Below are 57,671 nucleotides of genomic sequence, written 5' to 3'. Positions count from 1 at the left end.
ACCGATAGAGGCGAAGTAACCAAGCATGATCACTGGCGCCCATTTTAGGTGGCCAAAGAAAGTGTATTTGCCGTGCGCTTGTCCCATCAAGGCCACCCCGGCCGCTGAGCCTAACGACAACAAGCTACCACCAACACCCGCCGTTAACGTCACCAATAGCCAGTTACCGTGCGACATTTCAGGGCTCATCGTTAATACCGCAAACATGACCGGAATGTTATCCACCACCGCTGATAACACGCCAACGAGGGTATTCGCCCAGACAGGGTTCCACTCGAGATACATCACATTCGAGACCAGCGATAAGTAACCAATTAAGCTAAGGCCGCCAACACACATCACCACCCCATAGAAGAAGAGTAAGGTGTCCCACTCAGCATGGGAAATACGGCGGAAGACATCAAAAGGCACCACTGAGCCCAGTCGACGTAATGCGGCTTCATCATTTTTCGCCTCAGCAATAGCACGTTTACGCGCTAACGAGCGCGGAAGCGTGCGGCGCAGATAAAAACCAAAGAACTGCAGATAAGCCAACCCCATCATCATCCCCATCACTGGCGGGAAGTGAATAAAGCCATGGAAAGCAACCGCAGTGGCAATAGTGAGCAAGAACAACACCATGATGCGGCGAGCACCGCGTTTGAGCTCGACATGCTCTTGCATCACATCCGGTTGTGTACGTGGGATAAATAGCGACATGATAAAGGCAGGGATCACGTAGTTAACCACAGACGGAATAAACAAGGCCCCGAATTCGGCAAAGGTCACTTTGCCCGCCTGCCACACCATCAAGGTAGTGATGTCACCAAAGGGACTAAAAGCACCGCCGGCGTTTGCCGCCACAACAATGTTGATGCAAGCTAGGTTAATAAACCGAGGGTTATCACCGCCAATTTTTAACACAATGGTACACATTAACAGTGCAGTGGTAAGGTTATCCGCCACTGGCGAGATAAAGAAAGATAGGATCCCGGTAATCCAAAACAGGCTTCTCAAATCGTAGCCTTTACTCAAAATCCACGCTTTCAAGCCATCGAATAGACGCCGTTCCTCCATCGCCGAGATGTAGGTCATTGCCACCAACAAGAACAATAATAGCTCGGCGTACTCCAACAGATTGTGCTCTAGCGCAGCATGCGCCGGTGCCATATTGCCCCATTGAGAGTAGGCAAAACCAATGAGCAGCCAAATCAAGCCAGCCGCCAGCAAAACAGGCTTCGATTTTCGCAAGTGAAGCTTTTCTTCTAGCATCACTAAGCTGTAGGCAACCGCAAAGATTGCCAAAGACGCATAGCCCACCCAGGACTGAGTTAAATCCAGCCCTTCTCCTGTCGTAGCGGCAAAAGCCGTTGGCGATACCATCGCCAACGCCGCAACCAAACGCTTCATCCTTGAGCCTCCAAATTTTGTTTCCTTACTTCTGATATGACAATTAAGTCGTGTTAATCAGTCTGTTTCCGACTGTTTATTGGCCTACCACCCGTCATAGAGACAAATCGCGTCGCCTCGGCGTGGTGACACATTTCTCACCATTAAAAGACAGTTTAAAAAGCGTGCTCTGTGGCAATCGTGCAATGTATCAATTGTTTATTTTGCACGGATAGGTCACCGCAGAACAAAAGCGAACATAATATTAACAAATATGGCGTTAACGTCTATTGCTAAGCACGTTTCAACCGTAAAAAAGAGGTGACATGGGTTACTGTCAAGATTAATAATATCAACTTACTAGTTGGTAATCGCTGTCATAGTCAGCAAAAATCGACTAGATTTAAATAAAAAGTGAATGATTTTAGTCATCCTCATTGAAAAAACCAAAAAATAACACTTACACAACATCGCAAACGCATCATTGCTACTTGCTGGGATGCATCGTTCGAAGAAGGGAGTCACTATGAAAGCACCTAAACTCGCTGCCATTGTCTGCGCGGCTGCGCTGTCAGTGGGAACGACCACTTCCGCCCTGGCTGAAACGGCGCATGTCGCCGTCTCTCAGATTGTGGAACACCCTGCGCTAGACGCCGCCCGCAATGGCCTATTGGATGGCTTAATTGCTAAAGGTTATACCCAGGGCGAGAATCTCGATTTTAAATATCAAACTGCACAAGGTAACCCCGCTATTGCGGTACAGATTGCCCGTCAGTATGTCGGCGAACAGCCCGATGTACTTGTCGGGATTGCGACCCCCTCAGCACAAGCACTCGCGGCCGCTACCCGTGATGTGCCAGTGATTTTTACCGCTGTGACCGACCCTGTCGGCGCTAAGCTGGTCAAAAACATGGATGCCCCCAGCGGCAATGTGACTGGCCTGTCTGATCTTTCTCCTGTGGCACAACACGTCGCACTGGCCAAAGAACTTTTACCTAGTCTTTCCTCTATTGGCGTGGTGTACAACCCAGGCGAAGCAAACGCAGTGACCTTAGTCGAACTTCTCAAAGAAGCGGCGCAGCAGCATGGGATTAAAGTGGTCGAAGGGACTGCACTAAAAAGTGCCGACGTCCAGTCTGCCGCACAAGTCGTCGCGACACAGTCTGATGTGATTTACGCTCCAACAGACAACACGGTCGCCAGTGCCATTGATGGCTTAGTGGCAGCGGCTAATTCGGCAGGCACACCCGTTATCGGCGGCTCCACCTCTTATACCCCGAATGGTGCCGTGGTGGCATTAGGCTTTGATTACTACTCAGTTGGCGTACAAACCGCAGATTATGTTGCCGCGGTGCTGGAAGGCAAACCGATTTCATCATTGCCAGCGAAAGTGGCGGAAGGGTCAGACCTTGCTGTCAATCGCGCAGCGGCTAAGAAACTCGGCCTTGAGGTGCCTGCGTCTATCTTAGATCGCGCCTCACGCATCGTAGACTAGTTTGTATCAGTCTTGGAGTAGTAAATGACTGCAATTGCGTTCTTCGGCACCTTAGAGGTTGGGCTGATCTATGGCTTGGTCGCTCTCGGGGTCTATCTGACATTCCGTGTTTTGGATTTTCCTGATCTGACCGTTGACGGCAGCTTCCCAATGGGTGCTGCCGTCGCAGCAACCATGATCGTCGCTGGCTATAACCCATGGTTAGCGACGGCAGTGGCTATTTTAGCCGGTGGGATCACTGGGCTCGTCACCGCCTTTTTGACCGTAAAATGCGGCATCCTCAATTTACTCTCGAGTATTTTGACCATGATTGCCGCTTTCTCTATCAACATCCGTATCATGGGGCGCCCCAATATCGCTTTGCTCGGGGAAGAAACCATTCTCACCCCGTTCGAATCACTCGGGATTGCCCCAGCCTATCTTCGCCCCTTAGTGGTGGGCGTCTTAGTGATTATTAGTGGCCTCCTCGTCATCCGCCTATTGGCCAGTGACTTCGGCCTTGGGCTACGTGCTACCGGGGTCAACGCACGGATGGTGAAAGCCCAAGGTGGGAGTACCGCGATGTATACCTACTTTGGCCTTGCGTTATCCAACGCCTTTGTCGGCTTTGCGGGGGCATTATTTGCGCAAACCAATAGCTTTGCGGATGTAACCTCTGGCGTCGGCACCATTGTGGTGGGGCTCGCTGCAGTGATTTTGGGACAAACGCTCATCCCTGGGCGTAAAGTCTGGGTGGCCGTTATCGCGGTTATTCTAGGCTCTATCCTCTATCGTCTCGCCGTCGCTTTCGCGCTGTCGAGTGGCATGTTTGGCTTGCAAGCCTCTGACCTCAACTTGGTGACCGCGGTACTGGTTGCCGTTGCGCTCATTGCGCCTAAAATGCGCCAGCAATATCAAAAGTCAAAACGTGCGAAACAGGCGGAGGTGTCAGGATGATCTCGCTTAACAACATTCAAGTCACCTTTAACCCTGGAACCGTGCTGGAGAACCGCGCGTTACGAGGCGTTAATCTCACGATTCCTGAAAAAGAGTTCGTCACCATCATTGGCTCCAATGGCGCGGGAAAGTCAACCTTGCTGGGTGCAGTGACAGGTGAAACCCCGATGATTGGTGGTCAGGTCATGATTGACGACATCGATGTGACGAAAAAAGCCGTTCACCAACGAGCCACCCTCGCCGCTCGCGTGTTTCAAGATCCACTCGCGGGTACGTGTGCCTCGTTAACCATTGAGGAAAACTTAGCCCTAGCCTATCGGCGGGGTAAAGGCCGGGGCTGGACACGTGCGCTTGGCAGTAAACGTCGTCAATTATTCCAAGAGCGCATTGCGATTTTGGGGTTAGGATTAGAAGATAGGCTCGGTGACAGCATCGGCTTGCTGTCAGGAGGCCAACGCCAGGCGGTAAGTTTGGTCATGGCAACACTGTCAGACAGTAAGCTCTTGCTGCTTGATGAGCACACCGCTGCGCTGGATCCACGTATGGCCGCGTTCGTGATTGATTTGACCAAAACCATCGTCAATGAGTTTAACCTCACGGCGATGATGGTCACTCACTCAATGAAAGATGCCTTGGCCTGTGGCGATCGCACCGTGATGTTACACCAAGGCAATATTGTTCTCGATGTGCACGGTGATGAACGCAAGAATATGGATGTCCCGCATCTGCTGGAAATGTTCAATAAAGTCCGTGGCGAAACCCTTGCCGACGACAGCTTGCTACTTGGTTAACTTGTGGCTTAATTAGGCGGCGACGGCGCTTACTGTTATGGTAAGCGCCTAGTTTTCTGCTCTTCCTGCCAAAGATTTCGTATCCAACAGCCATCCATGCTAGGGTAGCTTTATCTTAGTAAGGGATTGGCTATGAACATTAAAAGCGTTCTACTCGCTTTATTGGTGGTGCTAATTTGGGGCGTCAACTTTTCCGTCATTAAAGTTGGGCTGGAAACCCTACCACCCATTTTGTTCTCAGGGTTACGATTTTTTATCGTCGCCTTGCCGGCGGTATTTTTTATTCCGCGTCCTAAGGTAAAACTCTGGCAACTATTCGCCGTAGGACTGAGCCTGGGCGTAATTAAATTTAGTTTGCTGTTTATCGCCATGCAAGACGATGCCTCAGCGGGTATCGCCTCGTTGCTGTTACAATCACAAGTTATTTTTACCATTGCGCTAAGCGCACTGCTCCTTAAAGAGCATATTACCGTGCCACAACGCATCGGGCTTGTTGTTGCCTTTGCCGGCTTTGGGCTCTTCTTCGTCACTTCAACGGGGAGCGCGACATTCACCGGCGTAGCGATGATTGTTGCCGCTGGCTTTTTCTGGGCAATTGCCAACATGGTGATGAAACAAATGCCAGGCGTTAACCTGATGCATTTTATGGTTTGGGTGAGCTTAATCCCACCGCTACCCCTGTTTGCTCTCTCGTATTGGTTTGAAAGTCACCAACCTCTTGCGCTGTTACAAGCGACACCGTTATCCGGATGGATATCAATAGCTTATGTGGGTTACTTATCTACACTGGTAGCGTTCGCCATCTGGGGCTGGTTGCTGAACCAGCACACTTCGGCCTCGGTCACCCCGTTCGCGCTACTGATCCCGATTGTCGGCATGGCGGCCGCATCGATAGGGTTAGGAGAAACCTTATCGATGATTGAGTGGATCGGGGCGGCCTTGATTGTTACTGGCTTAAGTCTGTCTGTGTTGGGTCGACGCATTGGCCGCTGGTTGGGATTAAAAGCGCGTGCCAGACCTACTTCTGCGTTGTAAATGATTTACCCGGCCACCACTGACTAAGCAACCTGCCACCGAGTGACGGCTGATATCGCCAGCAGTGATCAAACATAGCCATTAGGCTTGGATTGCCATACTTAGACAAGCTCACGGCATGAAAGCGATTATGGTTGGCTTTGAGCGCCTCAACCTTGTTGATCATCGCATCCGATTGCTTAGGCGCGATAAAGTCCGACACGACCACTAGATCCGCGTTTTGATAGCGATCGCTTTCCATCAGATTGATCGCTTTATCAATGACTGGCGTCATATCCGTGCCACCGTGAAACCGGTAAGACAGAAAGCTCATCGCTTCTTGTAAACCACGTTCACCGGTTAACTCATAGCTAATATGGTCAGTGGAAAAGAGCATCACGTAACAGTCTCGATGCTCAGTAGCGGCAATTCGCATCAACACGTACGCGAGGGCTTTAGCACACTGCTCTGGAAAACCGCTCATCGAACCTGAGGCATCCACCGCAATGATAAACGGCCCTTTCTTTTTTTCAGGCTTAGATTGACTCGGCGCCTGTGTCTCGACTTTTTTACGGCGATAGGCCTTACCGGAAAACTGATAGTTGAGGAGCTGTTTGTCTACCAATTGCTTGTAAAACACCACTTCAAGCGCCGGATCCGCGAGCAACACCGCTTCATTGGGCAACAAGCGATCAACCCGATCACTTTGGCAAATCCCCGTGATATCGTCCGGCACATCCACCTGACGCTCTGGTTTGGTTTTCAGTGTTTCAGTGGGCTGTTGGCTTGGCCCAGAAAGATTCACCTGATTGGCCATGCGCCCGAGTTGTTCCGCGATTGCCTGAAGCTCTGGGTTTTTCTCTAGAAAAGCAATAAACCGCTTAAGCAAGGTGACGTCTTGCTGAGAGAGAGAGCTCGCCGCCATATCCCACAGCCGCCCTACTTTGCTGATATCGCCCGACTGGTCAACGCCATCCATTTGCTGATAGGTTGAAATCCGGCGGTACAAATCTTCCAAGAGCTTTTGTTTTTGCGCCTCAACACTGTCGGACTGATTTTTTTGTATTTCCGCCTTTAAATGCGCGTGCCATTTATTGCAAAAGTACGACTGAAACATAGGGTCGGCGTGCTGAGCTTGATGGGCGGCGAGCTTTTCCGCCTGCGGATAGAACGAAGAAACCGATTTTAATTGGCTCAGTAGAGTATCAATCTCTTTTTCAAACGTGCGCGCGGTTTTTTCGGTGGCCAGCTCGTAGTATTGAATTTCTTGCTTCAGGGAAGCTGACAACCCTTGCTGTACCAGTTTGCGTTTTGTTTGCCCACGCCAGCGGTGAAGCTGTTTTTTTACGGCTCGCTTAATCGCTGGGCTTCGTTCAGTCAACACGAGTAACTGCGGGTGAGACATCAACTCTGTCATCGCCGCATCCAGTAACCCAGACTCCGCGAGCATCAAGCCCATGTTCAGGCTCTCAGCACTCAGCATGACTCGCTCCTGAGAAGAACTCACCTAAGCGCGCTAAACGATTAACTTGGCGCTCTAGATTATCGATCTGCGTTTTTACCTCATGTTCCACATCCACCAAACTCGCCGATGCGATTTCTAGCAAGTCCGGTTGCGCAAATAAATGCGGCAATCCAGCATTGAGTTGACTGCGCGCGCGACGAACTAAAAATTGTGCATGATGCAATTGTTCAAGCGCATGATCGGTTTGTTGCTTCCAACCTGCTAGCTGCGATTCGCTTGGATCGTTAACCCCCACCAAGGCCATCGGCACTGGGCGATTGGCAATGTCTTTGATGACCAAGGCTTGCTGCGCATCCCACTCTAACGTGAGACGGCACAGGTGATTGTTTTTATTCACATAGCCATACAAGTCTGTGCTGCCTGTTTTCAACTTTTTCTCAATGTCGGCCGCATCGAGATACACCCAGCGACTATCACCTTTTTCCTGCTCTGAAACCGATGGGTTGGCCCGAAGGAGGACAAAACGAACCAAATCTCGACTTTGGTTGACGGTGAAGCGAGGTGACTGGCTTACGTCAATCACCGCTTTGCGCGTGAGCCCTGCCGTTGCCGCGTCTTGTCGATAGGTCAACGCCTCAGCCGTATCTTGCTCAATATCTTCTAACGCCACTTTGACGTCATCAAGCAAGGCGAGTACTTCTTGTTGATCGAACAGCACTTCTTTGGCAAATGCCTGCATCACGGTTTGCACCACATCGCGTGATTCTGGGCTATGCCATAGGCAGTCTTCCAGTAACAATAAGTCCAGGGGGGCGACTTCGTCACGACCATTGAAAAAAGCGGCCGCTTTTAGCAAACGCACCGCTTTTTTCCAGCGCCGATCCGACACATAAAGCTCACTTGGGTCGAACTGTGATTGCTCACTGCCGGCATTTTCTACCCGTTGTTTTAGGGTGTAGAGTTTTTCGAATATCGCATCGGGCAGATCCAGAGTGGGAATTATGGTCTGCCAATGCTGATATTCTTGATGGCTAATTTTCAACTTATCGGCCACCGTTGCTTCATCCTGGCTGGGCTCGGTAAGCATCAGTTTGAAGTTTTTCTTCTCTTGGATCCGATTGACGAATACTCGTAGCAACATGCGATCGTACAAGGCATCGAGTCCACTGTCCGGCTCGGGTAATTCGTTGGACGCTGTCACCAATAAACGCATAGGAACAGGATAGACATGCTCGCCATTTTTAAAGGTGCGTTCGTTGACCACGGTCAGCAAGGTATTGAGGATAGCCGGCCCTGCTTTCCATATTTCGTCCAAGAAGACAACGTCGGCGTTCGGCAAATAGCCATCGGTCAAGCGTACATATTTGCCTTCATCTTTCAGCGCCTGAATCGAGAGCGGGCCAAATACTTCTTCCGGCGTAGAAAACCGGGTCATCAAGTACTCAAAAAACTGGCTGTTATCAAACGCTTCGATCAATCGTTTAGCGATATAACTTTTCGCAATCCCGGGTGGGCCAAGTAAGAAGATACTTTCACCGGCAAGCGCGGCCAACAGACACATCTTAATGGTATGTTCGCGCTCGTACACCCCACTGGAAAGCGCCTTGATGAGGCTGGCTATACGCTCAGGTAGCAAAGCACGTTGACTGACGGTGGCAAGATTTTGAGACAAGTGATACTCCGATTTTCATCGCTATACAGGGTATTTTTGTGCTTGATAACCACGAAGCGCTTGTTGATTAATCATGGCAAGCCAAGCGCTATTTGCCATTAACCGGCTGACTGACCGCACAAAAAACATACTACTATGTAAAATAATATTAATTAGTGTATCGATATATCATTAGCGCACTTGTCAGATAGTGACATAGATCACTCTCAAGTCAATCTTGCGACACATCCTCTTGTCATTGCCTGATAATTAACCTGCTTTCACTACGGGCCAGTGTGAGTGACCACCCCACTCAGTCCATGACCCATCGTAAACTGCCACAGGGTAGGCGAAGTAGTGCTCAGCCACAGCAGCCAAAATGCACGCGGTGACCCCCGAGCCACAACTTACTACGTTAACCCGCGTATCACTTAAGTGAGGTAACACGGTCGATCGCGCCTCACGCTCACTGATCACAAAGCCTCGTGGGTCGGTCAACGTGGCAAAGGGAAGATTCGTGGCGCCAGGCATATGGCCGCTACGAACGCCCTCTCTCGGTTCAGGGACGTCGCCATAAAAGCGCGTTTCAGGACGAACATCAATCACATTCATCACAGCGAGTTTCTCTGCCAAGGTGGCACCATCCATGTAGCGGTACGGTTTAAACTGCGTCTGATATGTCGCTTCGACACGTGGCTGCGGCGGGGTATTATCAATCACCCCCTCTGAGGCCATCCACGCGGGTAGCCCACCATCCAGGATAAACACATTGTGATGACCCATCACTTTGCACATCCACCACGCCCGCGCGGCAGAAAATAGCCCGTGCGTGTCATACATCACCAAGGTGTCTTGTGAGGCAATACCTAACGCTCCCATATGCTGGGAGAAGCGCTCTTCATCGGGCAACATATGGGGCAGACTAGACGTTGGGTCTTTGATACGAGTGTCGAAGTCAAAAAAAACGGCCCCCGGAATCCGACGTTGTTGCCACTCTTGAGCACTATCCCTCGACACATCAGGCATAAACCAACTGGCATCGACAGGGATCACGGTATCGAGGCGCTGAGCCAGCCATTCGGCGGTTACAAACACTGACATTTTGACGGTTCCTTTTCATCGTTGATTGACGGCTTACCACCCTTTCACAAGATATTGACCTTTCTCATCTGGTGTCAGCCTGCGTTTTTACTCATACTGAGAGCCTCGCATTGAAGATGCAACTAAATGAGGATGTGAATGACACCGTCTCGCGTGATCAGTGGCACTATTTTACTGTTTCCCACTTTGCTACTTGCGCCCAGCACAGCCTTGGCGGCAGGCTTTGGATTAACGATTGAAAACGACAGCCCATTGGGGGTCGACAACCAATACACCAGTGGCGTTTATGCGCACTGGCATGCCGATTGGTCCGATGACTTGAGCGCCACATCGGTCAAGCCGATTCGTTGGTTTGCCGAACAGCTTCCACTCAACGAAGCAGCAAGACAGGGCTGGAGTATCGACATTGGCCAAATGATGTGGACACCAAACGATATCACTTACACCACTCCTCAACCTGAGGAGCGCCCTTACGCTGGGTTGATATTTGTCGAGCCAGGTATCTATCAGCAAACGCCCGAGCGTGTGGATAAATGGTCACTGTTGCTTGGTATGGTTGGGCCTGCTTCTCAAACCGAAGAGGGACAATCTTACGTTCACGATTTAATTGATTCACCCGATCCTAAAGGGTGGGACTATCAAGTGGAAAACACACCTGTGGCGCAGCTTGCCTATGAGCGGCACCAGCTTTTACATCGTAGCGAGCATCAAGAATGGGGGATAACTGGGCGTGCGGATATCGGCAACTTCCGCAGTGAGCTTTCAGCAGGCCTTAGCTACCGTGTAGGTCTGGATCTTGCCAATACCTACGGTGGCATTAGTTATGAGCCCGGCCGCCACCTCGATAGCCGTTTATTTGACGCCAGTGAAAAAGGCGCCTTTTTGTATACCGCTATCCAAGGTCGCTACCGTGCCAATGACATCACCATCAATGGTGATAAGCCGCCAGAAAATGCAGACATCGATATGACGCATTGGCAAGCCAGTGCCGCAGCGGGCGTGGCGTTTTATCAACCCCGCTGGGGCACGGATATCAGTGTGGTACTGCACACCAAGGACTATGAGCAAGCTATCGATAACACCTACAGTTACGTTTCTTGGACCGTGCACTATCGCTATTAGCGATAGTGCCATTCCCTCACCCACTATCTTGAGGGAGCCACCGCCGTTTTAGCACTGCGCGGTAGCGTCAATTTATCAGAGAATTTCATCCACAATAAAGATGCTAGAATCATCGCAATACCCAGCCACTGCAACGGTTGTAGCGTCTCCTCAATCCAGAGTACCCCTAGTGTCACGGCCGTGAGCGGATTAAGGAACATGATGATCGATTGGCGGTTAGGTCCTAGCACGGTAATCGAGCGGATATAGGCCCAATAACCGACAGCAGTGTTGAGCACAATCACCCATATTAAACCTGGCACCGCGTGCAGCGTGGGCGCTTGTGGTGGCCCTGCTAGGATCCAGGCAAAGGGGATTAACATCGCACCACCCAGTACCAACTGCCACGCGGTCAGACCAAAGATATCCTTGGCTGCCCACCGCTTCATCCACAGTGTTGACTGCGCGACGAAAAACGTTGCTAATAGCATGGCGCCCGCCCCTAGCCAGTCTATGTCTGTGGACGGGTTGAGCAACAAGCCCACCCCGAAAAGCCCGAGTAATGCCAAGCTAAGCAGCTTAGGCTCTGGCCGTTTTCCCTCGGTTAACCACTGCAAGAGCATCAGAACTAGCGGTAAGGTAGCACCTAACGTCCCCGCCACCGCGCCCGGTAAGCGATATGCCGCGATAAATAACAGTAAAAAGAACGCGGCAATATTAAAAAAGCTCACGGCGAGCATTCTCGGCAAACTCAATGGTAAACCACGACGACTGATCAACAACATTAATATCCCGGCAGGCAGCGCCCGCCATACCGCCATCCAGTAAGGGGAAAGATCCCCCAAGTACAATGCGACCGCCGAATAGGTACTTCCCCAAAAAATGGGGGCGAGAATCGCAATAAAATAGTGCATAGCCTGTCTCCATTTATCTTTACATGAAGATAGATTAGCCGACAAATTGATCAGCATCAAGTATCTTTATAAAAAGATAAATAGTTGAGGGCGAGCTTCGCCAGCGTAATGATGTGGAGCTGCTATGCTTATTTATTGGTAAAACAGGGGGATACTAGAATGATTAACACTGAAAATGCCGTCGTTTTGTTGATTGATGTTCAGGGCAAGTTGGCGCAAAAAGTGGTGGGAAGCGAGGAATTACACCAAAAAGTGGCTCAACTACTACGCGGGTGCGAACACTTCGATGTACCCGTCGTTTGGGTCGAGCAACTGCCTGAAAAACTTGGCGCAACAACGTCGGCACTCGCCGACCTCATGCCAAACAACACACCGATTGCTAAACATACGTTTAGCGCTTTTGCTGAACCGCAAGTTGAACAGATGCTGAATTCTCTTAATCGCAAACAAGTGATTTTATGTGGCATTGAAACACATATCTGTGTGTACCAAACCGCCTGTGATCTGCTTCGGCAGCACTACCATGTGCATCTTGTCACGGACGCGACGTCATCCTGTCACCCTGCACACCATCAAAGTGGCATCGCAATGATGCAGCAGCATGGTGCCTGGATCACCGTGGTCGAAGCCTTGCTGTTTGAGTGGCAACAACACGCAGGGGGGTCGGACTTTAAAGCATTTTTGTCGCTCATCAAGTAAACACTCAGTAGATCTCTAATGATTGATATGGCGTAATTGTGGTCATAACGAGCACATTTCAGATTTTGAAAACGGTAGAATGAGACTTGCGCCCCATTTTACCTCCTAACACTTTAATTAGTGGTCTAATATTAGTTGGGATGCATGTTTGAAAAGGAAAGGAAGCATATGTACAAACGATTACTCTCAGCCGCTATTCTCTCGCTATCGGCATTGCCGGCCAGCGCAGATGATCACAACTGTGGCAAAGTCACCATCGCTGACATGAATTGGAACTCTGCCAGCCTGATTGCCAACATCGATCAGTTTATCTTAGAACATGGCTACGGCTGTGATGCCGAGCTTGTCCCTGGTGATACCATGCCCACTGGGACATCGATGATTGAAAAAGGTGAGCCGGACATTGCGCCTGAGTTTTGGAGTAATTCGATGCGCGAAGGCCTACAGCGCGGTATCGATGAAGGGCGAGTTCGCTATGCCGGTAGTGCATTAGTTGAAGGCGGCGAAGAGGGTTTTTGGATCCCACGTTATCTGGCCGAAAAGCATCCTGAGCTAAAGACTATTTCAGGGATCAAAGCCAATGCTGATTTATTTCCCCACCCAGAAGATGCCTCTAAATCCGCTTTTTATGGCTGCCCAGCAGGCTGGAACTGCCAAATTACGTCGGAAAACCAATTTGACGCTTTAGAGCTTGCTGACAGTGGGTTTGAAATTGTCGATCCGGGTTCTGGTGCCGGTTTGGCGGGCTCAATCGCCAAAGCTTACGAGCGCGAAGAAGCGTGGTTCGGTTATTACTGGGCCCCAACTGCGGTGTTGGGAAAATATGACATGGTCAAGGTGGACTTTGAGACAGGAACAGACGTACAGCATTATAAAGACTGTATTACCTCGAATGATTGTATGAACCCGAAAGCAACCATGTATCCAGCGGCTGACGTCGATACCGTGGTAACAGAACGCTTTGCCAATCGCGCCCCCGAGGCGCTGACATACTTAAAACAACGTGGTTTCACCAATGATCAAATGAATGGTTTGCTCGCATGGATGGAAGAAAACCAGGCCGATGGGGAATACGCGATGACTAACTTCCTCATCAATCACGAAGACATATGGACAAAATGGGTACCTAGTGACGTCGCTGAAAAAGTAAAGGACGCCCTGTAACCTTGAAAAGGCCAGCGCAGAGCTGCCGCTGTGCTGGCTCTCCTTTAGCAGTATAGGAACAATAACAATGGCTGATTCATGGCTAACGGAAGTGCCAGAAATGAGCAGGCGTGACCTGCTCGCTATTCGACAAACACTTGACGGCGCGTATCGCGACTTCTCCCGCGAATATGGTGAAGGTATTGAAGCCTTCTTTGACCCCCTCCTCCACTTTCTCGTTTGGTTTGAAGACTTACTCCTCGCCACACCTTGGTGGCTGGTGATTGCCGTACTGGCCGGTATCGCGTACCTCGCCAGTCGCTCTTGGAAGCTCCCTACGGCTGTGGTTGTTTCTTTCACCCTGATTGCCTATTTGGGCATGTGGGAAGATACCATGAGCACCATGAGTATCATTTTGGTGTGTACACTGGTTGCTATTGGCGTGGGAGTGCCGATAGGCATTGCCATGTCCAAGTCCAATCGTACCCAAGCCGTGGTCACGCCGTTACTGGATATTATGCAAACCATGCCTGCCTTTGTGTATCTCATCCCAGTGGTAATGTTACTGGGTATTGGCAAGATCCCTGGCGTTATTGCGGTGGTTATCTATGCGATTCCTCCAGTGATTCGTTTGACAAACCTGGGGATTCGGTTAGTCGACAAAGATGTGTTGGAAGCAGCGACCGCCTACGGCGCCAATGGCTTTCAGCGTTTATTCCAGATCCAACTCCCCTTAGCAATGCCAACCATTATGGCAGGCATCAACCAAACCATTATGATGGCGCTGGCGATGGTGGTCATTGCCTCAATGATTGGCGTTTCGGGCCTTGGACAGCCTGTGCTTAAATCGATTACTAACCAATACTTTACCTTGGGCCTTCTCAATGGTCTCGCCATTGTGGTGATTGCAATTATTTTCGATCGTGTGTCTCAAAGCTACGCCAAACGTTCCCAGCAGCATCTCAAAGGAGGCGATCATGACTAAGCCAGTGCAGGACACCTTAATTGAGATCCAAGGCCTATATAAAGTGTTTGGCGACCACCCGCAAAAGGTAATGCCTGCGGTCAAAGCCGGAAAAAGTAAAGATGCCTTATTACAAGAAACAGGGCATACCATTGGGCTCAGTGATATTAATCTATCCATTCGCCGCGGTGAGGTCTTTGTGATCATGGGCCTGTCGGGCTCTGGAAAATCGACCTTAATTCGTCATTTCAATCGCTTAATTGATCCCACCGAGGGTGAAATCCGCGTCGAAGGCACCGATATCATGAAGCACTCGCAAAAAGAGTTGCAGGCGTTTCGACGTCATAAGATGTCCATGGTGTTTCAACGTTTTGGCCTACTCCCGCACCGTACAGTGAGAGAAAATGTTGGGTTTGGTTTGCGAATCCAAGGAGAGGGAAAAGCGCAACGCGATCAAAAAGCGGAACAATGGTTGTCGACCGTGGGTCTTGACGGCTACGCCGATCAATATCCGGCGCAATTATCTGGTGGACAACAACAACGTGTCGGCCTTGCACGCGCTCTCTGCACCGATGCAGAAATTTTGCTGATGGACGAAGCATTTTCTGCCCTTGACCCGCTCATTCGCAGCGAGATGCAAGACCAGCTGATTGAATTGCAGGAAAAATTGCAGAAAACCATCATTTTTATCACTCACGATCTGGACGAAGCATTGAGGCTTGGTGACCGTATTGCCATTTTACGTGATGGTAAGCTCGTGCAAGTCGGAGAGCCTGTCGATATATTGCTCCAACCGGCCGATGACTATGTCGAGGCTTTCGTAAAAGACGTTAATCGTGCTCGTGCACTCACTGTGGAAACCGTGATGCAGCCACAGATATGCCGTATCAGTGCCAACACAATTGGCGATGCGATTCAGCAGATGCGTCAGCAAAAAGCCAATTATGGCTATTACATCACAGAAGAAGGCTATCAAGGCACCCTGAGTCAAAAAAACCTCAGTGACAGAGATCCAAGCGGTGATATCGAGGCAAGTCTTCTCGAAGACGTGCCTGCCATTGAGCAAGACTCGTTATTGGAAACCGTCATCCCAGATACGTTGGAGTCAAAATGGCCGCTCCCCGTGTTTGATAATCAAGGCGAGCTGATTGGGCACCTCTCACGGCAAACAGTGGCGAGTATTCTCAGTGAAAGTGGCCATAAATACGCAGGCGAACCTGACGATCAAGGCTCAACGAAAAAAGCCAGTTAGCCAATAACGCACTCTCGCTGACCGTGAACGCGTCCCGCTCAGGCGGGGCGCTTTTTTTTGTTGTCGCGCGTTTCTTCACCATTTTTCAGCCGCATCATGTTCATAAAAATGAACAGTGATTTCATTCGCAAATCACATTACTGAGACATCTGTCATTCTACTGAAACAGTGGCTCCTTAAGCTGCGTCGCATATTTAGATTAGGCAGTTGACAGGAAGTACCATGAGCGTAAGACAGCGGTTATTGATCGCCTTCACCCTCTTTATCGCCTCGACCATCGGACTCGGTAGTCTCGCACTTTGGATATCGGCTCGCTCCGCGGATGCCTCAGCCGAATATGTGAATCATCAACTTCCCGAAGTATGGGCGCTTTTAGCTCTTGAGCGTGATCACCGCGATCTCGTCAATCTGTCGCAAAAAATCAAAGCACAAGTCTTGTTTTGGAACGAGATCACCCCTGAGTTTGAGAGGCTTCAAGAGCGTTATCAACAGAGCTGGCAAGCGTTGTCACAGTATCCGTCTTTGTCGGATTGGCGTACCGAACAGCTAGAAGGTAAAAAGAAGTTCGACCAATACCTCACCAAGCTTGCTAAAACGATCGACAGTAAAAGCTTTTACGATGCCGGGCGTCTCGTGGATTTTGACCTCTACCCTGCCGTTGACCCCATGTTAGCGGCCATCAACGAAAAACTGACCGAGCGACAAGATAACGCGAAAAACTCGGCCAGTGCGCTTATTACTTTTTTGCACCAGCAATCGAACATCGTCTATATCGGTTGTGGGATCACACTATTACTGGCCTTGGGGCTGATGACTTGGCTACGAAAAACCGTGGTGGTACGCTTGGATCATATTGCCACATCCCTGACTGATATCGATCAGCGCTCCGATCTCTCCGTGCGTTTATTCGATAAGTATCAGGATGAAGTCAGTGCCGTCGCTCGCGCATCAAATAATCTGCTCGATAAGTTCAGTCACTTTGTCACCGATATACAATCGCGGACATCAGCGCTTGATCAACAATCGGATACCTTAGACCAACAAAGCACACAAGTGGCGACGATTAATCAGCAAACACGGCAAAACGTAAACGACGTCGCACAATCGCTGACCGTTATGGAAAGCGCAACCACGGAAATCGCCAACGCCATTCATGACACCCGTGAATACATCGGCAAAGTCTCTCAGGACAATGATGAAATTCAAACGCAAATGAGTGCGACGGAAGCCTCGATTGCCCATAGCGTCAAAGTCGTTGAAAACGTATCCAACACCATGGCAACGCTGAAACAAACCAGTAGCCAGATTGCCGGCGTTATGGACGTGATTGAAGGGATTGCAGAACAAACCAACTTGCTTGCCCTCAATGCTGCCATTGAAGCAGCGCGCGCGGGTGAGCATGGACGAGGCTTTGCCGTCGTCGCTGATGAAGTAAGAAGCCTGTCGCAGCGCACAGCACAATCGACCGGTGATATCCGCGACTGGATCAATGATTTACTCGGCCAAGTCGATACCGCCAATACCCTACTAACGGAAACACAATCAGCCAGTGCTGACAATCAGCAAGCCAGTGTCCGACTGCAGAGTTATTTAGGCGAAATGCATACCACCTTCCAAGGGCTTGAACAGCTCAGCGCGGAAGTTGAAGCAGCTCTGGATTCTCAGCATAAAGAAATTGCTCACCTCACCCAGCAACGTCGCGCGCTCAAACACGGTAGCCAGTCACTCACCGATGCAATAGATACCACCAGTAACGTGAGTGGCCAGTTAAGCCATCAATCCAGCGCATTGACGCAATTAACTGACCAATTTCAAACCTAATCGCCTGGTGTGATAACGCGCTTCGCGGTGTATAGAGGGCGCCCCTTTTCAGAGGGGCTATTTGGCTTAAGCATTATTAATGCGCGCGAAACCAGCCGCCAGATCGGCAATCAAATCGTCAACGTCCTCTAATCCGATATGTAGCCTGACGAGTGTGCCGGAAAAATCCACCTTCCCTACAGGCCGGATGCGATTGAGTTGCTCTGGCTGATTGGCCAACAATAACGACTCAAAGCCACCCCATGAGTAAGCCATGCTGAAATGCTGCAAATGATCACAGAAAGCGTCCAATTGCGCATCAGACAAACGCTGCTCAAACACAAACGAAAAGAGCCCATTGCTGCCGGTAAAATCTCGCGCGAAATAGCGGTGCCCGGGACAATCTGCAAATGCAGGGTGAAGTACTATTGCTACTTCGGTTTGCTCATTCAGCCAATTGGCCACCTGTAACGCATTGTCTTGATGCTGGGCAAGGCGTACATCCAAGGTTCTCAATCCGCGAGCGGCTTGGTAAGCCGTATCAGGATCGACCGTTTGTCCCATTAAATAAGCGCGCTCGCGTAAGGTCGGCCAGCAGCGTGCATTGGCAACAGCAGTACCTAGCATATTATCCGAATGGCCAATAATATACTTGGTTCCAGACTGAATCGAAATATCCACGCCTTGTGCTAACGGTTGATACAAGCGACCTGCAGCCCACGTGTTATCCATCATGATGATCGCATCTGGCGCTCGCTCTCTTACCGCTTGAACGATTGCTGGCGTATCGTGCACTTCCATGGTGTAAGAGCCTGGAGACTCTAGAAACACAACCCGTGTATTTGGCGTGATACGTTGACCAATCTCCGTGCCCTCGAGAGGATCAAAATACTCGGTTGTCACCTGCATATCAGCGAGAATTTTTTGGCAAAAATCTTGAGTTGGCTCATAGGCCGATCCTGAGACCAAAATATGGTCACCGGTTTTCACAAACGCAAGAATACTGTTTGCGATGGCCGCCGCACCACACGGAAAGAGTGCACACCCCGTTCCTTGCTCAAGCTCGGTCATGGCATCTTGCAGCGCAAAATGGGTAGTGGTTCCTCGTCTTCCATAGAACAAGGTTTGCTGGTGACGATTGGCAATCGCGTGCTTCTTCTCAGCTAACGTATCGAAAACAATTGAAGAGGCGCGCTGTACGACTGGGTTGACCCCACCAAGGGTATAGGCTTTACGGCGTCCGGCATGTATTAGCTGCGTACGACTGTGTTTCTTTTCCATCGTTCACTCATCCTAGGTTGACTGACTTATAGCCTACGGGTTTGCACAAGGGCAGTAAAGACATTTAGACGGCCAAACAAAGTTTTATGACGTCGATTTGGCTATATGTCATAGCGCTTAGCACTAACTCGTTTAGCCTATTGATACCCGTGATGACTATTGTTTACAGTACTAAGTAGATCACACTTTTACTATTCTCTCCTAGCACCACCACAAAAACGTATATACATTGTATATCTAAAAGATAGGCGTATCGGCATGGCAAAAAAAGAAAAAACGAAAAAAGACAGCCAGTTACTGATAAGAATCAATAGCGAGCAACGGGATGCATTCTTAGCGGCCTGCGACGAACAGGATACATCCGCAGCACGTGAAGTACGCCGATTTATCAAACAGTTTTTAAAAGACCACGAAACGAATAAATCATCGTGATCACACATGGGGTGGACATGCCGGCCCCGTCCACAGCATTGAAGCTGTATTGCAGTGGCAAACGCTTCGGCAAATCATCATTGAGGAGAGAAACCATGGCAAAAGCATCTAAAAAAGATCTGAAAAAATCGATTAAGAAGGCAAAAGCGAAAGTTGCAAAGCAGGAAAACAAGCTGAAAAAGCTCAAAAAGCAACTAAAAAAAGCCTAAATCACAGGCTGATACGCAGTAAAAAAGCTCGGCATTGCGACCGAGCTTTTTATTTTTCATCTCATCAACGTCTGTTTGTCATGAACAGGTACTGAGTGTCCCTTTCACTCCGGCTTTACGGGCTCAACCGTAAATCGTCCAACATCAACGCCCACGACCTTGACCTGTTCCCCAGCCAGCAATGTACAATCATCGGCGGCCGAGCTGAGTCGCAGTTGCCAAGTGACGCCTGAGTATTTAATCGTCGAAGGCTGCTCTCGGCTCAACGGCTCACTGAGCGTCAATATCAACCCGATAAAATCACTATGACGATTATCCGGACGTCGTCCACCACGTTGTAGCTGTTTAAGTGGGCGCCACAGCATGGCAGTTAACAAGCCTGCGCTGATCCCCGTACTGCTAAATAACGCCGTAACGGTTTCTGGCACAACGCCGACCATCGCCAAAAGTCCCACCAAAATGGCAGCAACACCGGTTGCTAATAAAACAATGGTCGATAGGCCAAGCAGCCACACTTCGACGGCTAACAGTAACAAGCCCACAATCACGGTTAATTCTGCGAGGTAAATACTCACACTAAACATCCTGTTTTACGCTTTGCTCTTATTGAGTGTATCAATAATTGTCATCGCTTCTGCAACCACATTCGCTGCACCTGTCCCAGAGTCAGGTAGCAGTACGACTGAGGACTCTTTGGCAATGGCCTGTTTCGCCTTGATCGCTTTTTCTGCAAGCTCTAACTGGATGGCTTTTTGACCTTCCTCTGTTATTGCTCGTGTCCCTACGATTTCAAGTGCTTCGGCTTGCGCCTCGGCAACCGCGATAATGGCTTGCGCTTCACCTTCCGCTTGCAAGATTTGCTCAGACTTCTCTGCTTCCGCCGCTAAGACTCGGGCCTGCTTTTGACCTTCAGCAACGTTGATATCCGATTGGCGCGCCCCTTCTGACTCAAGAATAACCGCACGCTTCTCTCGTTCAGCCTTCATTTGGCGTTCCATGGCATCGAGAACAGAGCGAGGTGGATCGATATCTTTAATTTCGTAACGTAAGACCTGAACACCCCAAGGCTGAGCGGCTTCATTGATTGCAGAGACAATCGCGGTATTTAAGCTTTCGCGCTCTTCGAAGGTTTTATCCAGCTCCATTTTACCCACTTCACTACGCATGGTGGTTTGCGCAAGCTGAGTCACGGAGTACACATAATCATCGACGCCATAACACGCTTTATACGGGTCCAATACCTTGATGTACAAGACACCGTCGACAACCAGCGAAATGTTATCGCGCGTGATCGCGGATTGACTGGGTACATCATATGCTTGTTCTTTTAACGTTCTGGTATAACCAATACGATCGATAAATGGCACGATGAAATTGAGACCCGCTTCCATCGTCTTGTAATACTTACCAAATCGCTCAACAACATAAGCTGTGTTTTGTGGCACAAACTTAATCGCACCGCGTAGTACCACAATCACTAAGACCGCCAGCACTACCCAAACGCCAACAAAGCTCGACGTTTCTAAAAAAATCGTATCCATGGATAAGCCCTATCACTGCGGGTCACAATCATGACTCGCATAAACAAACACAAACGCGCGCACAGGTGCTTACGGCGTTACTCGTCGCGTTTTATGATACGTTATTGTCAGCATAAAAAGACATCATCCAATGGTTAATTTGACACTCCTCGCAATCTAGATCGCTTTTTTATGACGCCCTTTGCGTCGATACAGCACAGTTATCAGGCTGTGCTCTCATTTTCACAACAAGCTCACACAAAGTTGCCTCTTTCATCCGCAAAATAGATTTACCTCACACTCTTTTGGGTGTATTCTCGATAGTGTTCAACCGTGTTGGTTGACGAACTGTTGGTCGTAGACACACCATGTTGCAACCAATAGTAAACTGACGCGCAAATAACGCGTGGTCCTGTTGAAGCTGCTAGGCAGCTTCGATAATCGGAAATTTATGCAGCAATTGAATATAGATACATCGAAACACCCTACCGCTAGGCTGGAAAGTTAGTTGTCCTGAAGATATTCGCTACATTTGCCCATAGAGTCGATTAACGGCACTCGCGTCACTGCAACACCTAGTTAATATATTCAGGAGACACCATGTCCAAAGCTAATGGTTCCGTTAAGTGGTTTAACGAAGAGAAAGGTTTCGGTTTTATCCAGCAAGAGAACGGTCCAGACGTATTCGTTCACTTCCGTGCTATCGTTGGTGAAGGCTTCCGCACACTAGCAGAAGGCCAACAGGTTGAGTTCGATATCGAGCAAGGTCAGAAAGGCCCTCAGGCTGCGAACGTCGTTCGCCTGTAAGCCAAACCAAATTTAAGAGAAAGGCGCCCAACTGGGCGCCTTTTTTGTCTCTATCATTTGTGCTTTAGTCTAAACCATCATTTTTTTAGCGAAACCTCATCAAGGTCGCATTCCTTTCACACTCGCTATAGACGCTCTTGCCACCATCCACTAGGCTGAAAACATAGACATTGTCAGGAGGACGTATGCTATCTCCGTGCTTAATTGTTGACGATCATGAAATGATTCGTGACACCATTGGATTGATGGCGCAAGCGCTTGGTATTAAGTCGGTGATCACGGCAGCAGATGGTGCCGAGGCGATATCAAAGGCATACCATGAAGAGCCCAATCTGATCATTACCGACTTACAAATGGATCCCATTGACGGGTTGGAAATGTTACGCCTCATGCGGAGCGGCCGCTATCATTTGCGTCATGACACGCCCATCATCATTTTAACCGCTAACGCATCTCAGGCAGTGATCAGCGAGTGCATTCGCTATGACGTCGATGCTTTTATGGTTAAACCGGTGAAGAAGCAAGATCTAGAAAACCGTGTCAAACAGCTCTCTAAACAGACCAAAGCTAAAAAACCTCCCAAGTTTTACTTTGAGATGTATCAATCAGACCCTGCTAAATCAACGGATTTTGAGCACAATGGGGCCATCGTCTTTACCGAAGAAGAGCAGCAGAAAATAGAAGGCATCAACGAGCCGCAAGGCCCGGCGCGATCAGATCTGACACAAAAAGAACCATCTATAACGCCAGCCCAGGGAGAGTCGAAAGATCGGAAATTTATTCGGTGGCAAGAAAAGTATACAGTGGGTCATCAATCATTGGATGAGAGTAACAAGCAGCTGCTCTCTATTATCAACGATACGTATGAGGCCATTGCCTACCACCATGAAGACGAGACTAAGACGGATTTTGAGGCACTCGCGCAACGCTTTCGTGACTACATTGACTCACACTTTCAGCTAGAGGAAGATATCCTCGAAGCGCGCGCCTACCCCAAATACAAAGAGCATGCGGCAATTCATCAACGTCTGGCTCGGCAGGCGCAATATGTCTTGTTGCAATGCCAAGCCGATCCAGAGCTTTATCGCTCAGAGTTTTTTAAGTTTCTACGTTATTGGTGGATTCACCATGTGGTGCGTGAAGATACCCAATATCGTGATTTCTTACTACAGGGTCCCTAGCACACTGAGTCGCTAGCCAACTTCGGTGCCCACAGTGTTCTTTGCCTGTTGGCACCGATACTTGCATCCAAGCTATCTGTTCCTAACTTATATCTCTCTCCGTTCAGCATTCGTTATGCTCGTCATCCAAGACCACATCGACCCTATTCCGCCACATAGATTGGGTGTGGGAACCTACCCACACCTTTAGGCCAGTAAATGTTACTCCTCAAAACACTTACTTTCACAAAAAATTTAACAATATAAAAATCGATATAAATCAATGTCATAATAATAATTGATAAAGCCAACACTAAAATCTGGGGTTGATAAACCAAATTCATCGCCTATTATATAAAACGAATTCGTTAGAGCACAAAACAATTATGTGGCGATCAAAAACGACAGACACGGCAGTACTTGAATCCGAAGTACGTGACCGTAAACAGACCCAGACCAACACGCAGTTTGTGTTTCGTAAGCCAGCCATCAAGGATGGCGGCAACATCTATCGATTAATCACGCAGTGCCCACCGTTGGATGTGAACTCCGCTTACTGCAACTTCCTACAGGCGACTCACTTTAAAGAGACCTGTGTCGTTGCTGAGCGTGAGGGTGATGTACAAGGCTTTATCTCGGGCTACATTCGCCCTGAGCAGCCAGACACATTTTTTGTCTGGCAGGTTGCAGTGTCACCCAAAGCACGTGGTGAAGGGCTTGCCCTCTCGATGATCGAAGCGCTGATGGCACGCAAAGTCTCAAGCAATATTCGCTTCATCGAAACCACCATCACAGAAGACAACGCCGGATCTTGGGCGCTGTTTAAAAAGGTAGACCGCCTCTACGGTACAGGTGGTCAGCGCTCTGTGTTCCTTGACGAACAAGAGCATTTCAACGGTGAACATGACACCGAATACCTTTTCCGAATTCCACTCAAAAAATAACAGGATGAGTTATGGATATCTTTAAATCGCAGGAGTCAAATGTTCAATGTTACGCCAACAACTTCCCCGTGGTGTTTGAAAGCGCTAAGGGCTGTTGGATCACAGGCGTAGACGGCAAGCGCTACCTCGATTTTCTTGCTGGCGCCGGCTCGCTGAACTATGGGCATAACAACCCAACGTTGAAAAAAGCACTGATCGAGTACATCGAGAAAGATGGCATTACACACGGCCTGGATATGTACACAGGTGCAAAAGCACGCTTTCTCGAAGTATTTAAAGAACACATCTTGGCACCGCGTGATTTGGACTATAAGTTTCAATTCACTGGCCCGACGGGCACCAACGCCGTTGAAGCGGCGATGAAACTTGCTCGTAAAGTAACAGGCCGCGCAAATATTGTGTCTTTCACCAACGGCTTCCATGGCTGTACATATGGTGCATTGGCAGTGACGGGTAATCATCACCATCGCGGTGGTGGCGGCATCCCTGTCAACAACGCAGTAACACGTCTTCCGTACGATGGCTATGCAGACGTTGATGGTTTAACCCTGTTTGAAACCATGCTTAATGACGCATCAAGTGGCCTAACCGGTGGTGATAAACCTGCTGCAGTGCTTCTTGAAGTCGTCCAAGGTGAAGGTGGCCTAAACGCAGCCTCTAATGAGTGGTTGCAGCGTCTGCAAGATATTTGTAAGGCACACGACATCTTGATGATCGTAGATGACATCCAGGCTGGTTGTGGCCGTACGGGTACCTTCTTCAGCTTTGAGCCATCAGGCATTAAGCCCGATATTGTGACCCTGTCCAAATCAATCGGTGGTTATGGTCTGCCAATGGCCGTGGTTCTACTAAAACCTGAGCTGGATCAATGGGCACCAGGTGAGCACAACGGTACATTCCGTGGTAACAACCACGCATTTGTGACTGCAGCGGAAGCAATTGACACATATTGGCGCGATGATCAATTCCAAACGCACATTCAAGAACGTGCTGAGCAATTGAACAAAGTGTTGCAAGAGATGCTCAGCAAGCACAGTGATCTTTTTGAAACCATTAAAGGACGAGGTTTGATGCAAGGCATTGCGTGTCAAAATGGTGATATTTCAGATGAGATCTCCAGCCTGTGCTTTGACAATGGCATGATTATCGAGACTGCGGGTCCAGATGATGAAGTGATCAAATTCTTCTCGCCACTGACAGTCAGCGAAGCAGAGATGGAAAAAGGCTTGCAAATCTTCGTTAAGTCCGTTGAGCAGTACAAAAAACAGAAGCTCAAAAAAGCATCGTAATCACCAAGATGGCGATCCCCGCTTAACGAAGAGACGTTGAAGGAATAAACATGATTGTTCGTACATTAGAAGAATGCCAGAAAACTGAACGCCGTGTGGTGGCAGAAAACTGGGAAAGCGTACGCATGCTGCTACGCGATGATAATATGGGATTTTCTTTCCATATTACCACCATCTATGCCAACACTGACACGCACATTCACTACCAGAACCACTTAGAGTCTGTGTATTGCATGTCGGGTGAAGGTGAGATTGAAACCACGGATGACGGTAAGGTTTATCCCATTAAACCTGGCACACTGTATATCCTAGACAAACATGACGAGCACCAGCTTCGTGCAAACAAAGGTGTTGATATGGTCATGGCCTGTGTGTTTAACCCACCTATTACTGGGCAGGAAACGCACGATGAGAACGGTGTTTATCCATTAGTCGATTAACCGTCATGGGGCAGCCGGATGCTGCCCCTGTAAACCCAATCGACCCCCTAATTCATAAAAGCCCACAAGGAGCTCACATGAATCATACCGTTGAAAAGATCGGCGGTACGTCGATGTCAGCCTACGACGCTGTCATGGATAATATCTTTTTGTACCCGTCAAACCCGTATAACCGCATTTTTGTCGTTTCTGCTTACGCTGGCATCACGGATGCATTGCTAGAGTGTAAGCGTTCGGGTAAGCCCGGCATTTATCGCCTTCTCGCTGCGAATAACCCTAAATGGCGTGATGCGATGGATGAGCTAGAGCAACGTATGCTGCTCATCAACAGCAATATGTTCCCCGATCCTGTATACCGTGAACGTGCCGATAACTTTATCCGTCAACGCATGGAAAAAGCACATAGCTGTATCGAAGGTATACTCGAAACCTGTAACTATGGGCAGTTTTCTCTGGAAAGCTATCTACCACAAATTCGTGAGTTCCTCTCCTCTATTGGTGAGGCGCACAGTGCGCACAACTCGACGCTACTGCTCGAAAGCGTAGGGATTAACTCTCGATTTGTTGACCTCTCTGGTTGGGATAACCCAGATGAAGGCAAAGGCGACCTCAATACGGTGATTGCCAATGCCATGGAAGACATTGATTTCAGTACTGAGCTGCCCATCGTTACCGGCTACGTCTATTGTGATGAAGGTCTGATGAAGACCTATGACCGTGGTTACAGTGAAATGACATTCAGCCGTATTGCCGTATTAACTAAAGCAAGTAGCGCGGTAATCCACAAAGAATATCACTTAAGCAGTGCCGACCCTCGTATTGTTGGTCCAGAGCGTGTTCAGCCAATGGGTCTTAGTAACTACGATGTGGCTGACCAGCTGGCCAACCTAGGGATGGAAGCCATCCACCCTAATGCTGCGTCTGGTATGCGCGCCGTGGGTATCGAATTGGTCGTGAAAAACACCTTCGAGCCTGAGCACGCGGGTACGGTGATCTCTCACAAATATCGTCCAAAAGATAAAGAGATCGAGATCATTGCGGGTCGAGATAAGGTATTAGCGCTTCATATTTTTGACCAGTCAATGGTTGGACATGTTGATCAGGTCAGCTACGACGTGATGGAAATCATTCGCGAAGAAAACGTGCAGCTGATCAGTAAAGAGATGAACGCCAACTCAATCACTTACTATTTGGATGGCAAGACCGCCAGTCAAGACAAGGTGATTAATCGCGTTGAGAAGCTCTACCCGAAAGCGAAAATTACGGGTGAAATGGTCGCATTGATTTCTGTCATTGGTAGTCGTATCGACTCAAACCAAACCATGAGCAAGGGGATGCTGGCGTTGCTAGACGCTGAGATAAACCCTAAGGCTGCGCACTCGTCGATGCGTGACGTGGATGTGCAATACGTGGTACTCGATAAGTTCTACCATGCTTCGATCTGCGCCCTACACGCTTGTTTTATTGAAGAGCCTACGCCTAAGCCAACTATTCGGGCTGCGTAGTGTCCTCGGTGCACACGACAAGCGAGAAAGCATACCCCCTTACCTAAGGGGGTTTTTTAGTTTTATGAGCTGCCCTAATACCCCTGTTTACGATTAAAAACCAACCCAATCACCTATTAGTGTTGATAAAGTCTAACTAGAAGGTAAAATTCCGCACTTTATCTTGATAGCTGTAGTGCCTTTATGATCGACCCTAATATGCTCCCCGTTTACTTAACCGCGGTTGTCGCGCTTTTGCTGGTGCCCGGACCCGATATGTTGCTAATCGTGAGCGCAAGTCTTAGCTATGGCAGACGGGTTGGTATGGCCGCAAGCTTGGGCAATGCAACGTCAGGGTTGATCCTTACCGTATTAGCCGCAACCGGCGTATCAGCCATGATTGCGATGTCGCCGACTGCCTTAACCATTCTGCAGTACGTGGGGGCAGCGTATTTGCTCAAAATGAGTGTAGATACGTGGCGAGCCTCTCCAACGGACAGCGCTGAGCTCGCTCATCACCAAGGCATGGGCAAATACCTCTATAAACGTGCAGTCATGACCAACCTATTGAACCCAAAAGCGTTACTGTTTTTTGTGTTGTTTTTACCGCAGTTTATCTCGCATCAAGTTCAAGCCTCGTCCAGCACGCAGCTGCTAACGCTTGGGCTTCTCCTCAACCTATTAGGGCTCGCGTTTAACCTGCTTTTAGTGGCAATAGTCGGCAAGCTTGGCAGTGCAATGCTCACCAATACTCGTGTCCAAATGTATCAGCATAAAATCATGGCATTGGTTTTTGCGGCGCTCGCTGTCTGGCTTTTTGCCCAACAATCGTTGTAATCCATCCACTGACCTGGGTAAAAAACCAACGAACCAGACCTTGAGCGATAAAAAGTCAGACAATTGTCTGATATATTATACCGCTGTTAGTCGTATGACTGGCATTGGTTCGTTGGTGGCGCTTTGCGCCCTCGCCTTTATCGGATGGATTCGGTCACGTGTTTAATCTTCATCTTCCCACACTTACCTTGGCTTACATCAGTGTGTTCTGGCTACTCACCATTGGCGTGTTGTTGATTGGGTGGCAATTTAATCAGCACAAAGACATCAAACTTTGGGGGCTGGCTTGCCTGCTGATCTCAACGGGCACGTCGGTGTATAACATTGGCAATGTCACTGAAACGTCGGGGCTCGTTTGGATAGGCACCACAGCCGCGATCTGCTCTCATATTCTGGTGTGGTTAGGCACGCAGTCCTTCTTGGGCACGTCCTCATCATGGCGGACAGCTTCGCTGGCAGCGCTCTTGGGTGTAGGGGTTTATACACTCATTCTCGTCAATCATACTCCACTTGCTCTGCGTATTACTTGGTATTGTGCGTTCTACGTGGCAATGCATCTAGCGGTTTTTAAACTCATTGTTGAGAGCTCAGAGAGAAAGCGGATAGGCTTTAAACTCTATGCGTCCGTGCTCCTCCTCCTACTCATACTTTATGGGCTTCGCGCCTACTTCGCCTTTGACACACCGACGGACAATACCGGCCTATCGCAACGCTATATTGCCGTGTATTACTTGATCTTGATGGCGGAATTCGTCAAGTTTATGACCTTTATTTACCTTTGTTTTGAGCGACTGGAATACACACTTTGTCAGCTTGCGCTCCGTGATACCTTGACGCAACTTCCCAACCGACGCGCCTTTATGACCCAATCAGCACAGCGTCTCCTTTCTAACCAACCGAATGCCCTTATTCTTGCTGATTTGGATAACTTCAAAAGTATTAATGACGTATATGGTCATCTTGCTGGCGATCAGGTGTTGGTTGCTTTCAGTCAACACTTAGAAAGGATTACCCAACAAGAAGGGGCATTTTGCGCCAGAACGGGGGGTGAAGAATTTATTTTACTACTCAGTGGTAAGTCTGTGCGTCGTGTACAAGAGATTGCGCTACAACTGAAGCGCCAGATTGAGGCATGCCAAGTGACGACCGAGCATGGCCATCACATCCAGTTTACGGTGAGTATCGGCGTCGGCATAAAGCGCCAGATGCAATACGTTGCGATGAACCAGTTATTTGAGTGCGCTGATACGGCATTATATGAAGCCAAGGCCCGAGGGCGAAACCGTGTAGAATTTGCGTTAACTGAACATGGTGATGCGCCCTCAAGCGTATCACCAACATCCAACCAATCACCCATCAACCAAGAAACTGACAGTCCTTCTCTACCTAAACGTTATCTCGAGCGTCAATCTTTGTCATAATAGGCGTTCAGCCCGTAATAGGAGAACGTGTAATGGATGAGAACACCGCCACGCTACTGAATCTGCGTGTCATTGAAGTCAGCGACTATCAACCCTTAGCAGAGTTGATGGATCTCGTCTTCCCGGATGTCGGCGGTGCTTGGCCTAAGAGCACGATCATGCAGCTGGTCACCGCTTTCCCGGATGGCCAGATATGCATTGAAGATAATGGAAAAATCGTCGCCGCCGCGTTAACGCTAAAAGTCTCTTACAACCGCTTTTCACTGCCGCATACCTATGCCGACATTATCACGGATGACGGTGTGGTATTCCACGACTCAAAAGGGGATGCACTGTATGGCCTTGATGTCTTCGTCCATCCCGATTATCGAGGCCATCGTCTTGGCCGTCGACTTTACGAAGCGAGAAAAGATCTGTGTCAGGCGCTGAACCTAAAAGCGATCCTCGCCGGCGGCCGTATACCTGGTTATCACAAATACAATGATATTTCGGTAACGGATTATATTAATAAAGTCAGAAGAAAAGAGATTCACGACCCGATCCTTTCTTTTCAGCTATCTAATGACTTTGATGTTAAGCGTTTGATGAATCGCTATTTGCCCGAAGACGATAAGTCGGCGGGCTATGCCACACTGTTGGAGTGGGATAACTTCTTCTATGAAGAGGATGCATCCTCCGTACATGATATTGAAAAAACCATCGTCCGCCTCGGCGTCGTACAATGGCAGATGCGTCATGTGCTATCCGTGGATGACCTTTTGAATCAAGCCGAATTCTTCATCTCCTCCTTAGCCAACTATCAGTCTGATTTCGCGCTCTTTCCCGAGTTCTTCTGTGCGCCATTAATGGGACTGGCACCCGATAAGCATTCAGTCGAGGCGATCCGCTTTCTCAGCGAGTTTACCCAGGCGATTAAGCAACGTTTTTCGCAATTGGCCGTCACCTACAACATCAATATTATCGCTGGCAGTATGCCCGTGTTGGAAAATGGCAAACTGTATAACGTCTCCTACTTAATGCACCGCGACGGTAGCATTGATGAGCAATACAAAATTCATATTACGCCGCACGAACAACGTGACTGGGTGATCGATGGAGGGGATACGGTCAAAGTCATTGAAACCGATGCTGGCCGGGTTGGTATTCTCACCTGCTATGACGCTGAGTTTCCTGAGTTAGGGCGTATTCTTGCTGAGCAAGGTGTACAGATCCTATTCGTGCCCTTTTGGACTGATACCAAGAACGGCTATTTACGCGTACGCCTTTGTGCCCAAGCACGAGCGATTGAAAACGAGTGTTATGTCGCGATCGGCGGCAGCGTGGGCAACCTTCCTCGGGTAGATAATGTTGACATCCAGTACGCTGAGTCTGCGGTATTTTCACCCTCGGATGTCTATTTTCCGCACGATGCAACACTCGCGGAAGCCAATGCCAATACCGAGATGATGATTTTCGCAGACGTCGATTTGGACAAGCTCAAAATGTTGCATGAACGAGGCTCGGTGACGAACTTGAAACACCGTAGACCCAAGCTCTATGCCAATCATTTAAGCCAAGAGTAGCCTTAATCCAGCCCTGCCTAATGCAGGGCTTTAATTTGTAAACAGGAGACAAAAAAGACTAGATTTCCATGCACCCTCACCAAAAGCTTCTATCCTTACTCAACAGACTGCTTGTTTTTTAGCCAATGTGACATTGAGGTGAGATCATGAAGCTCAAATATAAAATGTTAGTTAGCTTACTGGGTGTGGGTTGCCTCCCCGCGTTGATCATTAGTTTGCTTTCTCTTCATACCGCCTCGTCGTCACTCGAGCATCAAACGTTTAGTCAGCTTGAAGCGTTGAGAGAGGTAAAAAAATCAGCTGTCACACGCTACTTTCAAACCGCTGAAGGACAGATAATTACCACCGCTGAAACCCCTTCCGTCTCCGCCGCCATGGCTAGCATGATTGAGGCCATGGAGACACGTTCTTCTCGCACCGTCCAAGCACGCTCACAACTGACCAACTACTATCAACGTCACCTCATTGATCCACTTGAGGCGATCAGCACAAAGACACTCCCGACGGCAAGGGATCTGGTGAACAACTTAACGCCACAAGCGGTGGCGCTACAACAAGCTTACTTAATCGATAACCCTCATCCCGTGGGTAAGAAAGGCGCCTACCAAACCAGTGGCCAACTACCTCGGTACGATCAAGCTCATCAAGCCATCCATCCCTATTTACGCGATATCCAAGAAAAGTTTGGCTACTACGACATCTTTATGATTGAAGCAAACCAAGGCCATGTCCTTTACTCCGCCTCCAAAGAACTTGATTTCGGCACGTCGCTAGAAACTGGTCTGTTTAATTCCTCAGGCCTGGCCGACGCTTTCCGTCAAGCGAAAACACTAGCGGATGGCGATACCGTGATTATTGATTTCTCACCCTACACAGCGTCGAAAAACGCGCCAGCAGGATTTATGGCATCGCCGATTTATCACAACGGTAACGTGATTGGCGTGCTCGCCTATCAATTCCCGATCGATAAGCTCAGTGCCATTATGGCAGAGCGAGATGGACTTGGCGCAACAGGCGAAACCTATCTCGTCGGCCCAGATAATTTGATGCGCTCAGACTCCTTCTTAGATGCTGAGAACAGGTCAGTCTTCGCCTCTTTTATGCAACCCGCGCAAGGCAGCGTTGAAACCCTTGCCGTTCAACGTGCAATACAAGGCGAAACAGGTATCGATGTCATTAATGATTACAACGGTAACCCGGTGCTCTCTGCCTACGCGCCGCTAACCGTCAGTGGGCTCAGCTGGGCAATCATTGCAGAAATGGACGTTAAAGAGGCGTTTGCAGCACTCAACGAACTGCAAGGGCTCATTGTTACCGTGTTGGTCATCGCAGTGGCGACAATCGCAGTCACTGCCATTCTGTTAACGCGTTCGATTATCCGCCCGATAGGTGGCGAACCGGCTGAGATGGCCAAGATAGTACAAACGATTGCCGACGGCGATCTGAGAGTAAACTTTGACGCAAGCCCGAAAGCAACAGGGATCTACCGCTCCATGCGTGCGATGGCAACAAACCTCACGACCATGGTGTGTGACATTATTGGTGCCACTAACCAGCAAGCTGCTGCCGCTGAGCAGCTGTCCTCGTCAAGTGTGCAAACGCTCACTAATTTTGAAGCGCAAAACGCACGAACAGAACAAGTGGCGGCAGCAATGGAAGAGATGACGGCGACTGCCAATCAAATATCCTCCAGCTCCGCCTCGACAGCGGATGCCACCGAAAAGGCGCGTTCACTTATCCATAGCGGAGACCAACAAGTGACCGAATCTGTCGATGCGATGCAAGGTCTTGTCACGCGTCTCAATCACGCCAAAGAAAAAACCGATGCGCTCGGGCAAAGCGCTGAGGATATCTCCAGCATATTGCAAACTATTGGCCAAATTGCAGATCAAACCAACTTGTTAGCATTGAACGCTGCCATTGAAGCGGCACGCGCGGGTGAGCAGGGTCGCGGCTTTGCGGTCGTCGCCGACGAGGTGCGAACGCTGTCACAAAGCACGCAACAAGCCACTAGCGAAATCACACAGCTAATTGAAAATCTTCAACACAATTCTAACACCACGACGCAGGCTATCTCAGAGAGTGCGACGACCGCCAATTATGTGTCGGAACGCGCAGAAGCAAGCTTATCATCGCTCAAACAAGCGGTGAACGCCGTGGACGAAATTGCAGACATGGCGATGCAAATGGCCAGTGCCTCAGAAGAGCAGTCTCTCGTGGCAACTGAAATCAATCAGAACTTAGAAGACATTAACACCATGACCGGTGAAAACCGTCAAGCCATGGACCAAATCACGCAAGCCACACACAACCTCAGCGAACTCTCTCATACACTAAAAGGTCACACACAAAAATTTCAGTGCCAACAAGCCTAATTGAGCGGCATACCGTGCTCTGAGTACTAATCGCACTGACTTTGTTCAAGGTCAGTGCATTTACTGGTGCAAAGGATCACTCTCTTGGTAGAATCAACCCGTTTCTGCGTAAGCGTTATTAAGAGAGATTCCGAATGGGACGAAGTTTTGAAGTTCGTAAAGCGTCAATGGCGAAAACCCAGGGCGCGAAAATTAAGGTTTATTCAAAGTACGGTAAAGAGATTTACGTATGTGCTAAAAATGGCGGTTCGGATCCTGAGAGCAACCTATCACTGCGTCGTTTGATTGAGAAAGCGAAAAAAGATCAGGTTCCAGGCCATGTAATCGACAAGGCGTTAGATAAAGCCAACGGCACAGGCGGCGAAAACTATGAAGTCGCACGTTACGAAGGGTTTGGGCCTGGCAGCTGCGCAGTGATTGTTGATTGCTTAACGGATAATAATAGCCGTACTTATATGGACGTACGCCAGTGCTTTGTGAAAAACGATGCGAAAATTGGTACGCCTGGAGCGGTGTCTCATATGTTTGAGCACCAAGCTGTTTTCCAGTTTAAAGGAGATGATGAAGAAGGCACCCTTGAAGCCTTAGTCATGGCTGATGTGGATGTGTCAGACATTGAAGCAGAAGAGGGAGTGATTACCGTTTTTGCCCCTCATACAGAGTTTTTCAAAGTGAAAAATGCGCTAAGTGACTTTCTTGGCGACACGCCGATTGATCTTGAAGAGATTACCTTTGTGCCTCAAATCGACACTCAGGTCAGTGGCGAGGATGTTGAACGTTTTGAAAAGTTCCTCGATATGCTTAACGACTGCGACGACGTTCAAAATGTCTACCACAACGCAGAGCTAATCTAAGCACAGTGACTAAGCGCCATGCCATCATGGCGCCTTATCGCTCACCCAGTTGCGTGAGTAGCATTTGCGAAAACAACGCCCAATTTTGACGAAATCTATCATCCCCCTGCAAGACATAACTTTGCAAGCCAGCACCAAGGAAAAACGCATCCACGACACGAATCGCCGTATCAATTTGATGCTGCGGGATTTTGCCCTGATAAAAATACTCAATCGCGCGTGTATATTCCGTTAACCCATGTTGAGAAAAACGCTGAATAGCGACCCTAAACTGTTCATCAAATAAGGCTTGGGTAGTAAAGCTATACATCGCTTTCATCGCATAGGGCTCACATTTCATGGTGAGGTACAAAGTATCCCCTGTCACTTCGAGATAACTCTCAAAATCATCAAAATTTGCAGGCTCGGCCACGGCAAGAAACATCGAGATTAATTCATCAACCGCTGCATATTTGACGGCATCAAGGTTGTCAAAATGATGATATAACGCCCCTTTGCTAATTCCGGCCTTCTTCCCTAATTTTGTTGCCGTTAACGCAGCAAGCCCCTCATTTCCAACGATTTCTAGTGTTGTCGAAAGAATATGTTGGCGCATAGCACGCGACGCAATTTCGTTTTTGTTCATCGTTTTTTGATCAAAAGTGAAAGTTCAGATGAAAAAATAAAACATACCGAATGTTCATTCAAATTTTTTCGGGCAAAATGTGACCAATAACCGAATGATTTCTCAACACGAAGGGATCGGAAGAAAAAAAGAGGATGAAAGAGGGTGTTGTAAAATAACAGAATACAGTTCGAAGACAGGTTCAAACGCAATGGCTACAATGAATAGAGGCAGAAGTGGCAAGGGGTTAAGTAAGTGATGAAAAGAGTGTGGGCGTTACTGTTAACACTAGCGGTTGCATGGCCGGTGAGCGCTAAGACCACGTATGTGGTTGGCGTACAGAGTTTTTCACAGTATTACCCGTATTCAGCCTATTCTAACCGCAACTATTCTGGCTTTAACCGAGAGCTGTTGGATATGTTTGCCAATGAATACCACTACCGTTTCGTCTACAAAGCGCTGCCTCTAAGAAGACTTTACCACCGCTTTGTCGAGGGCGCTGTCGATCTAAAATATCCGGACAGCCCAGATTGGAGCCCGGACATTAAAAAAAAGGTCAGTGTGACATACAGTGATCCTGTGGTGAGCTACACGGATGGCGTCATGGTCATTGACCAAGACTATGGCCGGCCTTTGGATGAATTCCGGTTTCTCGGTGTGGTAGCCGGATTCACTCCCCACCCTTATCAATCTCGCATCAGCGCAGGAAAAATACGTGTCGATGAAAGTTATCAATATGATTCGTTGTTAATGAAGGTAATCAGCGGTCGCGTTGATGGCGGCTATGCCAACGTTGATGTTGCGAAGTTCTACCTTGATCAAATGGGGTTAAAAAAAGGGTCGGTAAAATTTGATGACACCCTTCCACATGTGAAAGGAACGCGTCACCTTTCGACGATTCACTATCCAAAACTGATTAAAGAATTTAACCAATTTTTATCCGATAACCAGGCCAAGGTTACTGAACTGAAAGCACGTTATGGGCTTGAGTGATAGAGGGTTATTTCTTCATTTCAGTCCACAGTGCTGTATACTCGACACGCCATTTAAGGCAGGATGATGCGGTTGAATCAGAGAGAGAAGAGTTGCTTTGCGTAATCAGCTTATCAGTTTAGATTTGTTTTATGCCATTGAGCACCTGATGCCTGGGAAGCGCACCGCCGCGTTATTCCGTCGGTCAATTAAACACCTCCCCGTGACCACTTTGGCACTTACCCATTACGACTCCGCAGCAGGGCTTCAGCTCGCATTATTCCGTCATTGCCGTAACTATGTGGCTTTTACCCAAGGCAAGCCCATGTCGCCTGATTTTGATTTCTCTGGTACCGCTGAGCAAATTTTGGCTGCCGAATCAGTGATGAAGGCTTTTATTCGTGGCGCCTACTGGTGGGTGGAATATCATATGAGCCTGTATCGTGACGATTGGAGCCACGAGCAATCGCAACGATGGCTAAAAGATTTACGCTTACTGGTTCAGGTGATCATTGGCATCGGGAACTGTACCAATGCTGAGTTTTTGATCACACACCGAGGCCCTATCCAAGCTCTGACTTACGATACGCACCTCGAGCCTTTTCTCACCAATTATTAATCAAGTCCCAGTCACACTCAGAGATCCGAGCGGTCTATTGATTGATAATCACACACTGCTTTCGCTATTTCGTCACGTTTGTTCGCTAGCCTAGGCCAATGACGATGACACAAGGTTCACCATGAAGCGATTAAAGCGGTATCAATACGAGCGGTATGCTATTTTATGCCGCGCGTCTTACCCTAGCTATTTTGATCATACCCATTATGGATTCAGCCCAAATGGTCGACGGGATATCTATGATCGCTGGGGACGCTGTATTATTCGTGTACTCTGGCGAGATGATGACGATGTGGTGGTGGTATTTCGTGGCTCGCAAACCTTGTGGGACTGGCTGGTAAATTGTGTTTGTAGTCCCAAACGTATTCGCATGGCTAACGCTTATTGTTGCGTACACTGGGGGTTTCACTACTTATTGACACAAAAAAGTTTACCGTGGCAACAGCACAAGCGTCGTTACCAAGCAATGACTACTAGCCAGTTTGCTGATGTCGCACAAGCGGCGGATATGGCTTCCTTAGACGGCGATACGGTGCTCGATAAACTCTGCTCCGCCCTCTCTCCTTTGGTTCAAGCCAACAAAAAAGTCTCTTTTATTGGTCATTCGTCAGGCGGCGCGATGGCGGTTCTTGCCGCGGCGATGCTTCAACCACAAATGGGCAGTGCCATTAAACGCATCGTCACCTTTGGTCAGCCTGCCGCTGGTATGTGGCGCTTTAAGCGGCACTATCCCTTTCATACCAAAACTTATCGTATCTGTTGTGATGTCGATATTATTACCTTTTTACCTGGCATCCCTTTCCTTTACTGGCATGTCGGGCGACTGCTTTGGCTGCATGAAAACAAAATTTATACCGACACGTCGTCAGTGATTCGCGTGCTCCGGGTTTTATTTAGCTGGCTCGCACGCCCCATCGCGTATCATTACATGGACAAATATATTCGACGCAAAGATTACTTTGACCAACACTAAGTCGCCTGTACCTACCAATACGTGATCTTGATACCAGCTTCCTTCACTGTCCCAAGATTGTCACCCATCAGTCACCCCATTTTCATATTGACTCGCCAAACTCTCGACCGGCTTTGCGATGTACTTTGTAGCGCATCGCTGTCACCTAAATCATAAATACGATAACGAACAGAAAGGAAGAATTGTCGTGAGCAAGCATATTGACCAACGTCCGCTGGATGCGGAACCCGAATTCAATCGCTTTATTGACGCCGCTGTGAGTCGTCGTCGCTTTTTACAAGGCGCGGGCGCAGCCAGTACTGTTGCTTTTTTTGCCGCTAACCCGGTTGCAAAGGCTGTGGCTGGCAGCATGAGCAAAAGTGAACTGCTCGGCTTTGAAGCAATCCCAACCTCAACCGCGGATACAGTCAACGTACCAGCTGGCTATAAGGCAGACGTACTGGTGTCTTGGGGCGATCCTATCTTTACCAATGCGCCTGCTTTTTCCCAACAAAACAATGCCGATGCGCAAGCGCAGCAGTTTGGCGACAACAACGATGGCATGACATTTTTCCCGCTCGCCAATGATCGCGCCCTACTCGCGGTCAATAACGAGTATATCAACGATGAGTATTTGTTTACGCACGGTGGTGAAAACATCTCAGCCGATGATGCGCGTAAATCACAAGCAGCACACGGCGTCTCTTTGGTCGAGCTAAAAAAAGTCGATGGTCGCTGGGCAATCAATCCGCAAGGTCGCTTAAACCGTCGTATTACTGCTTATACGGAGATGGCAATGACAGGACCAGCTGCCGGTCATTCACTGCTCAAGACTGCGGCTGACCCGTCCGGTAAAAAGATCCTCGGCACCTTTAACAATTGTGCTAACGGCGATACGCCTTGGGGAACCTATCTCACCTGCGAAGAAAACTTTAACGGCTATTTTGCCAGTGAAAAAGACGTCACCTTGGGCAAAACCTATCAGCGCTACGGCATCAGCGATAGTGACTGGGGTTACGACTGGTACAAGCACGACGAGCGCTTTGATGTCGCCAAACACCCCAACGAGCCCCATCGCTTTGGTTGGGTGGTCGAAATTGATCCGATGGATCCCAACTCAACCCCGAAAAAGCGCAGTGCACTGGGTCGCTTTAAGCACGAAAATGCCGCTCTCACGGTCAATGATGATGGCCATGTCGTGGTATATATGGGCGATGATGAACGTGGCGAGCACCTGTACAAATTTGTCTCTGCTGGAAAATACGATCCAAGTAAAGGTAACGCTAATCGCGATTTACTCGAAAACGGCACCTTATATGTCGCGAAATTTACTGGCAGCGACGACGAGCTAAAAGGCCAAGGCGAATGGTTAGAGCTCACCTTTGGTAAAAATGGTCTAACCCCAGAGAACGGCTTTCCTGACCAAGCCAGTGTGCTCATTTTTGCCCGCGAAGCCGCGACGCAAGTGGGTGCGACCACCATGGATCGTCCTGAGTGGGTCGCCGTGCACGCCGACAACAAGCATGTTTTCTGCACCCTCACCAATAACAAGTACCGTGGCGTGAAAGACAGCCAACCATTAAATGCGGCCAACCCACGCACCAAAAACCCGTATGGCCATATTATTCGTTGGGCACCGACCCAAGGCGATCATACTCAGTCTACGTTTGAATGGGACATCTTCGTGATGGCCGGCCACCCTGAGAAGCAATCTGGGTTAATGGCGGGTACCGATAACATCAACAAAGACAACATGTTTAACAGCCCGGATGGTATCGGTTTTGATCGTGCCGGTCGTCTTTGGATTCAAACCGACGGTGATTACTCCAACGAGGGAGACTTTGCGGGCATGGGCAATAACCAAATGCTATGTGCCGACACGCAAACGGGCGAAATTCGTCGCTTCCTTACCGGGCCAACATCGTGTGAGATCACGGGACTGACCTTTACCCCTGACTCACGCACCATGTTTGTGGGCGTGCAACATCCAGGTGCCCACTTCCCTGCCGGCGGTAACGCCATTCCTCGCTCTTCGGTCATCATGATCACCAAAGAGGACGGTGGCGTAATCGGTACTTAACCCTTCGTCGTCCAATGCTCTAAGCCTTACTTTGTTAAGACAGCTCAGCCCTTGCCAACGCAAGGGCTTTTTCTCTCCTTACCTATCCATTGATTTGATCAATTTTCATACACCACTACTAACTATTAACTATATTTATAAAGGGAATATGTAACGATCGTGCACCAAACTGTGCCCAGCGCGTTGATAAAGTGACGTAATTGAATATAAATCAAAACGTTGGCGTGATGCAGTTGCCGAGGAGAGCCGACAGCATGGCGACAGAGACACAAGTCACCGAGACACAAGGAACGGTTGCTGCCGTTCAGCCTGATGGCCAAGTACGTCAGATAGAGGCCAATCAAACGGTTTCGACGGGAGAGCTCGTCACCGCAGTGGGCAACGAGCCTGCCTCGGTGCGCCTTGAAAATGGTGTCGATGCCAACCTCGCCTTATCTGCCTTGCTTGTCGGCGAAGGTGAAGACGATACACTGGTACAAGATTTACCTGAGGATGTGCTTGAAATCATCGAGGCCATCCAACGCGGTGAAGATCCCAATGCGATTGAGGATGCTGCGACCGCAGCCGGTGCTGCAGCCTCAGGGTCTGCGATCACCGCCATGGCGATTATTGAAGCGAACGGCCGTATTGGCGAGATCATTGCGGGTTTCCAAACTGAGGGCATTACCAACTCAGATGGTGGCATAACCGACGAACAGCTTTTTGCTCTAACCGCACTTAGATTGGCAAGCGCGGACGCGGTATTCCCCACCGCAGAGACCAATGAAGCGCCAAGCGCCGAATCGCTGACCTTCAGCACCGATGAAGATCAGCCATTAGTGCTGACACCCAATCAAATACTGCAACAAATCAACGATCCAGATGGTGACACCCTTACTATTGTTTCCATCACCAGTGGTAATCCAGATGTCGAAATCGACGAAGATGCGTCTGGCAATATCGTCATCACACCACCGCCCAATTTCAATGGCGATCTTGATCTCACCGTCATCGTCTCCGATGGCCAAGCAGAAACGCCGTCCGATATCACGGTCACCGTGAATCCCGTCAACGATGCGCCCACACTGCAATTTTCAGCAACGACGGTCACCGAAGATGCGGTCGCGGCAGGCGATACCGTCGGCACCGTGACGGCGACGGATATAGAGGGTGATGCCCTCACTCTGTCGTTGACTGATGGCGGACAAAACTATGTCGAATTGCAGGGCAATAATGTCGTTCTCACTCAGGCAGGCGTAGATGCAATCAATAATGATGCGCTAGATATCGCCTCGCTGACATTTACGGTCACCGCCTCAGACGGCGAAACGAGCACCTCTCAAACCTTCACCTCAGCAGTGGACCGTATTGACGATCCCGCATCCATCACAGGTGATACCTCAGGCACCCTCTCGGAGGGAGAAATCGATGGCTCTGACGGAAGTTTGATAGCCAGAGATTCCGTTTCCGGAACCTTGTCAATTTCCGACCCCGACGATAACCCAACGTGGATCGATAGCACGCAATCCGGCCAGTATGGTGAGCTCGTCTTCACCAATGGCAACTGGACATACACCGCAGACAGCGATGCGGTGCAGTCTCTTAGCGAGGGCGATGCGGTTTCAGATAATTTCACTGTGACCGCGTCAGACGGCAGCAGCCAAGTGATCGCGATAACTATCACAGGTACAAATGATGACCCTGTAATTAGCGGCCAAACCCTTGGCGATGTGGTCGAAGACGGCATTTTAGAAGCGACAGGATCTCTCAGTATTTCGGATGCAGATGGCAACAATGCGCCAAGCTTTTCCGATAGCAATGTCTCCGGTCAGTATGGTGAGTTATCACTGGTGAATGGTACTTGGACGTATACGCTCGACAATAACAGTAGCATTGTCCAAGGTTTAGACGCTGGCGATCAGGTCACCGATACCATTACCCTCACCGCAAGCGATAACACCCAACAAGCCATTGTCATCACCATTACAGGGACGGATGACGACCCTGAAGTAACCGGTAGCTTTATCGGTTCCGTGACCGAAGGCAACGTAGGTGATGCGGCCGTGACTGCCTCAGGCACGATTACGATCAGTGATGTCGATGGCGATGATGCACCGACCTTTGCCAATACCACTGAGGTGGGCAACTATGGCTCGCTCGAGCTGCTGAACGGCGATTGGACCTATACGCTTGATCAATCTGCGGTGCAGGATCTGGACGCTGGTGATCAGGTCACCGACACCATTACCCTCACCGCAAGCGATAACACCCAACAAGATGTTGTCATCACCATTACCGGTACCGACGACTTACCTGAGGTCACCGGTAGCTTTATCGGTTCCGTGACCGAAGGCAACGTAGGTGATGCGGCCGTGACTGCCACGGGCACCATTGCGATCAATGATGTCGATGGCGATGATGCACCGACCTTTGCCAATACCACGAAAACGGGTACTTATGGCTCGCTCGAGCTGGTGAACGGCAATTGGACCTATACGCTTGATCAGTCTGCGGTACAGAACTTAGATGCCGGTGATCAAGTGACCGACACCATCACCCTCACCGCAAGCGATAACACCCAACAAGATGTTGTCATCACCATTACGGGGACGGATGACGACCCTGAAGTAACGGGTGAGTTTGTTGGTTCAGTGACCGAGGGTAACGTGGGCGATGCGCCCGTCACTGCCACCGGCACCATTACGATTAGTGACGCCGATAGCGATGATGCACCGATCTTTGCCAATACCACAGAGGCGGGCAACTATGGCTCGCTCGAGCTGGTGGACGGCGATTGGACCTATACGCTTGATCAGTCTGCGGTACAGAATTTAGACGCCGGAGATCAGATCACCGACACCATCACCCTCACCGCAAGCGATAACACCCACCAAGATATTGTCATAACCATTACCGGCACCGATGACCTACCTGAGGTCACCGGTAACTTTATCGGTTCCGTGACCGAAGGTAACGAAGGCGATGCGCCCGTCACTGCCACGGGTACGATTACGATCAATGATGTCGATGGCGATGATGCACCGACCTTTGCCGATACCACAGAAACGGGTACTTATGGCTCGCTAGAGCTGGTAAATGGCAATTGGACTTACACCCTTAATCAAAGCTCAGTGCAGAACTTAGACGCCGGTGATCAGGTCACCGACACCATCACCCTCACCGCAAGCGATAACACCCAACAAGATATTGTCATCACCATTACGGGGACGGATGACGACCCTGAAGTCACCGGTGAGTTTGTTGGTTCAGTGACCGAAAGTAACGAAGGCGATGCGGCCGTCACTGCCACGGGCACCATTACGATTAGTGACACCGATAGCGATGATGCACCGATCTTTGCCAATACCACAGAGGCGGGCAACTATGGCTCGCTCGAGCTGGTGGACGGCGATTGGACCTATACGCTTGATCAGTCTGCGGTACAGAACTTAGATGCCGGTGATCAGGTCACCGACACCATTACCCTGACGGCAAGCGATAACACCCAACAAGATATTGTCATCACCATTACCGGCACCAATGACGCTCCCACCTTGTCTCAAGCCGTTTCAACGCAAAATCTGCAAGAGGATTTTGTTAGCTACACCATTGATCTTAATACGGTGTTTGCCGATATCGACAGTGACGATACCTTGAGTTTCGATGTGGAAAATGTGCCCAGTGGGGTTTCTGTCTCTATTGATGCGAATGGTATCGCAACCATTTCATCGGTCGCCGATTGGAGTGGGACAGAGACAGTAAGCTTCCGCGCCACCGATACGCAAAATGCGAGTCTCACCCACGATGTCACCTTCAACGTCGAAGGGGTTGCTACCGCCCCCACCCTCACAGTCAGCCGTGGCGATCAATCGCTGACTTATATCGACAACGCAGGACAAATCTCCGCCACTGACCCTGGCGCGGGCGGGTCACGTGCGATTCTTTCGCCCTTAGCAATCTCCGGCACCGCCAATGAATCGGGCGAAACACTCACTTACCGAATCAGCGGCTTACCGGATGATGCCGTATTATCAGCGGGGACAAAAGAGGCAACCAGTGGCGATTGGCTGCTCTCGGACGCGCAACTGAGTGGTCTTAATCTCGCCTCGCCTGCCGATATTACTGGTGTCACACTATCGATTACGGCTATCAGTAACGACGGCGCGGATCAGGCATCAACCACGGCCACGCTTAATCTAGAAAATGACAGTTTTGCACAGACCGAAGGACAAACCACCAGCATTGCCAGTGTCAACGGACTGATCAACAACGATACAGACACACAGGCCTCTGTCACCCGCGTTGCCACCAATGCCAGCCAAGGAGAAAGTGGTAACAGTGAAATTGTGATCGGCCCTGCCACCATCGCCACCGCATTGGGTGGCAGTGTTACTGTCAATGCCGACGGTAGCTTTACCTACACTGCACCGGCGGTGAATCATGCAGGCGGCGGTCAAGTCTATGACAGCTTCTCCTACCAAAGTAGCGAGAATAGCGAATGGACAACCGTGACCTTCGATGTGAGCGACTCCGCGCCGGTTGCCCATGATGATAGTGATAGCGTGGCCTCTGGCGCCTCGACAGGGGGGAACGTGATCACTGCCGGCGCCGGTGCCGATACCCTTGGTGCGGATACCACCACGGTGACCGCGGTTAGCTTTAATGGCACCACGTATGTAGTCAACGGCAGTACTGTGATTACCACATCGCAAGGGCAACTAACCATTCAACCCGACGGCAGCTATCTGTATCAATCATCGGTCGCGTCAACGACGGATGCCGGCACTCTGGATGATGAGGTGTTCACCTATACCCTCACCGATAGCGATGGGGATACGAGTCAGGCGCAGCTAACACTTGGTCATGACAACAACACCCAGTTAAACGCCGATATCGCTTCAGTCAGCGAACAAGGGTTAGTGAGCAACGACAATAGTCAAACCACCCAAGGTAACCTGTTGGATAATGATACGGGGATTGGCGTCAATGTCAGCCTGCATCAAATTAATGGGCAAAGCTTTGGCAGTGATGGGGTTTTAACCCTCACCACCGCCAGTGGCACCCTGACTGTTTATAACCAAGACAACAGCCAAGGTTATCGTGCGGGTGACTATACCTATACGCTCAATAATGCCACCAGTGGCGATAACGTGAGCGAAGCCTTCACCTACACCACCTATGATCCGACGGCGTCTACCGCGTATCGCTCATCGACATTGACTATCAACGTCCAAGATGACACGCCTACCTCTGACAACATCGAAAGTGCCTTATACGCCACGGCAGAGAGTAGTTCGACCTTTAACCTGATTCTCACCGTTGACCTTTCGGGCAGTATGGCCGATCCGGTTGATCCGAATGATCCAAACTCACCGACTCGGATGGAAGTGACCAAAGCCGCACTAAAATCCATGGTAGAGGAATACGACAAACTCGGCGATCTCAACATCCAACTTGTGTCATTCTCAGACACGGCGAGTTCATCAGGCTGGCTTCTGAATGACGTCGGCAGTGCGTTGGATGCTATTGAGGGCTTATATGCAGGTGGCGCGACCCGGTACGATAACGCGCTTAACGAGATCATCAGTAATATTGATACATCAGGGATCAGCGCAGATAAGACTATCTCGTATTTTATCTCGGATGGGATGCCCAATGATGACTTCGAAAATAACACCAGCCTGCAAAGCGCATGGCAAAACTATGTCAGTACGCAAGGTATTGATGAGTCCTTCAGTGTCGGGGTCGGTAATGGTATTACAACATCGCCACTGACCCCCATAGCAGCAAGTAACTCAGGCGATACCAGTGACAATGTATTGCTGGTCACCGATGAAAATGAGCTCGCCTACTCACTGCTACAAACCATTGAGAGTGGACAAGTGTCAGGCGGCCTCGTGCTGACGGATGATGATGGCAATACTGTCTCCTTATTTGGGGCTGACGGTGGCTATATCTCGGCACTCACCCTAGATGGGCAAACATACAACTATGATCCGGCGACTGACAGCGCGCAGCAGACCTTTGAAACCGCAAAAGGCGGGATCCTCACCATCAATTTTGACACCGGCGAATATGACTATCGTGTTGCGGTCGATAGAAATATTCTCAACGAGCAAGAACAAATCGCACTGACGCTTACCGACAACGATGGCGATACCAGTGATGTAAATGTCGCCATTAACCTCTACTACGAGGCGCGGCTTGATGCCAATCACGATATAGTGATCACCAATATTCATGATGGTAGTCCAATCGTGATTCCCGGTTTGGCCTTAACCCATAACGATATTCCGTCAATGGACAGTACGATTACGGCGACCAACAACGGGATACAAGGGTCAGTGACGGGGACAGATGACGTCACTTTCACACCCGATAGTGCGATGGATACGCAAAGCTTCCTTGATCCCATCGGTAACGATTCCGAGTTTATTGCTGAATCCGAACTAGGCGATTTCGCCAGTTCCTTTGCTCAAGCACAGAGCCTAGACCGCGGTAAATTCGGTACCATGACACAGGAGGTGTGGTCGCATATTGATGCCGGTAACTACGGTGCCAATGCCGCTCTGACGGGAACGGTCCAAAATGGTTCTGATAGTGATATGGCGAAAATGGATCTCTACCAAAACGAGATCTTACTCTTTGATGATGACTATTGGTCGAATGATCTGAGTGTGAGAGTGTATGACGAAAACCAACAGCTGTTGGACACTCTCAACCCAGATACTGGCAGCAATAGCTTTACGGCCGGTCAGCAGGGGACTTACTACTTTGAGATCGTTTCTAACGATGACGCCAACGACACCGATAGCTATGAAATATATCTCACGCTGGATAGCTCTAACGCGGTATTACCAGAGCCTGAACATCAATTTGAATACACTACCTCTAACGGCAGTTATGTGGACAGTGCACTGGTCGATATTATTGCCATTGATGACCAAACGCTAGAAGGTAACTATCAAAGTGAAATTCTCGCTGCCGGCACAGGTGACGACACCCTGCTCGGCAACGAAGGAGATGATAGCTTACTCGGGAACCACGGCGATGATACGCTTGATGGTGGCCTTGGCGATGATTTGCTGATTGGCGGCCAAGGTGACGATACACTGACTGGTGGCTTTGGCTCAGACACCTTCGCCTTTTTGAGCGGTGATCAAGGGGCTATCGGCGCTGAGGCGGTTGATCGCATTACGGACTTTGACGTGCAAAAGGACACTCTGGATCTCTCCGAGCTTCTGATTGATGAAGACCAAGCCGGTGCGAATCTAGAGGACTATCTAACCCTTGAGGACAATGACCAAGGTGAAGCCACCTTGTACATCGCCTCGGCGGGCGATAGTCAAATCGACCAGCACGTGGTGTTTGAAAACCTCAGTGTCGCAGACATGGCTAGTGCATACGAAATTGATATGAGTGGCCTGAGCAGCCAAGAGCTAAGCGCGTCTGTGATTGATGCCATGATCCAACAAAGCAAACTGATGACAGACTAACCCATGCCTAACGCGCACCTTATGCGTGACAGTCGCAAGTTTACGTTTTATTTTGCCTAACAAAGGGGCAGAATAGCGCCAAAACTTGCCAGAAGCATTACGGGAGCGATTTTGTTATCTGAGTTGAAAAACATCGCCCAACTGTTGGTCGAAAACAAACTATTGACCACCATTGGTGTTATCGTCGTTGTTAGCGTGATCCGTCGCCTGATTTTGCGTCATATTCGCGGTGATAGTAACTTTCTCAGCGAAGATCAACGTAAGTGGATATCTCGCACTAAAAACGGTGCATTTAGTCTGCTTTTACTGTTTTTGTTCTTGTTTTGGAACACAGAAATTAGTGAGTTTGCCCTCTCGCTCACTGCCATCGCAGTCGCCGTTGTGGTGGCCTCCAAAGAAATTATCTTGTGCTTTACCGGCTCCATTCAACGCGCCAGTTCACGATCATTTCGTATCGGGGATTGGATAGAGGTAGGAAACTCTCGCGGCGAAGTGATCGAGCACAACTTAATGGCGACCAAGATTCAAGAAATTGATACCCACCATGGCCACTATTGCTATACCGGTAAAACCGCGACATTACCGAACAGTTTGTTTTTCTCTACCACAGTGAAAAACCTAAACTTTATGAAGCGCTATGTTTATCACCATTTTCATCTGGTGATCCGTGGCGATATTAATTTATATCCCCATATTCCCGCACTACTGGCGCGTATTGATGATCACAGCGAAGACTTTATGGATATTGCTCGACGTTATAACCATGTGATTGAGCGCCATGCGGGTGTCGATCTTCCTGGCCCAGAGCCTCATCTTTACCTCTCGCACACAGACACAGGAGAGCAACTGGTGCATGTGCGTTTGTTTTGTCCTACCGAGCGCGCGGCCGAATTAGAGCAGCTCATCCGCGAGGATGTGATGACGCTTTATTGTGAAAAGCTGCTCCCCGCAGCAGAGGGTAAACTGAGCGAAAAAACCGAGCTACCCACAACAGAAACTGCCATACCTTCAACGACCGCTTGATATAAAAAAGCGCTCGTGGCTATCACGAGCGCTATCCACTTGGTGACAACACATCACGTATGAGAAACTCTTAAAGTAAAAACAACGTCCCTAAACCTAAGAAGGCGACAAAACCGACGATATCGGTTACCGTCGTTAGGATCACTGAGCCTGACAGAGCCGGATCAATTTTCAGCTTCCCTAATAACACAGGTACAAAAATCCCTGCCAATGCCGCACTGATAATGTTGGCGACAATCGCAGCGCCAATCACCGCACCGAGTCCCCAGCTTTCAAACCAATAGCCCGCAATAGCACCAATCACAAGCGCCCAAAGCACGCCATTGAGTAGCCCCACTTTAAATTCCTTACTCAAAAGGGGCTTTAAGTTAGCCTTAGATATTTGGCCTAACGCGAGGCCTCGCACGATCAGCGTCAGCGTTTGACTTCCGGCAATCCCACCCATGGAGGCGACCACGGGCATCAATACGGCAAGCGCGACCACTTGTTGCAGTGTCGCTTCAAACAAACCAATAAACCAAGAGGCCAGAAAAGCCGTCATCAGGTTAATCCCAAGCCATAACGCGCGATTACGCGCACTTTTCATCACTGGGGAGAATAAGTCTTCATCTTCATCCAAACCAGCCGTGGCCATGATTTGCGCTTCTGCCCGTTCCGCTTGCATCTCATAGGCCGTACCCAGGTCAAGCCGGCCAATTAACATGCCACCATCATCCAATACGGGTAGCGCGATTTCTTCACTGCTCGCGACTTTGTCAGCACTGGTATAAATATCATCACGCGCATTTAAGCTGGGAAATTGCTCGCGTACCAGCTCACTGATTTTGAGAATACCGTCCGCGCCGAACAGCTTATGAATAGGCACAGCACCCACCCAAATGCCTCGACTATCGACCACGAAGACGTGGTCACAATATTTGGGCATCACACGGCGCAGTAAACGCAACACGACATTCACTTTGGTTTTGGCAGGTACCACTAAGGGCTGATGATCACACCAATGGCCCACTTGAGTATCCGCATATTGTTGTGCCGAGGCATAGCGCTGCTTCTGCTCCGAATCCATGCGACCGAGCGCTTCCTCTAACAGCGGCTCGGTCAACACATCTTGCAGTTCCAACAAGGTATCAGCATCGAGATCAGCAAAAAGCGTATGTAGTTGTGCCTCATCAACGGCTCGGATAACCGCTTCACCTGCGTCATCGCGCATCTCCGCCAACACCGGCAGCTGTATCGAGGGAGAGAGTTGCTCCCAAAATCCCACACGGTCGCTAACGGGTAAGGCTTCTAATAACAAAGCAAGGCTATCCACACCGTGTGCTTGCTCTATCTCTTGTATCGTCTCAGGCGCACCTTGATCGACTTTTGATAGCAAATCATCAATCACTTCTTGTCTATCACTCGTTTGCATGGTATTTCCTTCTCAACGGTCATCATGTGCACAGAAATCCAGCGACCCGCCCAATAGGGCGCCCCTCTCAACCTATCTCCCATATGCCATGATAGTGCCGATTCCAGTATGCGATGGTTATCACATATCATCGCTGATTTTTCAGATTCTTACCACGAATAACCGCTATCACTTCTATGGTGAAAGCAAGGCAGAGCAATAACGAGTAATGATAACAATGCCGGTTCAATCAACGGAAAAAGTGTGTGTGGGTTGGCGTGAGTGGATTAGCCTCCCAGACCTAGATATTGCGCGTATAAAAGCCAAAATTGACACGGGCGCGCGTACTTCATGCTTACATACCTTCAAAATTGAGGAGTTTGAAAAAGGAGGCGCTGCTTGGGTTCGTTTTTGGATCCACCCTCACCAAGGTGATGACGAACAGGTGATTCAAGCGGAAGCGCCCGTGCTTGCGCGTCGTGTCGTGCGCGACTCTGGCGGGCACGAACAGCTTCGCTATGTGATTCAGACCACACTCAAAGCCGGTGAACTGTGTTATCCCATAGAGATGACACTCACCGCGCGCGATAACATGCGCTTTCGTATGTTGTTAGGTCGTACCGCGATGACAGGTAACGTCATTGTCGACCCTATGCATTCATTCCTGCTCGGCAAATAGGAGCCCTGACCACAATGAAAATCGGTATCCTTTCCCGGAATAAAAATCTCTATTCCACTCGACGTCTAATTGAAGCGTGCGAGCAGCGTGGTCATGAGTATAAAATCATTGACGCACTGCGCTGTTACATGAGCATCAACTCCACACAACCGTCAATTCATCTTGCTGGCGAAGAGCTAGAAGGGTTTGAAGCCATCATCCCTCGTATCGGCTCATCGGTGACCTTTTACGGCTGTGCCGTATTACGCCAGTTTGAGATGATGGGTGTGTTTCCCGTTAATGAGTCTGTGGCAATCACCCGCTCGAGAGATAAACTGCGCTCAATGCAATTGCTGTCACGCAAAGGCATTGGCATGCCGCATACTGGGTTTGCCAGCAAGCCCGGCGATGTAGGAGATCTCTTGGAGATGGTCGGCAGTGCCCCTGTGGTCGTCAAACTGCTCGAAGGCACGCAAGGCATTGGTGTGGTTCTCGCCGAAACCAAAAAAGCGGCTGAAAGTGTGATTGAAGCCTTTATGGGCTTAAAGGCAGACATTTTGGTGCAAGAGTATATTAAAGAGTCCAGCGGCGCCGATATTCGCTGTTTTGTGATTGGTGACAAAGTCATCGCCGCGATGAAACGTCAAGCCCAGCCAGGCGAGTTTCGCTCCAATTTACACCGAGGCGGTTCGGCAACGTTAGTACGGATCACACCGGCAGAGCGTCGAACGGCGATTGCTGCTGCTAAGGCCATGGGGCTTAATGTCGCTGGGGTCGACTTACTGCGCTCCGAGCGCGGCCCTTTGGTGATGGAAGTCAACTCCTCACCAGGGTTAGAAGGCATAGAAAAAGCCACTGGGAAAGACGTAGCGGGTATGGTGGTGGAATACATCGAAAAGACCGCTAACACCAAGAGGACGCGTACTCGTGGTAAGGGCTAAAAGAAACAATGCTATCGACATCGGGGGCGAAACCGTCAATCCAGGTGATCGCCTTAGCCTAGAGCTGGAAATCGCTAAGCTTTATACCCACGCACCACTCAACGTGAGTATAGAGATCCTGAACGGCAAATTGTCGGGCCCCACACTGTTAATCTGTGCGGCCATTCATGGCGATGAGCTCAATGGTATCGAGATTGTTCGCCAAATTATGGCGAGGACCGACACACAAAAACTACGCGGAACCATCGTTGCCATTCCCGTGGTTAATGTATTTGGCTTTATTCATAAGTCTCGCTATCTGCCGGATAGGCGTGATTTGAATCGCTCTTTTCCGGGTTCAGAGCGGGGCTCAATTGCCGGGCGCATGGCGTATCAGCTTTTTAATGAAGTGATTAGCCAATGCACCCATGTGATCGATCTGCATACCGCAGCCATCCACCGCACCAATTTGCCGCAAATCCGCGCCAATTTAGCGAACGCTGAGGCAGGTGCGATGGCGTCTGCGTTTTCTGCCCCCGTTGTTGTCGATGCAGCGCTTCGAGCGGGGTCTTTGCGGGCAGAGGCAGAAGCGATAGGCATTCCGGTAATCACCTATGAAGCCGGTGAAGCCCTGCGCTTTGAGCCTTACGCAATTAACGCAGGGGTTAGGGGAATTATACGCGTAATGCGCCACTTGGGCATGCTGCGTCAGTCGCGGCGGAAATTACCTTACAAACCCGTCACCGCCAGAGCAACCCGATGGGTGCGCGCCGATGCCGATGGGATATTCCGCAGCCACATTGCACTGGGTGAGATGGTCTCCAAGCAACAAGTAATCGGTATCATTTCTGATCCAGCAGGCAGCCAAGAGGTAGAAGTGATCGCGCCCCAGAGCGGTATCCTAATCGGGCAGCAAACACTGCCCGTGGTCAATGAAGGCGACGCTATCTTTCATATTGCTTTTTTCTCTCAGTCCGATGACTTAATTGAACAACACATGGAAGGATACCGCGACCAAGTCAAAGATGATCAGGATGATGAACTAAAATGGGGGATTGGTACCCTATCAACATGATCGCGTTACGAGAAACACACCGTACTACTTGCATCAAGTCAGAAGATTCATAACACTACGCGTTTTGTAGCACGGGCAGCCGCCCGTTCAATAAGAGGAACGACATCATGCTGACATGGCAAGACATCGTCGCTCGAAGTGAAAGCGGTAATCTTGCGCCGCCGTCGCGAGTTGAGAAAACAGACCAAGAGTGGCAAGCACAACTCAGTGAAGAAGCCTTTCGTGTTACCCGCCAAAAAGGCACAGAGCGCGCGTTTAGCTCAGGCATGTGTACGCTCTTTGAGCCAGGGCGTTATGGGTGCACATGCTGCGGCACCTTGCTGTTTGATGCGCATGAAAAGTTTGATTCGGGAACAGGCTGGCCCTCGTTTACGCAACCGGCGCAAGATAATGCTATCGCTTATCACAAAGATGGCAGTCACGGGATGACACGGATTGAAACCACTTGTGCCACCTGTGACGCGCATCTTGGCCATGTATTCCCTGATGGTCCCCCGCCATCTGGCTTGCGCTTTTGTATGAACGCCGTCGCGTTGAAAAAGCTCGACTAAAAGCACTTCCCCTGCTGAAAACGCAGAGCCCTCACCCGGCTCTGCTATACTTGTCTTTAGCCATAATGGCACTATCAACCACTTTTATATCCTATTGCATCGCACGACACAGAGGTGACATGCTACTGGGGATTTCTCTACCTGCCGCTCGCCACATATTGATGTGGAGCCTCGTTTACGGGGCAATCGTCTGGCTGGATATGCGCTATTTATCCGCGATACTCGATGTCAACACCGTCACCTTGCTCAATATATCGAGCGGACTTGCGGTGGTTTTATTTCGGCACCTAGGAATGGGAATGATACTCCCGCTTATTCTTGCCGGCTCTCTTGGTCATGGTCTAGCGGCCATCGCCCGCATCGAATCGCTCCATCTCGCGACTGGGGTCTTTTTTGGTACATTTTTGACGCTCGCCTCAGCGCTCTCTGCGTGGCTATGGCAGAAGTATTATCCACATTGCCTGGATACAGTGCGGGCCCTTTTTCGATTTGTAGTTGTTGGATGCCTCTTCCCCGCGATAGCAATGGTGGCCATCGTCGCCATTCCGCTTTATATCGATGATCAGTTAGTTCACGGGCGACTGCAATTCTTGACCATTGAGTTTATGATGACTTACACCACATCAACACTACTTTGGGTAAGCTTGTACACGGCTTGGCAAAGGCTGGGGATCGATTGGTCAAAACTCACTTGGCAAAACACTGGCTATGTGGCAGCAATCATGACACTGACGTTGATCAGCTTCTCGGTGTTTCCTGGCGCCATTTATATCGAGCTTGCACTGCTCATCTACATCGCTTTTTCAGGCCACTGGCGCACACTACTCGTAAGCCTTTGTAGCTTAATTATGGTGACGATCGTTATGGTTCCCTTCGATATGGGTGCATTTGCGATCCCCAATCTATATGACGGTGTGTTAGCACTGCTTATTTTTATCTTTACCACTGTACTAACCAGCATCAGTATTTCCATCCAAGTGATGGAATATAAAAATGCCGTTGCAGCAAGAGACAGCTGGCAAAGAAAAGCCAGCTTGGATCCACTGACGGGCACCGTTAACCGCTACGGCCTATTACCTGAATTAGCGATTGAATACGAACGTTCTCGGCGGACGCGGTACACCTATACGGTCGCTGTCATTGATGTCGATAACTTTAAGCAATTTAACGACACATATGGTCACTCCGCTGGCGATCGCGTCCTGCAAGATGTTGCTGCTGAGATCACACGCGCCGTTCGCCAAACCGATTTGGTGGCTCGATATGGTGGGGAAGAGTTTGTAATAATCTTCCGCAATACCGCCAGTGACGATGCCTACCATATTGCCGAGCGCCTTCGCCAACGTATTGCGGCGAATACCTCACAGTTTGATAACCAATTGCTCACCTACACGGTCAGCTGTGGGCTGTCTGAAAGCCAGCCAAGCGACAGCCATCCGGAACAGGTATTTGACCGTGCCGATGACCATCTTTATACCGCCAAAAGTCTTGGGCGCAATCGCGTGGTGGTTGCGCCCAACACAGCAGAGTGAGGCACGCTATTCCGCAATGCCGCCTTTCGTCAACTTGGTAGGATCAAGCAGCTGCGAGAGCTTCTCACGACCAAGCTCGGTTTCTTCTTCAGCAACATCGAGGATGGGACGACCTTGTTGGTACGCTTTCTTGGCAATCTCAGCCGCTTTCAAATACCCGACAACAGGGTTAAGGGCGGTGACCAAGATAGGATTACGAGACAGCGCGGCTTGTAGGTTATCTTCTCTCACGTTAAAGCTGCGAATCGCTTTATCAGCAAGCAGTCGGCTTGCTCCTGCCAGCAAGTTGATACTCTGCAACACATTCGCGGCAATCACTGGCAACATCACGTTAAGCTCAAAATTCCCCGACTGGCCCGCCACCGTGACCGTAGTGTCATTGCCCATCACTTGCGCGGATACCATCGCCGCCGACTCGGGAATAACCGGGTTAACCTTGCCAGGCATAATTGACGAGCCTGGCTGCAACCCTTCCAGCTCAATCTCACCAAGCCCTGCTAACGGGCCAGAATTCATCCAGCGTAAGTCATTGCTTAGCTTCATGGTTGCTACCGCGGTGGTTTTTAATTGACCGTGAAGCGCGACCAACGCATCTTGACTACCAATGGCAAAGAATGGGTTTTCACTGGCTGTAAAGCCCGTCTTGGTCAACGCGGCTACCGCTTCGGCAAAACGCTCGGCAAACAATGGGTGAGCATTGATCCCGGTTCCCACCGCGGTGCCACCCTGAGCGAGTGCGCGTACTGATGATAAACTTTGGGTGATTTGTACCATCACGTGCTCGATCTGCTGAGACCAGGCATCTAGCTCTTGCCCGATAGTGACAGGCATGGCGTCCATTAAATGCGTACGCCCCGTTTTGACGATATGGCCGACCGACTGCTTTTTGTCCTGTAGCGCATCACGTAAATGTGCGAGTGCAGGTAACAGTTTTTGCTCACAGCCTAATGTAGTACTAATCTGAATGGCCGTTGGCACTGCGTCATTGCTGCTTTGGCTCATATTGACATGATCGTTAGGGCTAACCGTCTCACCGGATTTTTTTGAAGCCAAGGTAGCAAGCACCTCGTTCATATTCATATTCGAACTGGTGCCCGACCCGGTTTGAAACACGTCAACAGGAAACTGATCCAGGTATTTGCCCGCCATAATTTCTTGTGCACTCTCACGAATGGCACCCGCAATCTTGCGTTCTAACAACCCGAGTGACTCATTTGCCTGTGCCGCCCCGTATTTCACCATGGCCAGCGCACGAATAAAGTCCGCCGGCATCGTCTGATCGCTGACCGCAAAGTTATTCACCGCACGCTGCGTTTGTGCTTGATACAAAGCCTGCTCAGGCACTTCCACGTCACCCATGCTGTCTTTTTCAATACGTGTTTTCGCCATGATCACATCCTTTTATTTCGCCATGCCATTTCGATAATGGTTATCATTAACATATTGAGTTGGCTAAATGAAGTCAGTGACTTCATCGGTCGATAAAAAATCCGTGCCTCTTCGTCATGTATCTCCTAGTATGGCGTCACTGTCACCCATAACGAGCAACACCATGCAAGACGAAACCAGTACCAGTATCGCTAATTTGATTGAAGTGGTTGAGAACCAGATCACCGACCAAGACCCTAAAAAGGTAGCAGAAACATTGATGCGCCTGCGTATGACTGGCTATTCTCGCGATGAAGCCATTGAGTATATTGCCTGTGCGTTAATGGTCGAGATCTATGATGTTAGCCATCACAACGGGCAATTTACCCTGTCTCGCTATGAAGCCAACTTAGACACCTTGCCAGACATGCCATGGGCCGATGAGATTAATTTAGATATCGGTGAATAAACCTATCGTACTGATACCAATCATTAAAAAAGCCGCTTAGCGCGGCTTTGATTTTTAGAGTGGATAGACTTTCTCAAACTCTTCGAGCACCACATCCGATTGCTCATCAAAATGCAGGCCATGTGTTTTGGCGTACTGGGAAAAATAGCCCCAATGCGCTTCGTGCCAACACTGGTAAGAGCCATCGCCTTCCCCTTCGCGTGCCGCAAATTCGGCACTCACTTGATTAAACGGGCAATAGCTCACTTTGGTGATTTTGACGATACAAACAGGTCGTTGATGACCATTTAGCACCACTTTGTACTGGCCATTTTGCGGGACTACCGCATTCTGCTCTTCCAAAGAGCTACGCAAACGGCAGTGGGCTTTCTTTTTATTCAAGCTAACCAAGGTCGCAACTTCATTCGCTCTCACCGTATGATGACTTAAGGTGTCGACCACCACCTGATCATCAGTTGGTCGTTGGTTAGCGGGCAGGGTCGCAAGGTATTGGCGCCAAAAGGCGTTTTGTTCTTCAGTCATGGGGCTCGCCTTGATTATTATTGGTTTCTTTTTAAATAATTTCTATCTGAATAGTTTATTGGGCAACACTAACGATGGTGATCATAACGTGCAGATGTGCATTCGCCTATGCGCTAGCTAACGTTTCTAGGTTGCATTGTGAATAAATTCACATTTAAACATCAACCGAAGCCATGTTTGATCAAAAAAAAGCGGCCTTTTTGGCCGCTTGACAGATTGATGAACCTTAATCGCGAATAAATGGCAATAAGGCTTGGTGCAGCCGGTCAATTTCATCAAGTGTGTTGTAATGCATCATACCAATGCGGATCACTCCGCCTTTGTCTAAGATATCAAGCTGCTCGCACAAGCCTTGGGCATAAAAGTGCCCATTCCAGACACACAAATTTTGCTCACCAAGTGCTTGAGCAACCTCAGCAGGTTCTGCTCCCTCTATGCGTATCGCAAACGTTGGAGTGCGTTTATCGAGCTGATTATCATCGGTAATGCCATAGATGCGTACTTTTGGATAGGCACGCATCAACTGGATAAAATGTGCCGACAATGCTTGCTCATGCGCTTGGTACTGCGCATAACTTGTCGCTAACCTTTCTCGCAGTGAGGACGTCGGATCGCCCCATTGCGCAAGATAGTCGACCGCAGCAATAAAGCCCGCTATCGCTTCAAAGCTTTGGGTGCCCGTTTCAAATCGGCCGGGGCCTTGATTAGTCGCAGGTTCCACTTTGTACGGCTGCAGTGTCTGTACCCACTCAGGCGCGACATAGACAAAACCAACATGAGGCCCAAAAAACTTGTACGCCGAGCAGGCAAGGAAATCGCATCCGAGCGCTTGTACATCGACCAGATGATGGGGCGCGTAATGCACCGCATCCACATACACTTTGGCCCCCACTGTTTTCGCCATCTCCACCACTTTTGCCACATCCACCAGACTGCCTGTGGTGTTGGAGGCTAACGTCAGCGCAACCAACTTGGTTTTATCGGTCATTAGGCTGGCCAGATGTGCCATATCGATAGAGTACGTAGATTCATCAACACGTACCTGTTTCACAACCGCACCCTTGTCGTGGGCCGCTTGCTGCCAGCTAGACACGTTTGAATAGTGATCAAGTGCCGAAACAATCACCTCATCCCCCGCTTGCCAGTCGCGGC

General features: G+C 49.5%; 47 protein-coding genes (2 of these 47 only partly in view). 34 read left to right on the top strand and 13 right to left on the bottom strand.

Features of this window, described 5'->3' with window-relative positions:
* Positions 1 to 1,389, bottom strand: partial view of a sodium:proton antiporter NhaD gene (gene nhaD, locus N8M53_RS14890; protein ID WP_269580137.1) — the 5' portion only. It extends 42 nt beyond the left edge of the window; only the first 1,389 of its 1,431 coding nucleotides appear in the window; it begins with the start codon at positions 1,387 to 1,389; its stop codon lies off the left edge, out of view.
* A gap of 505 nt (positions 1,390 to 1,894) precedes the next feature.
* Here nhaD and N8M53_RS14885 point away from each other — a divergent pair.
* The 4 genes from N8M53_RS14885 to N8M53_RS14870 all read left to right on the top strand — a co-directional run bounded on the left by N8M53_RS14885 (position 1,895) and on the right by N8M53_RS14870 (position 5,625).
* Complete coding sequence (locus N8M53_RS14885) at positions 1,895 to 2,863, top strand: ABC transporter substrate binding protein (RefSeq protein WP_269580136.1); 969 nt, start codon at positions 1,895 to 1,897, stop codon at positions 2,861 to 2,863.
* Between the two features lie 24 nt (positions 2,864 to 2,887).
* On the top strand, positions 2,888 to 3,799 hold the full coding sequence (locus N8M53_RS14880; protein ID WP_046075965.1) for an ABC transporter permease: 912 nt from the start codon (positions 2,888 to 2,890) through the stop codon (positions 3,797 to 3,799).
* A complete protein-coding gene (locus N8M53_RS14875; RefSeq protein ID WP_046075966.1) occupies positions 3,796 to 4,590 on the top strand; it encodes an ABC transporter ATP-binding protein in 795 nt (264 codons plus the stop codon). Before N8M53_RS14880 ends, N8M53_RS14875 begins: the two co-directional genes overlap by 4 nt.
* A 132-nt stretch (positions 4,591 to 4,722) precedes the next feature.
* On the top strand, positions 4,723 to 5,625 hold the full coding sequence (locus tag N8M53_RS14870) for an EamA family transporter (RefSeq protein WP_269580135.1): 903 nt from the start codon (positions 4,723 to 4,725) through the stop codon (positions 5,623 to 5,625).
* On the opposite strand, the gene viaA is transcribed toward N8M53_RS14870, so the two are convergent.
* From viaA to N8M53_RS14855, 3 genes are all read right to left on the bottom strand, one after another.
* Positions 5,609 to 7,087: an ATPase RavA stimulator ViaA gene (viaA, locus tag N8M53_RS14865; RefSeq protein WP_269580134.1), complete on the bottom strand. Its 1,479-nt coding sequence runs from the start codon at positions 7,085 to 7,087 to the stop codon at positions 5,609 to 5,611. The genes N8M53_RS14870 and viaA overlap by 17 nt on opposite strands.
* Positions 7,074 to 8,741, bottom strand: coding sequence for an AAA family ATPase (locus N8M53_RS14860; protein WP_269580133.1), 1,668 nt, complete (start codon positions 8,739 to 8,741; stop codon positions 7,074 to 7,076). The genes viaA and N8M53_RS14860 overlap by 14 nt, the downstream gene beginning before the upstream one ends.
* Positions 8,742 to 8,990: 249 nt before the next feature.
* Positions 8,991 to 9,821: a rhodanese-like domain-containing protein gene (locus tag N8M53_RS14855; RefSeq protein ID WP_269580132.1), complete on the bottom strand. Its 831-nt coding sequence runs from the start codon at positions 9,819 to 9,821 to the stop codon at positions 8,991 to 8,993.
* 138 nt (positions 9,822 to 9,959) lie between these two features.
* Between N8M53_RS14855 and N8M53_RS14850 the strand changes: the two genes are divergently transcribed.
* Positions 9,960 to 10,943, top strand: a complete 984-nt coding sequence (locus N8M53_RS14850; RefSeq protein ID WP_269580131.1) for a lipid A deacylase LpxR family protein — start codon at positions 9,960 to 9,962, stop codon at positions 10,941 to 10,943.
* Between the two features lie 23 nt (positions 10,944 to 10,966).
* Here N8M53_RS14850 and N8M53_RS14845 read toward each other — a convergent pair whose 3' ends face one another.
* Complete coding sequence (locus N8M53_RS14845) at positions 10,967 to 11,836, bottom strand: EamA family transporter (RefSeq protein ID WP_269580130.1); 870 nt, start codon at positions 11,834 to 11,836, stop codon at positions 10,967 to 10,969.
* 159 nt (positions 11,837 to 11,995) lie between these two features.
* Here N8M53_RS14845 and N8M53_RS14840 point away from each other — a divergent pair, with 159 nt between their 5' ends.
* The 5 genes from N8M53_RS14840 (at position 11,996) to N8M53_RS14820 (ending at position 17,715) form a co-directional block, all read left to right on the top strand.
* On the top strand, positions 11,996 to 12,535 hold the full coding sequence (locus N8M53_RS14840) for an isochorismatase family protein (protein WP_269580129.1): 540 nt from the start codon (positions 11,996 to 11,998) through the stop codon (positions 12,533 to 12,535).
* A gap of 168 nt (positions 12,536 to 12,703) precedes the next feature.
* Entirely contained in the window at positions 12,704 to 13,699 is a 996-nt protein-coding gene (locus N8M53_RS14835; protein WP_269580128.1) for an ABC transporter substrate-binding protein, read from the top strand.
* A gap of 67 nt (positions 13,700 to 13,766) precedes the next feature.
* Positions 13,767 to 14,663, top strand: coding sequence for an ABC transporter permease (locus N8M53_RS14830; RefSeq protein ID WP_046075974.1), 897 nt, complete (start codon positions 13,767 to 13,769; stop codon positions 14,661 to 14,663).
* A complete protein-coding gene (locus tag N8M53_RS14825) occupies positions 14,656 to 15,894 on the top strand; it encodes a quaternary amine ABC transporter ATP-binding protein (RefSeq protein WP_269580127.1) in 1,239 nt (412 codons plus the stop codon). Before N8M53_RS14830 ends, N8M53_RS14825 begins: the two co-directional genes overlap by 8 nt.
* A gap of 222 nt (positions 15,895 to 16,116) precedes the next feature.
* On the top strand, positions 16,117 to 17,715 hold the full coding sequence (locus N8M53_RS14820) for a methyl-accepting chemotaxis protein (RefSeq protein WP_269580126.1): 1,599 nt from the start codon (positions 16,117 to 16,119) through the stop codon (positions 17,713 to 17,715).
* 66 nt (positions 17,716 to 17,781) lie between these two features.
* Here N8M53_RS14820 and metC read toward each other — a convergent pair whose 3' ends face one another.
* On the bottom strand, positions 17,782 to 18,975 hold the full coding sequence (gene metC, locus N8M53_RS14815; protein ID WP_269580125.1) for a cystathionine beta-lyase: 1,194 nt from the start codon (positions 18,973 to 18,975) through the stop codon (positions 17,782 to 17,784).
* Between the two features lie 258 nt (positions 18,976 to 19,233).
* On the opposite strand from metC, the gene N8M53_RS14810 reads away from it, so the two are divergent.
* Positions 19,234 to 19,407, top strand: a complete 174-nt coding sequence (locus tag N8M53_RS14810; RefSeq protein ID WP_269580124.1) for a hypothetical protein — start codon at positions 19,234 to 19,236, stop codon at positions 19,405 to 19,407.
* 313 nt (positions 19,408 to 19,720) lie between these two features.
* Here N8M53_RS14810 and N8M53_RS14805 read toward each other — a convergent pair whose 3' ends face one another.
* Both N8M53_RS14805 and N8M53_RS14800 read right to left on the bottom strand, forming a co-directional pair.
* Positions 19,721 to 20,191, bottom strand: a complete 471-nt coding sequence (locus N8M53_RS14805; RefSeq protein WP_420066618.1) for an NfeD family protein — start codon at positions 20,189 to 20,191, stop codon at positions 19,721 to 19,723.
* 15 nt (positions 20,192 to 20,206) lie between these two features.
* A complete protein-coding gene (locus tag N8M53_RS14800) occupies positions 20,207 to 21,157 on the bottom strand; it encodes a slipin family protein (protein ID WP_269580122.1) in 951 nt (316 codons plus the stop codon).
* A 579-nt stretch (positions 21,158 to 21,736) separates the two neighbouring features.
* Between N8M53_RS14800 and cspE the strand changes: the two genes are divergently transcribed.
* The 11 genes from cspE to N8M53_RS14745 all read left to right on the top strand — a co-directional run bounded on the left by cspE (position 21,737) and on the right by N8M53_RS14745 (position 34,309).
* Positions 21,737 to 21,943 carry a cold-shock protein gene (gene cspE / locus N8M53_RS14795; protein ID WP_025744354.1) on the top strand — a complete coding sequence of 69 codons (207 nt, stop codon included), beginning with the start codon at positions 21,737 to 21,739 and terminating at the stop codon, positions 21,941 to 21,943.
* Between the two features lie 185 nt (positions 21,944 to 22,128).
* Positions 22,129 to 23,124 carry a bacteriohemerythrin gene (locus tag N8M53_RS14790; protein WP_269580121.1) on the top strand — a complete coding sequence of 332 codons (996 nt, stop codon included), beginning with the start codon at positions 22,129 to 22,131 and terminating at the stop codon, positions 23,122 to 23,124.
* A 365-nt stretch (positions 23,125 to 23,489) separates the two neighbouring features.
* Positions 23,490 to 24,047, top strand: coding sequence for a diaminobutyrate acetyltransferase (gene ectA / locus N8M53_RS14785; RefSeq protein ID WP_077459636.1), 558 nt, complete (start codon positions 23,490 to 23,492; stop codon positions 24,045 to 24,047).
* 11 nt (positions 24,048 to 24,058) lie between these two features.
* Positions 24,059 to 25,336 carry a diaminobutyrate--2-oxoglutarate transaminase gene (gene ectB, locus N8M53_RS14780; protein WP_269580120.1) on the top strand — a complete coding sequence of 426 codons (1,278 nt, stop codon included), beginning with the start codon at positions 24,059 to 24,061 and terminating at the stop codon, positions 25,334 to 25,336.
* A 50-nt stretch (positions 25,337 to 25,386) separates the two neighbouring features.
* Positions 25,387 to 25,776, top strand: a complete 390-nt coding sequence (locus N8M53_RS14775; RefSeq protein WP_046075984.1) for an ectoine synthase — start codon at positions 25,387 to 25,389, stop codon at positions 25,774 to 25,776.
* A 77-nt stretch (positions 25,777 to 25,853) separates the two neighbouring features.
* Positions 25,854 to 27,281, top strand: a complete 1,428-nt coding sequence (locus tag N8M53_RS14770; RefSeq protein ID WP_046075985.1) for an aspartate kinase — start codon at positions 25,854 to 25,856, stop codon at positions 27,279 to 27,281.
* 183 nt (positions 27,282 to 27,464) lie between these two features.
* A complete protein-coding gene (locus tag N8M53_RS14765) occupies positions 27,465 to 28,097 on the top strand; it encodes a LysE family translocator (RefSeq protein ID WP_269580119.1) in 633 nt (210 codons plus the stop codon).
* Positions 28,098 to 28,255: 158 nt separating this feature from the next.
* On the top strand, positions 28,256 to 29,518 hold the full coding sequence (locus N8M53_RS14760) for a sensor domain-containing diguanylate cyclase (protein ID WP_269580118.1): 1,263 nt from the start codon (positions 28,256 to 28,258) through the stop codon (positions 29,516 to 29,518).
* Positions 29,519 to 29,550: 32 nt separating this feature from the next.
* Positions 29,551 to 31,080, top strand: a complete 1,530-nt coding sequence (locus N8M53_RS14755) for a bifunctional GNAT family N-acetyltransferase/carbon-nitrogen hydrolase family protein (RefSeq protein WP_269580117.1) — start codon at positions 29,551 to 29,553, stop codon at positions 31,078 to 31,080.
* 146 nt (positions 31,081 to 31,226) lie between these two features.
* Positions 31,227 to 33,455, top strand: a complete 2,229-nt coding sequence (locus N8M53_RS14750; RefSeq protein WP_269580116.1) for a methyl-accepting chemotaxis protein — start codon at positions 31,227 to 31,229, stop codon at positions 33,453 to 33,455.
* A gap of 134 nt (positions 33,456 to 33,589) precedes the next feature.
* A complete protein-coding gene (locus tag N8M53_RS14745; RefSeq protein WP_269580115.1) occupies positions 33,590 to 34,309 on the top strand; it encodes a YebC/PmpR family DNA-binding transcriptional regulator in 720 nt (239 codons plus the stop codon).
* 34 nt (positions 34,310 to 34,343) lie between these two features.
* Here N8M53_RS14745 and N8M53_RS14740 read toward each other — a convergent pair whose 3' ends face one another.
* Complete coding sequence (locus tag N8M53_RS14740; RefSeq protein WP_269580114.1) at positions 34,344 to 34,934, bottom strand: TetR/AcrR family transcriptional regulator; 591 nt, start codon at positions 34,932 to 34,934, stop codon at positions 34,344 to 34,346.
* Between the two features lie 234 nt (positions 34,935 to 35,168).
* Here N8M53_RS14740 and N8M53_RS14735 point away from each other — a divergent pair, with 234 nt between their 5' ends.
* The 6 genes from N8M53_RS14735 (at position 35,169) to N8M53_RS14710 (ending at position 48,034) form a co-directional block, all read left to right on the top strand.
* Complete coding sequence (locus N8M53_RS14735) at positions 35,169 to 35,906, top strand: substrate-binding periplasmic protein (protein ID WP_420066617.1); 738 nt, start codon at positions 35,169 to 35,171, stop codon at positions 35,904 to 35,906.
* Between the two features lie 97 nt (positions 35,907 to 36,003).
* Complete coding sequence (locus N8M53_RS14730) at positions 36,004 to 36,504, top strand: hypothetical protein (protein ID WP_269580113.1); 501 nt, start codon at positions 36,004 to 36,006, stop codon at positions 36,502 to 36,504.
* Positions 36,505 to 36,625: 121 nt separating this feature from the next.
* Entirely contained in the window at positions 36,626 to 37,477 is an 852-nt protein-coding gene (locus N8M53_RS14725; protein ID WP_269580112.1) for a lipase family protein, read from the top strand.
* Positions 37,478 to 37,664: 187 nt separating this feature from the next.
* Entirely contained in the window at positions 37,665 to 39,536 is a 1,872-nt protein-coding gene (locus N8M53_RS14720; protein WP_269580111.1) for a PhoX family protein, read from the top strand.
* Between the two features lie 254 nt (positions 39,537 to 39,790).
* Entirely contained in the window at positions 39,791 to 47,011 is a 7,221-nt protein-coding gene (locus N8M53_RS14715) for a VCBS domain-containing protein (protein ID WP_269580110.1), read from the top strand.
* Between the two features lie 111 nt (positions 47,012 to 47,122).
* Positions 47,123 to 48,034, top strand: coding sequence for a mechanosensitive ion channel family protein (locus N8M53_RS14710; protein WP_269580109.1), 912 nt, complete (start codon positions 47,123 to 47,125; stop codon positions 48,032 to 48,034).
* 70 nt (positions 48,035 to 48,104) lie between these two features.
* On the opposite strand, the gene N8M53_RS14705 is transcribed toward N8M53_RS14710, so the two are convergent.
* Entirely contained in the window at positions 48,105 to 49,445 is a 1,341-nt protein-coding gene (locus N8M53_RS14705) for a magnesium transporter (protein WP_046075490.1), read from the bottom strand.
* A 217-nt stretch (positions 49,446 to 49,662) separates the two neighbouring features.
* Between N8M53_RS14705 and N8M53_RS14700 the strand changes: the two genes are divergently transcribed.
* The 5 genes from N8M53_RS14700 (at position 49,663) to N8M53_RS14680 (ending at position 54,160) form a co-directional block, all read left to right on the top strand.
* Positions 49,663 to 50,103 carry an ATP-dependent zinc protease gene (locus N8M53_RS14700; protein ID WP_269580108.1) on the top strand — a complete coding sequence of 147 codons (441 nt, stop codon included), beginning with the start codon at positions 49,663 to 49,665 and terminating at the stop codon, positions 50,101 to 50,103.
* Positions 50,104 to 50,117: 14 nt separating this feature from the next.
* The gene (gene rimK, locus N8M53_RS14695; protein WP_269580107.1) at positions 50,118 to 51,023 is read left to right on the top strand and encodes a 30S ribosomal protein S6--L-glutamate ligase; all 906 of its coding nucleotides are present in this window, start codon (positions 50,118 to 50,120) and stop codon (positions 51,021 to 51,023) included.
* Positions 51,010 to 52,077 (top strand): succinylglutamate desuccinylase/aspartoacylase family protein, encoded by a 1,068-nt coding sequence (locus N8M53_RS14690; protein ID WP_269580106.1) that lies wholly within the window; start codon positions 51,010 to 51,012, stop codon positions 52,075 to 52,077. The genes rimK and N8M53_RS14690 overlap by 14 nt, the downstream gene beginning before the upstream one ends.
* Positions 52,078 to 52,184: 107 nt before the next feature.
* On the top strand, positions 52,185 to 52,628 hold the full coding sequence (gene msrB / locus N8M53_RS14685; RefSeq protein WP_269580105.1) for a peptide-methionine (R)-S-oxide reductase MsrB: 444 nt from the start codon (positions 52,185 to 52,187) through the stop codon (positions 52,626 to 52,628).
* Between the two features lie 119 nt (positions 52,629 to 52,747).
* On the top strand, positions 52,748 to 54,160 hold the full coding sequence (locus N8M53_RS14680; RefSeq protein WP_269580104.1) for a GGDEF domain-containing protein: 1,413 nt from the start codon (positions 52,748 to 52,750) through the stop codon (positions 54,158 to 54,160).
* A 6-nt stretch (positions 54,161 to 54,166) separates the two neighbouring features.
* Here N8M53_RS14680 and N8M53_RS14675 read toward each other — a convergent pair whose 3' ends face one another.
* Positions 54,167 to 55,549 (bottom strand): class II fumarate hydratase, encoded by a 1,383-nt coding sequence (locus N8M53_RS14675; RefSeq protein WP_420066616.1) that lies wholly within the window; start codon positions 55,547 to 55,549, stop codon positions 54,167 to 54,169.
* Positions 55,550 to 55,712: 163 nt separating this feature from the next.
* Here N8M53_RS14675 and N8M53_RS14670 point away from each other — a divergent pair, with 163 nt between their 5' ends.
* Positions 55,713 to 55,997 carry a hypothetical protein gene (locus N8M53_RS14670; protein WP_269580538.1) on the top strand — a complete coding sequence of 95 codons (285 nt, stop codon included), beginning with the start codon at positions 55,713 to 55,715 and terminating at the stop codon, positions 55,995 to 55,997.
* A 54-nt stretch (positions 55,998 to 56,051) separates the two neighbouring features.
* Here N8M53_RS14670 and N8M53_RS14665 read toward each other — a convergent pair whose 3' ends face one another.
* Positions 56,052 to 56,519 (bottom strand): ASCH domain-containing protein, encoded by a 468-nt coding sequence (locus N8M53_RS14665; RefSeq protein ID WP_269580103.1) that lies wholly within the window; start codon positions 56,517 to 56,519, stop codon positions 56,052 to 56,054.
* A 226-nt stretch (positions 56,520 to 56,745) separates the two neighbouring features.
* A protein-coding gene (locus tag N8M53_RS14660) for a cysteine desulfurase-like protein (protein WP_269580102.1) crosses the window boundary here: on the bottom strand, positions 56,746 to 57,671 show its 3' portion. Its footprint extends 322 nt past the window's final position; only the last 926 of its 1,248 coding nucleotides appear in the window; its start codon lies beyond the right edge, outside the window; the stop codon is at positions 56,746 to 56,748.

The sequence above is a fragment of the Salinivibrio kushneri genome (genome assembly GCF_027286325.1).
GTDB classification, from domain to species: Bacteria; Pseudomonadota; Gammaproteobacteria; order Enterobacterales; family Vibrionaceae; genus Salinivibrio; species Salinivibrio kushneri_A.
Note: the sequence above shows the minus strand (reverse complement) of the source record. Positions and strands in the feature narration are given on the sequence as shown.

Excerpts from the sequence above, each read along its gene's own strand:
- N8M53_RS14885 (WP_269580136.1), top strand. The coding sequence starts at position 1,895 with ATGAAAGCACCTAAACTCGCTGCCATTGTCTGCGCGGCTGCGCTGTCA.
- N8M53_RS14880 (WP_046075965.1), top strand. The coding sequence starts at position 2,888 with ATGACTGCAATTGCGTTCTTCGGCACCTTAGAGGTTGGGCTGATCTAT.
- N8M53_RS14875 (WP_046075966.1), top strand. The coding sequence starts at position 3,796 with ATGATCTCGCTTAACAACATTCAAGTCACCTTTAACCCTGGAACCGTG.
- N8M53_RS14870 (WP_269580135.1), top strand. The coding sequence starts at position 4,723 with ATGAACATTAAAAGCGTTCTACTCGCTTTATTGGTGGTGCTAATTTGG.
- viaA (WP_269580134.1), bottom strand. The coding sequence starts at position 7,087 with ATGCTGAGTGCTGAGAGCCTGAACATGGGCTTGATGCTCGCGGAGTCT.
- N8M53_RS14855 (WP_269580132.1), bottom strand. The coding sequence starts at position 9,821 with ATGTCAGTGTTTGTAACCGCCGAATGGCTGGCTCAGCGCCTCGATACC.
- N8M53_RS14850 (WP_269580131.1), top strand. The coding sequence starts at position 9,960 with ATGACACCGTCTCGCGTGATCAGTGGCACTATTTTACTGTTTCCCACT.
- N8M53_RS14845 (WP_269580130.1), bottom strand. The coding sequence starts at position 11,836 with ATGCACTATTTTATTGCGATTCTCGCCCCCATTTTTTGGGGAAGTACC.
- N8M53_RS14840 (WP_269580129.1), top strand. The coding sequence starts at position 11,996 with ATGATTAACACTGAAAATGCCGTCGTTTTGTTGATTGATGTTCAGGGC.
- N8M53_RS14835 (WP_269580128.1), top strand. The coding sequence starts at position 12,704 with ATGTACAAACGATTACTCTCAGCCGCTATTCTCTCGCTATCGGCATTG.
- N8M53_RS14830 (WP_046075974.1), top strand. The coding sequence starts at position 13,767 with ATGGCTGATTCATGGCTAACGGAAGTGCCAGAAATGAGCAGGCGTGAC.
- N8M53_RS14825 (WP_269580127.1), top strand. The coding sequence starts at position 14,656 with ATGACTAAGCCAGTGCAGGACACCTTAATTGAGATCCAAGGCCTATAT.
- N8M53_RS14820 (WP_269580126.1), top strand. The coding sequence starts at position 16,117 with ATGAGCGTAAGACAGCGGTTATTGATCGCCTTCACCCTCTTTATCGCC.
- metC (WP_269580125.1), bottom strand. The coding sequence starts at position 18,975 with ATGGAAAAGAAACACAGTCGTACGCAGCTAATACATGCCGGACGCCGT.
- N8M53_RS14810 (WP_269580124.1), top strand. The coding sequence starts at position 19,234 with ATGGCAAAAAAAGAAAAAACGAAAAAAGACAGCCAGTTACTGATAAGA.
- N8M53_RS14800 (WP_269580122.1), bottom strand. The coding sequence starts at position 21,157 with ATGGATACGATTTTTTTAGAAACGTCGAGCTTTGTTGGCGTTTGGGTA.
- cspE (WP_025744354.1), top strand. The coding sequence starts at position 21,737 with ATGTCCAAAGCTAATGGTTCCGTTAAGTGGTTTAACGAAGAGAAAGGT.
- N8M53_RS14790 (WP_269580121.1), top strand. The coding sequence starts at position 22,129 with ATGCTATCTCCGTGCTTAATTGTTGACGATCATGAAATGATTCGTGAC.
- ectA (WP_077459636.1), top strand. The coding sequence starts at position 23,490 with ATGTGGCGATCAAAAACGACAGACACGGCAGTACTTGAATCCGAAGTA.
- ectB (WP_269580120.1), top strand. The coding sequence starts at position 24,059 with ATGGATATCTTTAAATCGCAGGAGTCAAATGTTCAATGTTACGCCAAC.
- N8M53_RS14775 (WP_046075984.1), top strand. The coding sequence starts at position 25,387 with ATGATTGTTCGTACATTAGAAGAATGCCAGAAAACTGAACGCCGTGTG.
- N8M53_RS14770 (WP_046075985.1), top strand. The coding sequence starts at position 25,854 with ATGAATCATACCGTTGAAAAGATCGGCGGTACGTCGATGTCAGCCTAC.
- N8M53_RS14765 (WP_269580119.1), top strand. The coding sequence starts at position 27,465 with ATGATCGACCCTAATATGCTCCCCGTTTACTTAACCGCGGTTGTCGCG.
- N8M53_RS14755 (WP_269580117.1), top strand. The coding sequence starts at position 29,551 with ATGGATGAGAACACCGCCACGCTACTGAATCTGCGTGTCATTGAAGTC.
- N8M53_RS14750 (WP_269580116.1), top strand. The coding sequence starts at position 31,227 with ATGAAGCTCAAATATAAAATGTTAGTTAGCTTACTGGGTGTGGGTTGC.
- N8M53_RS14745 (WP_269580115.1), top strand. The coding sequence starts at position 33,590 with ATGGGACGAAGTTTTGAAGTTCGTAAAGCGTCAATGGCGAAAACCCAG.
- N8M53_RS14740 (WP_269580114.1), bottom strand. The coding sequence starts at position 34,934 with ATGAACAAAAACGAAATTGCGTCGCGTGCTATGCGCCAACATATTCTT.
- N8M53_RS14725 (WP_269580112.1), top strand. The coding sequence starts at position 36,626 with ATGAAGCGATTAAAGCGGTATCAATACGAGCGGTATGCTATTTTATGC.
- N8M53_RS14715 (WP_269580110.1), top strand. The coding sequence starts at position 39,791 with ATGGCGACAGAGACACAAGTCACCGAGACACAAGGAACGGTTGCTGCC.
- N8M53_RS14705 (WP_046075490.1), bottom strand. The coding sequence starts at position 49,445 with ATGCAAACGAGTGATAGACAAGAAGTGATTGATGATTTGCTATCAAAA.
- N8M53_RS14700 (WP_269580108.1), top strand. The coding sequence starts at position 49,663 with ATGCCGGTTCAATCAACGGAAAAAGTGTGTGTGGGTTGGCGTGAGTGG.
- rimK (WP_269580107.1), top strand. The coding sequence starts at position 50,118 with ATGAAAATCGGTATCCTTTCCCGGAATAAAAATCTCTATTCCACTCGA.
- msrB (WP_269580105.1), top strand. The coding sequence starts at position 52,185 with ATGCTGACATGGCAAGACATCGTCGCTCGAAGTGAAAGCGGTAATCTT.
- N8M53_RS14680 (WP_269580104.1), top strand. The coding sequence starts at position 52,748 with ATGCTACTGGGGATTTCTCTACCTGCCGCTCGCCACATATTGATGTGG.
- N8M53_RS14675 (WP_420066616.1), bottom strand. The coding sequence starts at position 55,549 with ATGGCGAAAACACGTATTGAAAAAGACAGCATGGGTGACGTGGAAGTG.
- N8M53_RS14670 (WP_269580538.1), top strand. The coding sequence starts at position 55,713 with ATGCAAGACGAAACCAGTACCAGTATCGCTAATTTGATTGAAGTGGTT.
- N8M53_RS14665 (WP_269580103.1), bottom strand. The coding sequence starts at position 56,519 with ATGACTGAAGAACAAAACGCCTTTTGGCGCCAATACCTTGCGACCCTG.